40 protein-coding genes and 1 tRNA gene (1 of these 41 cut by a window edge) are annotated in these 57,671 nt (G+C 57.7%); 21 read left to right on the forward strand and 20 right to left on the reverse strand.

Going from position 1 to position 57,671, the window contains the following annotated elements:
- Positions 1–191: the beginning of a hypothetical protein gene (locus tag KUF59_RS05550; protein WP_258768612.1), read on the reverse strand. 1,612 nt of this gene lie to the left of the window's left edge; only the first 191 of its 1,803 coding nucleotides appear in the window; the start codon lies at positions 189–191; its stop codon lies beyond the left edge, outside the window.
- Between the two features lie 613 nt (positions 192–804).
- Here KUF59_RS05550 and KUF59_RS05555 point away from each other — a divergent pair.
- Positions 805–2,664, forward strand: coding sequence for an NEL-type E3 ubiquitin ligase domain-containing protein (locus KUF59_RS05555; RefSeq protein WP_258768614.1), 1,860 nt, complete (start codon positions 805–807; stop codon positions 2,662–2,664).
- A gap of 655 nt (positions 2,665–3,319) precedes the next feature.
- Here the strand turns inward: KUF59_RS05555 and KUF59_RS05560 are convergent.
- Positions 3,320–4,708: a methyl-accepting chemotaxis protein gene (locus KUF59_RS05560; RefSeq protein WP_258768620.1), complete on the reverse strand. Its 1,389-nt coding sequence runs from the start codon at positions 4,706–4,708 to the stop codon at positions 3,320–3,322.
- A 2,661-nt stretch (positions 4,709–7,369) separates the two neighbouring features.
- Here KUF59_RS05560 and KUF59_RS05565 point away from each other — a divergent pair.
- From KUF59_RS05565 to KUF59_RS05580, 4 genes are all read left to right on the forward strand, one after another.
- Entirely contained in the window at positions 7,370–12,796 is a 5,427-nt protein-coding gene (locus KUF59_RS05565) for a C48 family peptidase (protein WP_258768621.1), read from the forward strand.
- Positions 12,797–12,877: 81 nt separating this feature from the next.
- Positions 12,878–13,072 carry a hypothetical protein gene (locus KUF59_RS05570; protein WP_258770099.1) on the forward strand — a complete coding sequence of 65 codons (195 nt, stop codon included), beginning with the start codon at positions 12,878–12,880 and terminating at the stop codon, positions 13,070–13,072.
- A 139-nt stretch (positions 13,073–13,211) separates the two neighbouring features.
- Complete coding sequence (gene maiA / locus KUF59_RS05575) at positions 13,212–13,859, forward strand: maleylacetoacetate isomerase (protein ID WP_258768622.1); 648 nt, start codon at positions 13,212–13,214, stop codon at positions 13,857–13,859.
- Between the two features lie 757 nt (positions 13,860–14,616).
- Positions 14,617–15,189, forward strand: coding sequence for a hypothetical protein (locus tag KUF59_RS05580; protein WP_258768623.1), 573 nt, complete (start codon positions 14,617–14,619; stop codon positions 15,187–15,189).
- A 213-nt stretch (positions 15,190–15,402) separates the two neighbouring features.
- Here KUF59_RS05580 and KUF59_RS05585 read toward each other — a convergent pair.
- Positions 15,403–15,479: transfer RNA gene (locus KUF59_RS05585), tRNA-Arg, on the reverse strand.
- A gap of 1,201 nt (positions 15,480–16,680) precedes the next feature.
- Here KUF59_RS05585 and KUF59_RS05590 point away from each other — a divergent pair.
- Positions 16,681–16,983, forward strand: coding sequence for an HU family DNA-binding protein (locus KUF59_RS05590; protein WP_258768624.1), 303 nt, complete (start codon positions 16,681–16,683; stop codon positions 16,981–16,983).
- Positions 16,984–17,778: 795 nt separating this feature from the next.
- On the opposite strand, the gene KUF59_RS05595 is transcribed toward KUF59_RS05590, so the two are convergent.
- The 4 genes from KUF59_RS05595 to KUF59_RS05610 all read right to left on the reverse strand — a co-directional run bounded on the left by KUF59_RS05595 (position 17,779) and on the right by KUF59_RS05610 (position 21,025).
- Positions 17,779–18,045 (reverse strand): hypothetical protein, encoded by a 267-nt coding sequence (locus tag KUF59_RS05595; RefSeq protein WP_258768625.1) that lies wholly within the window; start codon positions 18,043–18,045, stop codon positions 17,779–17,781.
- Between the two features lie 976 nt (positions 18,046–19,021).
- Positions 19,022–19,228 carry a cold-shock protein gene (locus tag KUF59_RS05600; protein WP_258768626.1) on the reverse strand — a complete coding sequence of 69 codons (207 nt, stop codon included), beginning with the start codon at positions 19,226–19,228 and terminating at the stop codon, positions 19,022–19,024.
- Positions 19,229–19,551: 323 nt separating this feature from the next.
- Complete coding sequence (locus KUF59_RS05605; RefSeq protein WP_408918065.1) at positions 19,552–19,938, reverse strand: response regulator transcription factor; 387 nt, start codon at positions 19,936–19,938, stop codon at positions 19,552–19,554.
- A gap of 391 nt (positions 19,939–20,329) precedes the next feature.
- Positions 20,330–21,025 (reverse strand): helix-turn-helix domain-containing protein, encoded by a 696-nt coding sequence (locus KUF59_RS05610; RefSeq protein ID WP_258768627.1) that lies wholly within the window; start codon positions 21,023–21,025, stop codon positions 20,330–20,332.
- A 527-nt stretch (positions 21,026–21,552) separates the two neighbouring features.
- Here KUF59_RS05610 and KUF59_RS05615 point away from each other — a divergent pair.
- Positions 21,553–21,822 (forward strand): DUF3551 domain-containing protein, encoded by a 270-nt coding sequence (locus tag KUF59_RS05615; protein ID WP_258768628.1) that lies wholly within the window; start codon positions 21,553–21,555, stop codon positions 21,820–21,822.
- 887 nt (positions 21,823–22,709) lie between these two features.
- On the opposite strand, the gene KUF59_RS05620 is transcribed toward KUF59_RS05615, so the two are convergent.
- The 6 genes from KUF59_RS05620 to KUF59_RS05645 all read right to left on the reverse strand — a co-directional run bounded on the left by KUF59_RS05620 (position 22,710) and on the right by KUF59_RS05645 (position 34,925).
- On the reverse strand, positions 22,710–22,916 hold the full coding sequence (locus KUF59_RS05620) for a cold-shock protein (RefSeq protein ID WP_258769945.1): 207 nt from the start codon (positions 22,914–22,916) through the stop codon (positions 22,710–22,712).
- Positions 22,917–23,498: 582 nt separating this feature from the next.
- On the reverse strand, positions 23,499–24,191 hold the full coding sequence (locus KUF59_RS05625; protein WP_309500930.1) for a 4'-phosphopantetheinyl transferase family protein: 693 nt from the start codon (positions 24,189–24,191) through the stop codon (positions 23,499–23,501).
- 84 nt (positions 24,192–24,275) lie between these two features.
- Positions 24,276–25,649: an MATE family efflux transporter gene (locus KUF59_RS05630; RefSeq protein ID WP_258768631.1), complete on the reverse strand. Its 1,374-nt coding sequence runs from the start codon at positions 25,647–25,649 to the stop codon at positions 24,276–24,278.
- Positions 25,650–25,684: 35 nt separating this feature from the next.
- Entirely contained in the window at positions 25,685–32,152 is a 6,468-nt protein-coding gene (locus KUF59_RS05635) for a non-ribosomal peptide synthetase (protein ID WP_258768634.1), read from the reverse strand.
- Positions 32,153–33,068: 916 nt separating this feature from the next.
- Positions 33,069–33,656, reverse strand: coding sequence for a GNAT family N-acetyltransferase (locus KUF59_RS05640; RefSeq protein WP_258769946.1), 588 nt, complete (start codon positions 33,654–33,656; stop codon positions 33,069–33,071).
- Positions 33,657–34,505: 849 nt separating this feature from the next.
- The gene (locus KUF59_RS05645) at positions 34,506–34,925 is read right to left on the reverse strand and encodes a hypothetical protein (RefSeq protein WP_258768636.1); all 420 of its coding nucleotides are present in this window, start codon (positions 34,923–34,925) and stop codon (positions 34,506–34,508) included.
- 785 nt (positions 34,926–35,710) lie between these two features.
- Between KUF59_RS05645 and KUF59_RS05650 the strand changes: the two genes are divergently transcribed.
- The gene (locus KUF59_RS05650) at positions 35,711–36,952 is read left to right on the forward strand and encodes a cytochrome P450 (RefSeq protein WP_258768640.1); all 1,242 of its coding nucleotides are present in this window, start codon (positions 35,711–35,713) and stop codon (positions 36,950–36,952) included.
- A gap of 17 nt (positions 36,953–36,969) precedes the next feature.
- Positions 36,970–37,173: a hypothetical protein gene (locus KUF59_RS43975; RefSeq protein ID WP_309500931.1), complete on the forward strand. Its 204-nt coding sequence runs from the start codon at positions 36,970–36,972 to the stop codon at positions 37,171–37,173.
- Between the two features lie 373 nt (positions 37,174–37,546).
- On the opposite strand, the gene KUF59_RS05660 is transcribed toward KUF59_RS43975, so the two are convergent.
- Positions 37,547–40,204, reverse strand: coding sequence for a PAS domain S-box protein (locus KUF59_RS05660; RefSeq protein ID WP_258768641.1), 2,658 nt, complete (start codon positions 40,202–40,204; stop codon positions 37,547–37,549).
- 564 nt (positions 40,205–40,768) lie between these two features.
- Here KUF59_RS05660 and KUF59_RS05665 point away from each other — a divergent pair.
- From KUF59_RS05665 to KUF59_RS05675, 3 genes are read left to right on the forward strand one after another with little or no spacing between them, the layout of a single operon-like run.
- Positions 40,769–40,897 carry a hypothetical protein gene (locus tag KUF59_RS05665; protein WP_258768643.1) on the forward strand — a complete coding sequence of 43 codons (129 nt, stop codon included), beginning with the start codon at positions 40,769–40,771 and terminating at the stop codon, positions 40,895–40,897.
- Positions 40,898–40,905: 8 nt separating this feature from the next.
- Positions 40,906–41,217: an IS66 family transposase gene (locus KUF59_RS05670; protein ID WP_258768644.1), complete on the forward strand. Its 312-nt coding sequence runs from the start codon at positions 40,906–40,908 to the stop codon at positions 41,215–41,217.
- 37 nt (positions 41,218–41,254) lie between these two features.
- Complete coding sequence (locus KUF59_RS05675) at positions 41,255–41,434, forward strand: IS66 family transposase (RefSeq protein WP_258768646.1); 180 nt, start codon at positions 41,255–41,257, stop codon at positions 41,432–41,434.
- A gap of 504 nt (positions 41,435–41,938) precedes the next feature.
- Here KUF59_RS05675 and KUF59_RS05680 read toward each other — a convergent pair.
- A complete protein-coding gene (locus KUF59_RS05680; protein ID WP_258768648.1) occupies positions 41,939–42,382 on the reverse strand; it encodes a hypothetical protein in 444 nt (147 codons plus the stop codon).
- 1,444 nt (positions 42,383–43,826) lie between these two features.
- On the opposite strand from KUF59_RS05680, the gene KUF59_RS44205 reads away from it, so the two are divergent.
- From KUF59_RS44205 to KUF59_RS05705, 5 genes are all read left to right on the forward strand, one after another.
- Entirely contained in the window at positions 43,827–44,657 is an 831-nt protein-coding gene (locus KUF59_RS44205; RefSeq protein WP_408918066.1) for a strawberry notch-like NTP hydrolase domain-containing protein, read from the forward strand.
- Positions 44,657–45,715, forward strand: coding sequence for a DUF7146 domain-containing protein (locus KUF59_RS05690; protein WP_258769947.1), 1,059 nt, complete (start codon positions 44,657–44,659; stop codon positions 45,713–45,715). Before KUF59_RS44205 ends, KUF59_RS05690 begins: the two co-directional genes overlap by 1 nt.
- A gap of 817 nt (positions 45,716–46,532) precedes the next feature.
- Complete coding sequence (locus KUF59_RS05695) at positions 46,533–46,778, forward strand: hypothetical protein (RefSeq protein ID WP_258768649.1); 246 nt, start codon at positions 46,533–46,535, stop codon at positions 46,776–46,778.
- A 406-nt stretch (positions 46,779–47,184) separates the two neighbouring features.
- The gene (locus KUF59_RS05700) at positions 47,185–48,120 is read left to right on the forward strand and encodes a DUF2493 domain-containing protein (RefSeq protein ID WP_258769948.1); all 936 of its coding nucleotides are present in this window, start codon (positions 47,185–47,187) and stop codon (positions 48,118–48,120) included.
- A 413-nt stretch (positions 48,121–48,533) separates the two neighbouring features.
- On the forward strand, positions 48,534–48,824 hold the full coding sequence (locus KUF59_RS05705; RefSeq protein ID WP_258768650.1) for a hypothetical protein: 291 nt from the start codon (positions 48,534–48,536) through the stop codon (positions 48,822–48,824).
- Positions 48,825–50,510: 1,686 nt separating this feature from the next.
- On the opposite strand, the gene KUF59_RS05710 is transcribed toward KUF59_RS05705, so the two are convergent.
- Entirely contained in the window at positions 50,511–50,951 is a 441-nt protein-coding gene (locus tag KUF59_RS05710) for a VirK family protein (RefSeq protein WP_258768651.1), read from the reverse strand.
- 1,136 nt (positions 50,952–52,087) lie between these two features.
- Positions 52,088–52,567 carry a hypothetical protein gene (locus KUF59_RS05715; protein WP_258768652.1) on the reverse strand — a complete coding sequence of 160 codons (480 nt, stop codon included), beginning with the start codon at positions 52,565–52,567 and terminating at the stop codon, positions 52,088–52,090.
- Positions 52,568–52,590: 23 nt separating this feature from the next.
- On the opposite strand from KUF59_RS05715, the gene KUF59_RS05720 reads away from it, so the two are divergent.
- Positions 52,591–53,220: a hypothetical protein gene (locus KUF59_RS05720; protein ID WP_258768653.1), complete on the forward strand. Its 630-nt coding sequence runs from the start codon at positions 52,591–52,593 to the stop codon at positions 53,218–53,220.
- Positions 53,221–53,540: 320 nt separating this feature from the next.
- Positions 53,541–53,948: a hypothetical protein gene (locus KUF59_RS05725; protein ID WP_258768654.1), complete on the forward strand. Its 408-nt coding sequence runs from the start codon at positions 53,541–53,543 to the stop codon at positions 53,946–53,948.
- Here the strand turns inward: KUF59_RS05725 and KUF59_RS05730 are convergent.
- Positions 53,906–54,385, reverse strand: a complete 480-nt coding sequence (locus KUF59_RS05730) for a GNAT family N-acetyltransferase (RefSeq protein ID WP_258768655.1) — start codon at positions 54,383–54,385, stop codon at positions 53,906–53,908. The genes KUF59_RS05725 and KUF59_RS05730 overlap by 43 nt on opposite strands.
- A gap of 162 nt (positions 54,386–54,547) precedes the next feature.
- A complete protein-coding gene (locus KUF59_RS05735) occupies positions 54,548–54,733 on the reverse strand; it encodes a hypothetical protein (RefSeq protein ID WP_258768656.1) in 186 nt (61 codons plus the stop codon).
- A gap of 228 nt (positions 54,734–54,961) precedes the next feature.
- Between KUF59_RS05735 and KUF59_RS05740 the strand changes: the two genes are divergently transcribed.
- A complete protein-coding gene (locus KUF59_RS05740; RefSeq protein WP_258768658.1) occupies positions 54,962–55,090 on the forward strand; it encodes a hypothetical protein in 129 nt (42 codons plus the stop codon).
- A 349-nt stretch (positions 55,091–55,439) separates the two neighbouring features.
- A complete protein-coding gene (locus KUF59_RS05745) occupies positions 55,440–55,760 on the forward strand; it encodes a DUF736 domain-containing protein (protein WP_258768659.1) in 321 nt (106 codons plus the stop codon).
- An 888-nt stretch (positions 55,761–56,648) separates the two neighbouring features.
- Here the strand turns inward: KUF59_RS05745 and KUF59_RS05750 are convergent.
- On the reverse strand, positions 56,649–57,614 hold the full coding sequence (locus KUF59_RS05750; RefSeq protein WP_258768660.1) for a LysR family transcriptional regulator: 966 nt from the start codon (positions 57,612–57,614) through the stop codon (positions 56,649–56,651).
- Positions 57,615–57,671 lie beyond the last annotated feature (57 nt).

Here is a 57,671-nt window from a genome sequence, read left to right on the forward strand (position 1 = left end):
GTGTCGCTAGACACATTGGTAGAGGGGCTACGGCGTGGCCCACTGTCAGGGATCGCGTTATCGGCTTCGCGCGCCTCGTTTAATTGCTGCTCAAAGTCCTCTTGCCCGGATCGGTCCGGTTGATGCTCTTGCGAGACCTGTACTCGCGGCCCGGCAGCTACATTGAATGCGTCAAAATTGTGCGGGTCCACACTAGCCTCACGTCATGAAATCAATTGAGCTAGTCCTACAATGAACAATCTTTCGAGAAGCTGACGAGGCCGTCGCCCGCGGCTCTCAATTGTCGCGGGGCTTCTTGAGTTCAGGACCCGCCTTCAGCGCGGCTGCACCAGCCGCACCCGGCCGCCAGACGGGTCCGAAAAGCGCGACGCCGATGGGGACGGTCCTCCGGTTGGGCTACGCCATCCCTTCGGTTCGTCTCCATCGGCGCAGTCTCATCCTGATTGTCGCTAAGGTCTCACTTTGATCGCCGCCGCCCAGCTCGGCGTTGCGGCCGCCGCCTGGTGCCGGCGGCTCGTCAGATCGGCCTTCGGCCTGACGCTCTCTTTGTGGCCAGAGCGCCCGTCGAGGGCTGTTTTACAATGAACGAGGTTCGTCAGCTTATCGACAGGTACTCCTTCTAGGAGGAGAGCGGGTCGAACTAGACTGAGGTCCGGCTTGGTCAACCCGCATCAATCAACCCATTCGAAAGCCCGGATTTGTGCGGACCTGCTGCGTCTTCCTGCAAGTGCTCGGCCGGCGAAGGGGCTTCAAGATTCACTGCTCCGGCCTATTCCCTAATTTAGCTACCGAAGAATGGCATCGATGAATGCAGAGCGGGCCCAGCTTGGCGCTGACACTTCTTCCGAAGCTTCCGATTCTGAAAATTGCGAACCGGGATCCCCGGCTGCGGCGCGGTGGGGTGACGCCTTGACGGATGCGCGGGCGTCCGCCGCGAATCCGGCCTCATCGCAGGATCAGGTCCTGGCGAGATGGGCTGCCGAAGAGGGGCGGGACGCGGATGAGGATCGGCAACAGGCGGTCAGTCGGACGATGGCTTGGCAACAGGAAGGTGATCTCAACGAGACGCTGGATCTGTCGTCCCTGTCCCTGACCGCATTGCCCGTTCCCCTGCCGACCGGGCTGCGTCGCCTGAACGTCGACGATAATCAGCTGAATAGCGTGACCGATAACCTTCCGGTCGGTCTCCAGCGGCTCTACGCCAGCAACAATCGGCTGACCAGTCTGCCCGAGCTTCCAGCCGCGCTACGGCGGCTCTACGCGATCAGCAACGGGCTGACCTGCATGCCTGCAAACCTACCGCGTGGGCTCCGGCGCTTGAACGTCACCAACAACCAGCTGACGAATCTACCGGTCCTTCCGGCAGACCTTCGAGAGCTGGACGCTAGCGGCAACCGGCTAACCAGCCTGCCCGACCTTCCAGCCGGGCTCGAGCGTCTTAACGTTGACTACAATCAACTGGCCAATCTGCCCGAGCCTCTCCCGGCCGGCCTCGAATGGCTCAGTGCCAACAACAACCAGCTGAGCAGCCTGCCCGCGTCGGTGCCGCCAGACCTTCTATGGCTTGGCGCCAGCAACAACCAGATTACCAGCGTGCCCGCGACCTTGATGACGCAGCTAAGCCGCGAGTCCAGTGTTGATCTCGAGAATAATCCGCTGCCCGGGTTGGTGCAGACCAACCTGGCGACAGCCATGCATTCCGGGGACTATGCTGGCCCGCAGATCTTTTTCTCGATGGCCGAAGGGGGGCTGGAGGTTGAGCCGCGGCCCCTACAGGAGGTTGTCGCGGATTGGCTACAGCCCGACGCGGTGGTTGCCTGGCAGGGCTTCGCCCAAGAGCCGGGTGCCCAGGATTATGCACGTTTTCTCGACAGGCTACGGGGCACTGTGAACTCTAGAGACGACGCCTTCCGACAGGCGGTGGTCGACGATCTGCGGCAGGCGGCGGCCAGGCCGCAATTGCGCGAGCAGTTTTTCCAGCTGGCTTTTGCAGCGAGTGAGAGTTGCGAGGATCGCATTACTTTGACCTGGAACGGCATGCAGACTGCGCGCCTGAACGCTGACGTTGAGGACGGCGCCTACGACGGACGCCTCGACGAACTGCTCCAACACGGCCGTGTCATGTTCCGCTTGGAGGCGCTGAACGAGATCGCGCGCGAGACGGTCAATTCGCTCCGCCGTGCCGACCCGGAGGCCGACATCGACGAGATCGAGGTCTATCTTGCCTACCAGACCCAGCTGCGAGAGCCGCTGGAACTGCGGCACGTCGCTCCGGGCATGCGCTTCTTGAATGTCTCCCACGTCACCGAGGACGACGTTGCCAGGGCCGAGATGTCGGTCCGCAGGCAAGAGGCGACGGGCTTCGCGGACTATCTGGCTACGCGCTGGCAACCTTGGGAGAGCGTGGTGAGGCGTATCGCACCCCGAGAGGAAGCAGCGATGCAGGAGCGGCTCGTCGATGCGATGGACGAGGAGTTTCGAACTCGCTTGCAGCAACGGCTCGCCGACTATCACCTGACCGGCGACGACCCAGCATCCTCATCCACGCCCTGGCTGCACGATGCGGAGCGCCAGCTCGGAGCCGGGATCCGCAATGAGCTTGCCCGCGAGATCAAAACCGAGGTAATGCATCGGGTGCTCGCGGATCGTGGCCTTAGTCTATAAAGCCCGCCTTCGATTGCAGGGGTCGCAATTTCTGCCTTCCCTCGACCTGTCACGATCCGATCCGCCCTCAAACGAGAAAAGCGCCTTCTTCGACAAGATCGAGGAAGTCGCTTCCATTCGGACGATGCGCTAAGGGCCGGAAAAAGCCGCGGCGGAAGCGGGCATCCTCGCCGTCAGCGGCGCGCCTCAGTATCACTTGCGCGGCGGCCAAACGTACACGCGGCAGCGAAGGTAAAGACCCATCTGGCGCCCATTACGACCATGGAACTTGGTCTTCTGTTGTCAGGAGCGGGCGGACAGCACCTGACGTGGTGTGTTGGTGCGCCTAGTCGGCTGCCCGCCTTGCGGATATCGACTCGACCCGCCGAACACACGTACTGGATATTCTTGACGATGAATGGACTGGAGCATCGGCTCTATCCACTCTCCAAGGTTTCGTCTGTCCATCTTGCCGCGGATGATCTTCGGCATTGACGACGGGCAAAATCAGCCATTGCCAATGGGCGGCGATTTTTTCGCCGGCCTGAGCTAACCGGATGCGCGCGCCGCAACCCTCTTGGATTGCGGCCGACCCGCCGGATCAGAACATTGCCGCCTAACAGCAAATTCCTTTCCCATCGCGGCGGCGTCATGCGTCCCACGCCACCGCGCCGCGCTACGCCCGTATTTTGATCAAGAAGTCGTTGACCTGTCCCTCCAACGAACCAAGATTCTTGCTCAGCTCTTGGACGTTATCAACGACCTGGCCCGCCGATGAGCCAGAGGCGCGCGATGCATCATTCAGTCGGTCAATATCGCGGGATGCCTCGCCCATATCCGAACTAATGAGTGTGATGCTCTTCGAGATGTCATTTGTGACAATCGATTGCTCTTCTATCGCAGCCGATATGCTGCTCGATATTTCGCGCATCCTGTCTATGATCCCAGCGATGTCAGCCATCGCCGAAGTCGTCAGCCCTGTCCTTTCCCGAATGGCAAGAATCTGAGCATCAACCTCGCTCGTCGCCTTTGCTGCCTGCGCCGCAAGATTCTTTACTTCGCTTGCCACCACTGCAAAACCTCTGCCCGCCTCGCCAGCTCGCGCTGCCTCAATCGTCGCGTTGAGCGCCAGCAAATTGGTTTGTGAGGCTATTCCCTCGATGAGTTGGACGACGCTGCTGATCTTCGTAACCGACGCAACGAGCTCGTTGAGTGTTGCTTCAGCGTGGACAGTCTTATCCCGTGCAGATAGCGAAATGTTCGCCGCGGTCGAGACCTGCCTCCTGATCTCAGAGATTGAAGCCGAGAATTCTTGGGCAGCTGACGCAACGGCGCTCGAGTTTTCCTCCGTCTTTTTCACGATCCCGGTCATGCCCTCAGTGCGAAGGCAAACATCGTCCGTGGATGACCTAATTGTCAACGAGACTGTTTGCATGTTCCTTATGGAGCTCGCCACAACATCGACAACCCGCGACACATCGTTTTCGAAATTGTTCGCAAGGCTCAACCGCTCCTCGCGCATGCGGACCAGATCAGTTATGTCCTGCCAACCACTCACCACTATCGGGCGGCCTTCGAAGTTGGAAACGACAAGACTTGTTCTGACCGGAATGGAAGTCTGATCTTTGCGGCGAAGCCACCACTCGATTGCGACATGGCCTGCTTCCATCACCGCTTTATTGGTCTCTTCGAACATCTGCGCAACGCTCTTGCCGTTCGGCTGCGGATCAAGCGAAAGCGAGGCAAGTGCCAGCCCTCTCATTTCTTGTCTATTAGAAAAGCCAAGTATATGAGCTGCTGCATCGTTGCTCAGGACGCAGCTGTCGGCGTCGAAAACTACGATACCATCTTTAAGCGACTCAAACGCATTGATGGCCATCCTATCGTCCAAAGTTGGTTCTGCGGTCTCCGTTCGCGTCGATGTCGCGAACGAAAGAACCAGCATCAATCCACCAACCAGCAGCCCGCTCCAGAAGTGAATTGACAACACGTCCGTATTGGCAGCCACAGTTGCGGCGGGGACAGACAACACCAGCGCGAGATTAGATATTCGATTGTGCCACATCGGCGCCCCAAACTGCGGTTGACCCTAATGCAAGTGGATATATCGATTCTCGATTAAAACTCTGTTTCAGAGAGAAACGACCTATCGGCATGCTGACACACGCGAATACGCTTACCGAAGTCGAGGACAAGAAAATGCTTGGACTGCGATCAAATCGACGTTCAGCCAAGAAAAAGTACTTCGTTTTCCGCAATCGACACGTCGATAATATGCCTATCTGTTGCTCGGGCGGCTCGACAAGCGGACATCAGTGATACCCAGGAATCATCATTCCAACAGCGCGCACATACGAGAGTATGCTGACCTATACGTAGGTATGGTCGGAGCTAAGCGATTCATACATTCCATGAGAAGCGCCGAACCGTGACGGAAAACGGAGTGCGGCTGTCCGACCCCAGCGTGTCCGCCCCCACAAAGTTCTTTATGTCTACGGCGGCGCGCAACTAGCCCGTTCGCAGAATTGAGTGCATTGGGCACTGGGTGCCGTTCTCCTCGCTTTCTTTTGGAGCGGCGCAAAACCAATCCGGACCCGATCGGTCGGCTTGCCGGAGCTCGCAAGAATGAGTTCGAGCGTCATGCGCGGTATGTGCCACAATGCAAATGCGTGCCCGAAAGAAAGGCCGCCAAATGGCGGCCCAAGAAAGTCGGACTTCGCGCTAGTCAAAAGATCACGTCCAGAAAAACAGCCCCGGGTGAAACAGATAACGATGCAAACCAGATGTCCGGTGCGGAAACGCTACGACATTTCGCCGACGGACAGCAATATCATTTGTTCTGTTCCTACCGAGAATGGCAGGGGCTGCGGCCTCGGCCAGGCTGTGTCGAGCAGCTTCATGTGGAGCTGTAGGGCAAAAGGCCGCGTGGCATTGGCTTGATGGAAGCTTGGCGAATGCGGCGCTCGCTGCGCGAGCTCGTCCGTGATATCGGCAGTGGCAATCGCACAACCAGGCCAGGCCGGCTTGTACGGCCGAGATCAGCGTACCGCCGTTGCTGCCATAGCGCTTTCGAATCGCGATGATGTGAGCGAGTGCTTGTGAACCCCGATTGCGAGGAGATCGTTGGGAGCGGCGTCGTGTGGATCCCCGTTCGGGGCGACCCGCGTTCAGAATTGCGTGCTATCTGCCAGGACCATCTGATCCCGACCCTGCTCGTCTGTAAGCCTGAAGCAACTGCTCGATCGGGATTCGGTCGGCGGATCAGGGCCGTCTCGTCATGCTCGCTCTGTGACGGGACTGCGTCGCAAGCGAGCCGAGTACGAAGGTATCGGTGGGACCATCGGACCACGAGGACCAACCGTCAGAGTTCGGCTAGCGCGTCGCGCTTCAGACAAGTTGTCGGGAATTGAACCAGGCGAGATCATCGTTGGCAAACCAAACGGCTAGAGATTTCCACATGCAATCGCTCTTGAGCGCGTCCCAATTCGTCTAAGGATTGGTACGGCGCCTGCTTATCGAGAGGGGGAGCCACGTCTTCAAGCGCCGGCGGTCGAATATATTCGCCTGTAATGGGTCCCGGGACATCGGTTCTTCAACAAGAGGGGCTGATAACATGTCCGGTGTTGCCACTGCGTTTCTGTGCTCTTCAAGCAATTCCACGAGCGACGGTCTATGATCGGCTCAAGCACATGGTTCCGAAGCTTGCCCTTCGTGGGCAGGCGGGAATCGGCGTCGCAACTTTCATGCACAAGCAAGGTCTTTGATGCGCGAGAGCGCTTCAGACATCATGCGATTCTTTACGCATTGAGCATGATGAATTGGATCCAAATGTTAAACAACCCCATGTTGCCATCGCTCATATCCTAGCCGAAGCCTACTCCGCGATGGCGGCGACCTATCGCGGGCCCCTCGGCGTCAGTCGTCTCTGGGAACTGCCACAAAAGCTGGGCTATCCCGGCCTGACCAGGGAGCAGGGTGACAATCCCATGCCCGATCCTTTTCCTTGAGATTCGAAGGACGGCGGTGAGATCCGATAGACCAACATGGGATGACCGGGTCTAGGGCACCGAGGACCTGGGCCTGATCCGGGAGGCATTCCACGAGAACTCCAAATTCACGACCGTAGACGATGCGCTTCCCAACTACGTCGTCGTCGATTGGACGACTCTGATGAAGAATGCGTTAGCCTACGATGCTTCGCGGCCATTCCCCTGCGGCGATCGGCATTTTTGCCGCTCTTCAGGCTCGGCTTGGGCGAAGCGATCTTGGCGCGGCACCCCCCAAGCGGCATCACGCCCGCGAGCGCCCCACCTGAACTCTATAAGCTCTTCGTCTTGATCTGCGGGACGCCTGTTCTTGCGATCAGCTCGAGACCCAGATCCCGCGGGGACGAGGAATTCGGGGGCAAGGTCAAGGCCAGCTTCCGCGTCGGCGACCGCACCTACGGCCCCCACGTCCGACGCACGCACGTTATCCTGCGCAGCACTCGGAGGAGCGTCGTCGTCAGGTTCTCGACAGCTATCGATCATAGCAAGGTCTCCAGGGCGAAATCATTGCTGCGATCGCAATGCAAGAACGCTGGAGCGCGTGGTCGGGATACTAGGACGCGGCATGTTGGGGTGTTCACGCGAATCTTTGCTCGGCTCCGATGCAGTCGACTCGATTCCGCAACAAATTAGAACCGACCCCAGGCTCAAATTGGCCTATAATCCGAAAGTGAGAACGAGTGGAGTTCCCATCAACGAACTGGGTGCGCCAACAATCGGGCAGTGCAGACCCGCAAGAGAGCTCACCGGCTCCGTCCGCAGATGCGGCGGCCTTTGAGCAGCAGCTGAGCGAGATCGGCAATTCAGGCAGCCGCGTGCTGATGCTGTCGCCCATTCATCAACTGGGCGCATCGCCATCGGAGGCTCAGCCCATCATGCAAGGGAGCGGGCCAGAAGACGCGCCAGCATCGCATAGTGGAGGCGGTGGAGCGATGGAGGCCGCCTCGGCGCTGCAGCGGAGTCAGTCAACTGGGGTTTTGGCGGGTGGCAGCAAGCGCCCTGTTTATCCCCAGGATGCCTTCATTATTTTGAGACTTGAGTCAGCCCTCATAAAAGGGGGAGCTGCGAAACGCACCGCAGGGAACAATGTAAGTAATCTTCTCACTTTGGACCGTTGGCTCTTTGAGAATAAGAAGGAGGCTATTGCTTCCCGGCTTGATAACGAGTCGCTGGCCGCTGATGTCGCCGAGTTCATAGGAAAGGGTGGCACCAAAAAGGTTCGCAAGGCGCTAGACCATCTCCGCACCTCCGAGTTATCGGGCGGAGTCGTGCCGATCACAGGCCTCGCCGACTTGACTCCATATCCCGAGGACGCGGTTCTCATCAAGGAGTATAAAAACGAAGAACGGACACCTACCGCCCGGAACTATGCAACTGCTCTTAGCAGGTTCAGTGACTACCTGCGTGAAAAGAACAAACGCAGCATTGCGGGTCGGCTTTCCGATAAATCGCTGGACGAAGATATCCGCGCCTACAAGAAAGGGCCCGTTCGTGACCCGCAGATCGGGTCCGCACTGGCGCGTCTCCGAAAGTCCCGAGCGGGCGCCCAAGCGATGGAACTCGAGCGTCAGGTGCTCCCAGCTCCTTTGAAAGACGCGATCCTGATGGAGTCGCCACCCGTTGGGGACGCCGCTGCGCAGCCCAGCGCATCGGAGCGAGCCATCCAGTGGCCAGAGGTCCTTCGTGCGGAAGGGCACGATGGGGATCTAGCTTCGGGCACGATGGACGAAGCCGGCCCCTCGTCGTCTCCCGAGTCAACCGCGCAAGACGGAGCATCGCCAGGGGAGACGCCGCTCATCATGCAAGGGAGTGCGCCAGAAGACACGCCAGCGTCTCATGGTGGAGACGGTGGAGCGATGTTGGGCGCCTCGGTGCTGCAGCCGGGCGAGTCAACTGGGGTTTACGTCGATGGCAGCATGCGCCCTCTTTATTCCGATGACGCATCCCTTATCGTGGGGCTTGAGGAGACCATCGTTGGGTCCAATGGAGAACATCTTCTCAACTTGGCTCGTTGGCTCTTTGCAAACAACAGGCCCGGCATTGCTGCTCGGTTGCACGACGACTCACTCAGCCAGGATGTCGAAGAGTTCGAGAGGAGCTATGGTTCATCGTCCGTCGTTACGGCCTTAGCTTTTCTCAAGGCTCCTCGGTCGACGGAAGTGGTGCCGCCGCGCGTGAAACGCGCTGTTCTGAATCCTTATCCCGATGATGCGGCGCTCATCAACCAATACAAAGCAGCGCCTGCGCAAGGGATCACTCAAGATACCGCCAAGAGCTACGCAACTCTTCTTGCCGACTTCAGTAACTATCTGCGGAACAAGATCAAGGCGGGCATTGCTACTCGGCTTACCAACCGGTCGCTGCATGAACTAGATAAGGATGTCGAGGGCTATAAGGACTCCGGTGGTAAACGGAAGATCCGTACCGCACTCTCTCATTTCCTAAAATCGCCGGCGGTCGCCCGAGCGATGGGGCTTGAGCGCCAGCTTCCCTCCCGACCTGAACGTGCGGTCGTGACAGAGCCGAGATTCGTCGGAGATGATGCTACGCAGCACAGCGCATCGCTGGGAGCTGTCAGCGGGGCGGAGATCCTCCCTACGGAGGAGCACGATCAGAATTTGACTTGGGAGATGATGGACGAAGCGTCGTCGACGCTTGAGCCAACCGCGCAACTCACTGCGTCACCACCGGCGACCCAGCCCATCATGCAGGCGGGTGCGCATGAATACACTCGCGCGTCGCCGGAACGCGGTGGGACGATTCCCGGGGCTTCCGCGCTGCAGCCGGGCCAGTCGCCTTGGGCTTTCGTAGGTCTGATCGGAGATCCTCTATATTCCCGGGACGCGTCCCTTATCGAGGGACTAAGACCAGCGCTCATCAAGCGCGGCTTCAAGCCCCGCAGCATCAGGGACAATGTCAATGCTCTTCTCAGATTGGGGCGTTGGCTCCTTAAAAACAACAAGCCGGAAATTGCTGCTCGGCTTAACCACGAGTCGCTGGATGAAGATACCAAGGCATTCGACAAGACTCGGAACCGGTCCATCCTTACGGCATTAGGTCATCTTCGGGCATCCAAGTTGGAAAGCGGAAGCAAGCCGATCGCAAGCCGCGCTGACTGGAATCCCTATGATGATGATGCGGCCCTTATTAGAGAATACAAAGCGACCGTCATCAAGAACCGCAAAACTGCGAACAAATACGCAACCGCTCTTAACAGTTTCAGTGAGTACCTTCGCAAGGGCAACAAACCGGGATTTGCCGCTCGGCTTTCCAATAAGTCGTTGGATGAAGATGTCACGAGCTATCGGAACGAGCCCGGCAGCAATCCGAAGATCCGTGCTGCACTGTCTCACTTACGAGAATCGGCGGCAGGCGCCCGAGCAATCGAGCTCGAGGAGCCGGCTGCGCACCCTGGCGACGCGGCTGACGGTGACGAGTCCTTGGGTCCTTTCAACGGGTCCCGCGACCACAATCACTTTCCGGACGAACTGATGGGTTGGAGCAATCTCCATCCAAGCGAGGAAGTCCTCATCAACAACGAGCAAGACACCCCGGAGGTGAGACCAGCGGAGAGACTGGGTGCTTTGAACAATTCGCAAGGCCTTCCCAGTGAGCGCCAGCTCAGCGAGAGCGATAACTTAGGCGGTCGTGTGCCGCAGGCCTCCACACACGATGTGGATGCAGCATTGCCTGAGGTGCAACCCATGACGCATGCAAGCGCGTACGAATACTCCACCCTATCGCATGCTGCAGGCGAGCGGATCGAGTTCCCCGCCGAGTTGAAGGGACGTTCTCGTCGCGGATCCCGTGCTGACTTGGGGCCTAGCACGCGCCCGATTCATCCTGAGGATTCGTCTTTCATCTCAGGGCTTAAGGAAGCAATGGTTCTGGCAAATTACCAGGAGACTACCGCAGATGCCAATGTACGTGCTCTTCGCCGGCTGAGCCATTGGCTCTTGGTCAGCGAGAAGCCGGCCATCAACGTTCGGCTTGAGAACAAATCGCTGGATCAGGATGCTGCGAAGTCCGGTGATCGCTTCATCGGTGTAGCACTAGCTCATCTTCGGGAGTTCAAGTCGCCCCGCGGAATTGCTCCAATCGCACGGCGAGGTAAGGGGGCGGGGGAGTCCGCAGCGCAGCGCAGCGCCTCGCAGGGGCCTTTCAGTTGGCCCGAGGAGCTGCCCCCGGGGGAGGATGATCAGGATGTTCCCGAGGAAGCCTTAAGCTGGCCAGAGGAGCTCGCTTGGGAGAGTAATCATCAAATGTCTCTCGAGCCATCTGCGCACGAGCGCCACGCGCGCGATCCCAGCGAGGCTTTTCACGCCTTGAACTGGGGCCGTGAGCACCAGCAGGCGACAGATGGGCTGCTGCATGGGCTTGACATCAACAATCTCCCACCAGATGAGGAGGTGCTCATCAATTATGAGCAGAGAACGGTGGAGTTCACAGCAGCGAAGAGGCAGAGGATATTAAGTCCGCAACGTCTCGACACGATCTGGCAGCCGGCCAGGGCAGTCAGGCCCAATGCAGGAGCGGTTGACGATTGTCTCTATCCCGGCGACGCGGATCTCATCAAGAAGTACAAAATGCAAGCTGCGACTGAGGGTACGTCAGGTACAGCTAACATCTATGCGTCCATGCTCAGCGAGTTCAGTCGCTACCTCCGCCGAAACAACAAGCACGGCATTGATGCCCAACTTAACGACCCGTCGCTCAATGAACTGGATCAAGATGCCAGGCTATATAGAGGGGCCGGAGGTTACAGAGCTATCAGCGCAGCGCTGGCTCATCTCCGGAACGGAGCGAGCAAACGTCTTCCCGCTCCTTTTTACGTTGCGGACGGGTCTCTAATTGCAGGGCTTGAGCCCGTACTCATCGACGCGGGGTATGAGGCGAGCACGGCCAAAACCCAATATGTTCATCCTCTTCGCAGATTCAGCCAGTGGCTATTTGCAAACAACAAGTCGGGACTCGCTGCTCGGCTCAACGAAGAGTCGATAGACAACGATGCAGCGGAATTCGAAAAAGGTCGGAAGAATCGGGTCCTTCCTACGGCTCTAGATCGTCTCCGGAACTCCCAGTCCGAGGGCGGAATAGCATGGATCACAGTCCGCTCGAGAGACGTTGAGAGCGTCGCTCCGGAGCACAATTGGCCAGAGGAGCTCCCCCCGGAAGGTGACGATCAGGATCTGCTTGGGGAGATAGAGGAGGAAAGCCGGCCGTACGAAAGGACCACCCTTGAGCAGACACAGGAGGTAGAACAGGCTCGACCGTCGGAATCCGCTAGGTCCAGCTCAACCTGGTCGCCACAGATGCCGTTTGACCTTGATTGGAGTCTTTGGCCGGCTTGGGAAGCCGCGCCATCATTGCCTATCGCGGCTCAATCGCCGTCCACACCGCACGAGCTGCGTGACGATGCTCACTATGCGTTTCCGCGCACGCCGTCCTCCGGTGCGCCGGCCGGAACTTGGGATCCGACAGCCTCGATCCACGGCTCCAGCGGGCGGCTGCTCGAGGACCTGGAATGGTTGGGCGATGAGCATATCGGGGCGGATTACGCACTCCTGTTGCAGGAGTTGCAGAGGGACAATCCGGATCTGGCGGCCCGGACTCGATTCGTGGAGCCCGCGACAGCCCATGTGCTGCGAAGGACCCTGAACGAGGACGTCCTCCTGGAAAACCTGCAGGGGATCGTCAACGACCAGGATGGCAACGATACCGCCCGCTTCGTGTTTATGCCAGTGAACGACGATGAGGACAATGGCGGCCGCCATTGGTCCTTGCTGCTCCTTGATCGCGGCGCGCCGGAAGGGCCGGTTGCCTATCACTACGACTCCGCCGAGGGGCGCAATCACACCTATGCAGCAAAGCTCGCAGAAGTGCTGCATGCCCGCCTGGAGCAATCCCGAATGGCCCAGCAGCAGAACAGTTGCGATTGCGGCGTCTACGTGGTGGATGGCACGCGAGAGCTGGTTAGCCAATTGTCGCAAGGGCAACGGCCGGAGCTGCTAAACCTCGACAACCTCGTCGCGGATCGGCGGGCACTCCAAAACCGTCTCAGAGCTGACTGCGGCACAGCTAATGCGCGCTCCCAATTCGCAATGTAAGGACGATAACTTGGCACCCTTTCACCCCACGATGAGGAAGTTAGAAGAACGCGGCGAGACCATGTTGCATGGTTTAGGGAGTTGGCCACGACAGCAAGTCTCCCTTCAGTGCTCGCGACACGCCGCCAGGTGTTCGGGGCACCACTTTGCATCGACAACCTCACGCCAGCCGATGTCTGCTTCGGCGGGGCCGAGGCGATCCTCGCAGAACGAAAACGCATCAAGCGCGACACCATCGCAAACCGCCGCTTGCAGGATCAGCTGCAGGCTGCTTAATCTCTAACCCAGATGAGCTAGAGCCTCTCTTCGCGAAAAGCCTGATCAGTCTCAAACTATTTGACGACGGACAATGCTTCGGTCGTGGCTGGTATCGGGAGTACAAGCAATCGTAGTGGCAGTGCGCTAGGATGACGTTATGATGGTCTACACGTGGTGGCGTTCGTTGGCTGCGTTTCGCGTGCGGATCGTCCTGAACTTGAAGGGTGTAACGGCGGAGGAGCGACAGGTCGATCTTCGCAAAGGCCAGCAGCACGATCAAGCGTTTCGAGCGGTCAATCCGCAAAGCGCCATTCCGGCGCTGGTGCTCGACGACGGGAGCACGCTGGTCCAGTCCATGGCCATCATGGAATACTTTGAGGAAGCGTATCCTGCTCCGCCACTGCTGCCCGCCGACGCTGCGGAGCGGGCGCGTGTACGTGCTCTGGCCCAGATGGCAGTGGCCGATGGCCACCCGCTGGTCACGCCGCGTGTTCGTGCGTACCTCGAAGGGGAACTTGGACACGGCGAAGCGCAATATTTGGCGTGGAGCCGGCATTTCATGGGCGCGGCGCTCATGGCGATGGAAGAGCATCTCGCGCGCGATCCTCAAACCGGCATGTTCTGTCATGGCGACCGGCCGACGCTGGCCGACGTCTGCCTCGTCAGCCAGGTCGTAGGCTTTTCCTACTTCGGTGGAACGGCCGACGCGTTTCCTGTCGTGCGGAGGATCAACGCAGCCTGCATGCGAATCGATGCCTTCCAGCGTGCGCATCCGCTTGCACAACCGGACGCGCCGAAGGCGTGAGCCGCGTCGCGGGCTCGCACCGCGTTCAGGCGCGTGTCCAGCCCTCTCGCCGACTCTGCATTCTGCGAGGAAGCCGAAGGAGAAAACCGCGCCCAGTGCAGGGATGCGCTTGCGAGCTTAGGCCGCAGTGGCACTACGCCAGGAGGCGGGTTCTGTTCCCGCTTCGGAGATTAGTTTCCGCCGAAGCGGACCAAGCGAACATTTGTCGGTCTGGGTCATTCTCGACCGCGGCGGAGCCAGCAGCAAGTCCGGCGCTTTCCGCTATGCCCCGAAGGCAGAAGTGAATTCATAGGAGCATTGGCGGCTCCGCAATGGGCTGTCACGGAGCTCTGCCTGGAGCCATTGAGCGCCATGGGACAGCTCCATATCGAGGAAGTGTTGGCGACCACCTTGTTAAAAGGCAACATGGCGAAAGGTTGGCGAGTTCCTCGATCTCTTCTCCGCCCAGGAGTGTGCCAACTACCTCAAAAATTCAGGCGATGTTTCCGTATAAAAACATTGTGCTGCGCACGACGGGCATCGCTGTCGGGTTCGGGGTGTCACTGTTTGGCGGAACCTTACCCTATTTGCTGGTGGTTGCAGCACGCGAATATGGCCTGGATGTTCCCCGTCTATGAATCGGTGGCGTGGTGCTGAGCCCGGTCGTTTATCACGTCGCGATGAAGCGCGGGCACGTCTACATCGATGACTAAATCAAGGCTTCTGGCTTCACAATTCGGGTTGCGTCTGGAGCCCGACATTCTTCTTGGGAGAAAACATGTCGAAAAGCCATTACTTGTCCGCACGCGACCGCATGCTGACGCGCATCGCACAAACGAGGGACGCTGCCAAAGCGGGCCTGCCGCATGGGCCCGCACGGAATGATGGAAAATGGACGTTGACGTCCGATGGTGATTGGACCGGCGGAGCCTTCGTCGGCGAACTCTGGCTCGCGCATGTGGCCGATCCACAGCGCTTTCCGATCTCTGACGCGCATGCCGCCCTGAGGCGAATGCTGCCACGCGACCAGCTCCGAACGGCCTTCAAAGGATTTGGTTTCTACCACGGTGCAGCGCTTGGAAGCATCCTCTTCGCAGATGAAACGGGACGCAATGCCGCCCTCACGGCAGCTAGGTCGCTGGAGCAGATGTTCGACCCGAAACTGGGCTTGATCCCGCTAGGCCAAGATGCCGAGGAGGCGAGCGCCGTTAGCATGGCCGAAAGCAGCATCGATTCCCTTCAGGCAACGGGTCTGCTTTACTGGGCCGCGGACCAACTGGGCGACGCGCATATGGATGCGGTCCAATGCTCATATGCGGAGAGTATTGGAAATCCATGCGCGGTCCGATAACTCGGTGATCCAATCTTCCACGCTACACTCGCGAACGGGAAAGGTGCTGAGAACGCATACGCACAAGGGATACAGCGACGTTAGCACTTGGGGACGTGCGCAGGGTTGGGCGTCTCTCTATACCGCTCACGCAGCCATGTTCGCCCGGGCTTTGGAGCGGTTGAAAGGAGGCGAAGGGCATTCAACTCCGCTCCAACCATAGCAACAATGAAATGGCGCACCCGACACGATTCGAACGTATGGCCTCCACCTTCGGAGGATGGTACTCTATCCAGCTGAGCTACGGGTGCATTCTCTTAGTTCTCTTTGTCGCCTTCTCCGATCGACCAACAATGGTCAAACGGGTTCGGCTCGAATCCTTATTCGTCTAGCGCTGAGATGCCGCCCTGGCCTGGACCGCGGGCGATGCCGCGCCTTTCGAACCGGCCAATCTGGTCCCGCCAATGCTCCAGCGCTTCGGCGAGAAGAGGGGCCGGAAGGCGAGAGGACAGCTCAGTCGGTGAGGCAGACAGCGCTTTAGTTCAGAAAGGGAGGCTACATTCAAATCCTCAGTTGCCGTGTAGCGCGACGCACCTGTCGACCATAACGTTCGTTATCGGTCGGATCGGGGGGCCTTCCCTTCCATTCGTCGGTAATCAGCTAATCCTCGAAATAGTAGAGCCACGTTGTTACCCTAGGTTCGGATCAATCCGCATCGCGCCAGTCCACTCGCGCGTTCCCGGCAGCGTGAAACACAGGTACAGGGGATCGTAATAACGTCCTTCGCGAGACCGCCCCAGCCGGGCGCCTCGCCGATCATGTAGACCTCGTTGATGCAGCCCAGGCTCAGCACCCGCAGGCCGCTTGGCGATGCCCGAGAGCCGGCGGTAACCGCTGTTCGGCAGATAGCTCCACGCGGTTGAAAGAGATGGCCGTTGCACCTTTGAGGCAAATCTGTCTTCGCGGCAACGAATGGTAACGCTTCGATCAGAGTATGCAGCTTCCCCTTCCGCAGACCGACCTTTTGCGAGCTATACCGCTTGTTCTTATGGTTCGCCGACCGTCACGATCATTCCCTGTCGTGGACCTGGCTCCGTTTGTTATGGCGGTGGAGCGCTTGCTTGAGCCGCCGTCAAGCCGGCGAGCGCAACCGTCAACGACAAGGCATATCGGGGCGAGGTATGCGCGACGCTGACTCAATGGTCACGCGGTGCACGAACTGTCGACCGTCAGACTGGTGCGGCTAGGAAGGCCGCTCGCTCCCAGTGTCGATCAGTTGACGCAGAAAAACCCGTCGGTGGAATCCGCCCTGATGTTAGAAGCGATCAGGATGCCGGAAACACGCTCGAACTGATCCTTGTATTTTGGCTTCCGATAGGTTTTAAGCCTGTAAGTTCATGACCTCGACGTCAACGGAAACCGATCCATCCGGTTTTGCCGTGCTCGAACAAAGGTAACGGAGCCGGCGTAGTTAATCATTTGAAGGTTCTGCGCCCCCTAAAGGAATGCATCATGGCTAAGATGACCAAGAACCAGCTAATTGACGCGATTGCTGAAGGAGCGCAGATTTCCAAGGCAGACGTGAAGGCCGTCATCGAGCAGATGACGACTGTAGGCTACAATGAATTGAACACGTCGGGTGAGTTCGTCATTCCGGGCTTTGTCAAAATGTCGATCGTGAACAAACCCGCTACTGAAGCCCGCAGCGGAATTAATCCTTTTACGAAGGAACCGATGGAATTTGCGGCGAAGCCGGCCAGCAAATCGGTTAAGGCGTCTCCGCTCAAGGCTGCTAAAGACGCTGTCGCGGTATAAGGTCCCTGGTCTCTGGATTACTACGTTGATGTAGGGCGCGTAACCAAGTGGGCACGTAACCAAGTGGCCTGGTGCGATCGTAGCAAATCGTGGCCCACGCCAATCAGGTCCCTCGCGCTCCTGACACTTCCGACGTATCTACGAGGAAGGCAACGCATTGCTTACGCGGGTGGAAAAACTTGAAGCAAACCTCCGCACTGCATCCGCTTGCAATGAGGCGCTCGAGCAGGTTAGCCACAGGTCGTTTCGCGCTTTGCGACTATGGAGAACAGCATTGAACAGTGCCCAGGCATCAACGGGCAATTGTCACCGCGTCGTATCAAGAACGAGAGAAAATCCGATCGGGGTGTAACTGTGACATGACTGAGATTGTGTCGGGTTCGACGCACGTCTTGATGTGCCGCTCGTCAGCCGTAAAAAGCCGCTCACTCCTTACCACACGTAGACGGAAGCGGAATGGGCCGCAAGCGTGAGGCGCGTGATGGATTACCTGCCCTGACTTCATATTGATCGGCAAGCTTCAAGAGACGTTGCTTCGTAAACGGATCAGCTTGTTCAGCAATGTCGCGGACCAAGGACGCTCGCGCCCGATAGAATCCTTGTTCATAAAACACCGAGAACATGTGGTCGCCTGCAGCCTAAATCCGCTTGGTTCGGCCAGCGGGTTGGTTCTTTCTGCGTTGCTCAAGCGCATTCCAAGTTCAGCTAGCGTGCGTCGGCAACGATGCCGTGGCTGGCTCGCGCGGGGTCGGGGCGCGCTCGATCCGCCGAACCGCTACGCGCATCAAGCAAACATTATTGCAGCCTACGCGGAGCAGCCTCCATCGTTCTTTCGAGCAGCAGGTCTTCAAGCTGCCGGATCTTGTCCAAGAGCTCATGAGCCTCGGCGGCATCGCGGGCGTGGTGATTGACGACGCCGCCCGTGAGAAATGCAATGGCCAATGTTGCGTCTGAAACATCTTCGTCAATAAGCGTCGTCGCCAGCTTCTCAGCCAGCAGCTTTGCGCGGGCCAGCGGATGGCCTGTGACCTCTGGCGGCACGGGCCGTACCGGTTCTGCCATTCGGAGCTATCCTTCCGGAGGTAACTTGTAGCATTTACATTCCAGAGCATTCAATCTTTCGAATCACAAATACCGAGGCTGAATGCAACTGATCCTAACGGCAATTGATTCCAACGTTAGAGTTATCAAGTGGGGATTGTTCCTCCGCCTCGAGAGGTCAGCTCTCCGATTGCGAGGCCGCGGGTCAGCGGATGTTCAGAGGCGACGGCCGATTGAACGTCATGTAGCGGAATCTCCCTTTCCCATTAAGGCCACTTACGAGCATTTACACCGTCGATATGGTCCCTGGCATTCCCGAACGATTTTGGCAGATACACTATGACACCGCCCACGATCCGAATTCGCCGACTCTGCCAGACATCGAAAGCGGGGCAAACTACCAGAACTTCGCCTACGAACTGCTGCGGCACTTCGGGCGACACGTTCCCAACCTGCGATCAAGCAATCTTTGGAAGGATACGCTAGATACGGTTCCTGTTGACGATTATCAGCCACTGGACCTCCTGCTATTTAACAGGACTAGCGTCGCTTGGGGTGCCCATATCGCCGTCTACTTTGGCAATGATCGGGCGATCCATCTATGCCGCAGTGTTGGCGTAGCCGCCGTATGGCCCGTTGTGCAGTTTCCGCAACGTCCAGAGTACCGGGTGCTCGTTGGGGCAAAGCGTGCGATACGCTCCACGTCCGATCGCTAAACTTGCGTAGAGCTGACGCGTCTCGCTGCCTGCAGGCTTACGTGGCTGCACAGGGACAAAAAAAAGTAAAAGCCCCGTTCGGTTCCAGGCTGAGACTTGTAGCGTGAACATCGAAACTGCAAAGCGCGCAAGCGCCGACTAAATCGCTGTCTCAACTGGATCCTGGAAGGCGCGCCCTTAACGGTACCGCATGTGCGTTGAGGCCGGATAGCTATTTCTTTGCGATGATCGAGAGCCATACACCGTGGATGAGTTCGATCTATTCCGTCGTTTGGACGATCTTATGCGACTCGGAGGTCTTCAGCGGAAAGTTTCCCAGAACGACCGGCCTTGGGCTCGTAGCTAATTCGGGAGCCCTCTGCCAGGCCGGTGTGACCGGCCTTTTCAACGGCACTAATGTGCACGAAGATGTCAGGCCCCCCATCGTCCGGTTTAATAAAGCCGTATCCTTTGGTCGGGTTGAACCACTTCACAGTACCCATTGCCACTGCAAATCTCCGAATTGAAGCCGGTCTATCTAGCCGAGGGCCGAGGCGGATATCAAGTGCGACGAAAGCCAAGAGGGCCTCTCATTCCAAGGCCGTCCTGATAGAGAGACATCCATACTGCCTGCGCAGGTGGGCGAGACCGATCAGATAAGTGGCAGGAGTCGAGCTTTGTTAACCGGCGGTTCGAGCACCCGAATCCAATTCAGGATTGCCCACTGTCGTATTCATATCCACTGAGCTTCGCCGGTCCGCAACGCAGACCTCGCATGACGCTGCATCGGGCGATCAGCGTAGAGCTAAAGTTGAGCGGATGGCTCGTTGTCTCAAGCGTCGGCCTCGTCGCGGTGTTGCTCCAGTGCGGCATCGAGGTGCTTGAACAACATATGGCCGGCAAAGGGTTTTGCCAGGAACCCAACTGCTCCCCGATTCAGCGCAGAGGCGCGAATGCGGTCATTACCGAAGGCAGTCATGAAAATGAATGGTGCGTCGTATCGCTGGGCCCGCATCTCTCTCAGTAAGTCCAAGCCGCTCATCACCGCCATCTGCACATCCGTAATCACACAGGATGTTTCGCTCAACTGGGGCGAGCGCAGGAACTTCTCAGCCGACGCAAATGTATGGACGATGTAGTCGCGCGATTTTAAAAGGTTCTCTATCGCAAAACGGACCGACGTGTCGTCATCGACGACGGAAATCATAGGCGTAGACAAAATGCGCCCTCCTGACGCTGGAAAGAGCTTGTAGCATTAGCATCCTGGACGACAAGTAGGGTTGATGACGAATTTCTAAAATCATACTTAGGTTTGCCGCAGCGATTAGTATGACTTTTCATTGCTCAGTCATCTGATCAGGTCGGCCTTCGAGCATGCGCGCGAAGTGTTTGGCTCCCGCGCGTATTATGCGCGAAGGCCGAAAATCGCCTCGCCGCGGCTTGCCGATAGCATCTGAGCGCTACAGACGAACCGAGGAGCTTGGGAGCCGCCCACCTCGGACGTGCGAAAACATTGCCCGCTCTGTGAGCAGAGTGAGCTTTTGCGCCGATCGCATCTCGTACCTGCGTGATCTGCTCTCGCCAAAATGGGTCCTGCCCCTCATGCCCATTCATTGATCGTGGCTAATTTGCAGGTCGAAAAGCGCTAGGGATTGTCGATCCAGGATCACGATTTCGCGTTGAGTATTGCCCATGAAATCAAGGATGCCCGCCTTGTGCAGTTGCGACACCGCACGCGATACAGTCTCGAGCGTCAGGCCAAGGTAATCGGCGATATCGCGACGGGACATCGGTAGCGAGATTACGCCGGCGGCGGATAGCCGCCCATCCATCTCAAGCAAGAACGCGGCAACCCTCTCAAGTGAGGTTTTGCGTCCCAGCAACAGCATATGGTTTTCGGCGTGCTGCAGGTTGTCGGTTGTCAGACCGAGCAGGTTACGCCAGACAACGACATCACTGTCGGCGGCCACTTCAAGGCTTGCCCGTCTCATCACGCGAACAGTGGTTTTGACCACCGCTTCTGCGGTAAATCGATGTGTCTCACCATTCTCGAGCCCAAAGATGTCGCCGTCCAAATGAAATGCGCCGATCTGGCGGCGACCGTCAGAGAGCAATTTATAGCTTCGCACCCCTCCGCGTTTGACCTGATAGACATACTCGGCGGCTTCCTTCTCCCCGTAGATTTCCCGTCCCTTTCTGTAAGTGAATTCACCCAGGCCGATGATTGGGGTGAAATCGCTCGACAGGCCAAAATCTCTGAGCGAATCTGAGCGAGGCGTCTGGCGTGTGGTGATGCGCGCAAACATCGGGCGACTCCTGGACTATCAATTCTACCGAAGATCAAACTCTTGCGCGGGATAAGAATCAATTCCCGCTTACGATGTCTCCGCCAAGCGTATTCAACGTCTAACCAACGGGCAATGCGGCGTTGTAGCACCGCAGGCAGAGCGCAACTTAAGATAATCAAGATATTTCGCTCTGATATGACGGAGGCTTGTCGTTCTGAGACGTGATTCCATCGTTTGGCGTGCGGGGTTATCGGGCTGGGGCGGTGTTACGCTGGAAAGATGCAATTTCCTCCTTAAGAGCGGCAGGAATAGTGCGTCGCATCTGACAAACTACAGGATATGACTACGACGCTCCCTGGTGACGAGAGTTTTTCTCGCGCCTGGCCGCTTCCTGGGACTACCGGTGGTCGCCTCGTCATGCCATGAGGAAACGGTCGCACGCCTTTGACGATGGGGCGCCGCCGCCCGTTTGCATTTGACCAAAATCAAAGCGTACAATTCGGCCCTCTATCCTTCAGCAAGGCTTAAGGGAGGCAAGAGGTCTCATGCGTCATTTTCTGTTCAGCGCTGTGCTGGCACTTTCCGTCCTCGCCGGGCTTGGATCGCCTTCGACAGCCGCCCCGCGGCATCGATCAGCAGATGTACCCCCGGCTCCGCAGGACCTTTATTGCCTGCAGGGGCGTATCTGGGGATATCCGGGCAATTGTCAGTTCTCCAGCTATAGCCAGTGCATGGCGACTGCATCCGGCACGGACGCCTATTGCGGCATGAATCCAATGTACGCTTTCGCGCAACAGCGATCGCAGTGGCGCTGAAAGACTCGAGCATTCCAAGGTGCCGTGCCAGCGCGAGGTGAGGGCGCTGAGTGAAATCCTCCGCTAGCCTTGCGGGAAAGGTTGAGCGCGCTATCGCGCGACGACGGATTTGGGCTTCTCCTTGCGCAGAGATGAATTAGGACAGTGCTACGCACGGTAGTTGTACGGAATTCACTTGGCATTTAGATACCGGTAATTTGGCCATCGCCGGGGCTGGCATTTCATCCCGAACAAGATTGCATTCGGCAAAAGGGGGCGCTGAAAAACGGCCCCTTTTCGATGAGGCAGCGCAGCGGCTCAGCTAATCAGGATGCGCATCAATCGAGGGACTTGCGGTCGCGCGACGCACTAGTTAACCGTCTATTCAGACCGGCAGTGAGCAATCGCCTGTTGCTTGGATCCAACTACCTCTCCGATTAAAGTTAGATCATTCGGACGATCAGGTAGTATCGTCCATCGCCAGATATCTTCGCCGATAAAGATCGTGCTTGAAAGCAATGTTTTTGTACTTGTAAACCGGCATCTTCCTTAGCCGGCGCCCTTGCCTGGAGACTTCCTTTAACGCTCTGTCCTGCAGTGGGCTCATCCTATTCCGCCGCTGGATTGGAAAGAGCGTTCAATCCACCTTATATAAAGAAGCCGTCATTCCTGAAAGTGCGAAAGATCCTGTACGTTATCGATCACGATCCGCCGGAAACGGTGATCACGATGCTCTGGAATGAGTGATCACGATGGCCTGGAATTGGTGATCACCATCGTCTGGAACGCGCACGTTGCACGAGAAGTGCGATGTTTCTCGGTAGCGTGGCTCCCCGTCTGCACAGGGGAGCAGCCCCGCCCCTTCCCTCCGGGGGAGGGCTCTTCATTTCTAGTCGTTACCGACGAGCCTATCCAACTCGGAGATTTTCGGCAGAGGGTTTCCCGGAGCGGCCGGTCTTGGGCTCATAGCTAATTCGGGCGCCCTCCGTGAGGGCATTGTAACCGGCTTTCTCGACGGCACTAATGTGCACGAAGATGTCCGGGCCTCCATCGTCTGGTTTGATAAAGCCGTATCCTTTGGTCGGGTTAAACCACTTCACAGTACCTATTGCCAATGCAGTATCTCCGAATTGAAGCCAGTCCATCTAGCCGATGGGGGAGGCGAACATCAAGTCATAACTGCGAAAGGCGCCTCTCATCCAGATTGTTCTCGACGCGGAGTCGAGCAGTTAGGCCGCGCTCCTATATGATGTCGGTTTCGCTTACAAAGTGATCGAGATCATGCGGTGGCGCTATATTTCGCGAAGGACTATGAGCGGACCTTCGCGGTTCATGTGCGACGGCTGCAGCGGTCATCAATAAACTAGAAGATCAGCCAATAGACGATTTTGGCTTACACTGGGCGTTAGGGGAGCGAACAATTGATGCTCGGACTTGGGGCGCCGCCCCCACTCGCGCGCATCCAGCGTTACAGCTCGCGGGTGAGACGATCCAACAAGTTTTTCTGCTCTCTCAAATTATCCTCAAGTCGCATATTCATCGCCGTGAGGGCGAGTGTCACTGCCCAAAAGCCGATCATCAAGGACCGGCCGCGCTCCCGCCCCCAACGGCTCTCTTCAGAGCCAATGTGAGGTGTTGTTCGCCTCGCCAGGTTCCAGAACCATTGTCACATTTCAGGGCGTTGTCTGATCCTCGACTTAAACCAAGACGGCAGTGAAAATCAGCCCGTCCGCGAACATAAAGCGACCGCGAAGCTCACGCGTACCGCCGCAAGTATGCGGTAGGGGACGAGAAAGACGAGCCCGGAATGCATGATCATTTGCAGTAAAGGTCACCATAGCGTCCTGGAACCCCAGCCACGCCCCGGTGAGCGGAAACCACGCCTTGAAGATGCTCTCCTTGGCGCTGAAGAGCAGCCGATCCCAATGGATGTCCCCTGGGGCGCCGGTGAGCCACGATTGCTCTTCGTCGACTGCGATGTATGCTAACAGACCTGGTGGCAGCGCCTCGTCGATCTCTGCGTCAATTCCAATTGAATGATAGCTCGCGCGGAAGGCGACAGCTGCTGCGCAGAATCCCGGACAATGCGTTATGCTCCCAACCACAGCTGGCGGCCAAAGGGGTTCACGATGTAGGCCGCTGGGGATCGGGCAAGGAGGAACGCCTAACTCGGACAACGCTGCTCTTGCACAGGCACGTCCGACCGCAAACTCATGCCTTCTCCTGTCGACGGCCGTGGCCACGGCTCCTTCTTCCGTGGGCAGGAGTTCAGCTCCGCCGTTCCAAGTACCGGGACAGGTTCGCACAACAACGTTCGACGGCAGCAGCTGACGGCTCGATCGCAAGCGCCGCCGTTCAAGACCGCTACTATAGCTGCATGACTCTTGCACGTTACGCTCATCACTTTCTTGGATCGCAACATCTGCCGGCCATGTGGGCTCAATGCTCTGGCCGCGATGATGTCCGTTGTCAGGTCAACTCGTCATCTCGATCGCTCTTGAAGTCGGGTGACGTCGTCCGAGCTCAGCGAACTGGTTGAACATGACGAACAGCGCGATCATTCCGGCACCCAGCTCAGCGAATGCTTGACTGGCCAACAGCCCGTTGAAACCCCATATGACCGGGAATAACAGTACGGCCGGTATGAAGAGATAGCTCTGCCTCGCCAAGGACACAACCGCACTGAGGCGTGCCCTCCCGAACGACTGAAGCATGGTCGTCACGAAGCTCTGAATACCAAAAAGCCAAAAAAAGAGATGAAAGACGATACAGCTCGAGACGGCAACTTCCGTGACCTTCTCGCTGTCGCTGAACAGCCTGACCAAAGGTCGGGCCAAAATCACAACGGTCGCAGAATATGCAACGGAAAGAACAACAGCCATGGAGAGCATGAACTTCGCAGCCTTCAATACCCGAGCAAAGTCGCGTGCGCCCCAACCGTACCCCAGGACAGCTTGAGAGCCTATGCAGAAGCCGGTGATAGGCAGTGCGCCGATCATCAGCAATCGCACAGCTATTCCCACTGCCGCGATGGAATCGTCGCCGAACGGCGCAGCAGCTCCGTACAAGAGCATAGAGGCAATGGCGGATAAAATACTGGTCATGGTCGCCGGCGCTCCTATGAGCGCGAGCTGTCTGATGCGAGCTGCTCGCAACGAGATGTGAGATATCCTGACGAGGACCATCCGGCGTAGCTTTGTAAAATACGCGATATAGAGGCAAATAGCAGCGATCTGAGATACCAGCGTTGCCAGGGCTGCGCCTCGCACGCCGAGGTGCAGCAGGAATATGAGCACAGGATCAAGCGCGGCGTTCAGTATGAAGGCGGTCATCATCGTCCACATGCTGAATCGTGTGTTGCCTTCGGCTCGGACGATGAAGCCGTTGACGATGTTCAGAAGCATCAGGGTATATCCGAACAATATCGTCGCCGCGTAGTCGAGCGCCAGGGGCATGATGGTTGGCGTGGCCCCCAGCGTTACGAAGATCCCTCGCAGATTTAGAAGCAGAGCGGCGGTAAACATGATGCCGATCGGAGCGGCGAGCGCCAGTGCAGTACTGGCGCCACGACTCGCCTCCAGGTACTCACCAGCGCCAAGATGACGAGATATGAACGACGCTGCTCCAACACCAACCCCTTGTCCGACCGCCGTGAGCAGGACCACGATAGGAAAGGTCATGCTGACGGCTGCGATCGCCTGCGTGCCAAGCGCGCCAACAAAGATCGCGTTGACGACCTGCTGTAACGCGTTGATCGATAAGCCAACAATAGACGGAATGGCGAGCCGCAGGATAAGGCTCGAGAGATTGGGGTCCGATAGATCGATGTGCTGCTTCTTCTTTGGCATCGCGATCGCTCTCGACGGCAAATTCCGTTTCCGGCTCATTCATGGATGAAGGTGTCGCCAGTCTTTCCGAATTCGCTGATCGTCTGCAACAGCTCCTGTCGCAACACCGTGCAAAGATTGCGGGTCACCTCATAACCCACTTGGGTCGGATTATATCTCGTTTCGATCTGTAGATGGCCGGCTTCATAGCCGACGCTGAACCAGAAGAGGTAGTTCACTCCTGCTTCATCCATCTCTTTGCCGATCCAGAGTGGAGAAGGGTCCTTGGCTAGGAAGTGCCGTGGAAAATGGCGCTGCAAACCAACTCGGTAATTCAATCCAATTCGGGGTAAGGGCAGGCGATTGATCCGGCTCCGCACGGCGGGATCTCGGTTCAGGAATTTCATGGCGCGAAAGCCTATTGCGCTGCGCGGCAGGGCATTGCGCTGGCGATAAATTGAACGAGCACGATCGGGCCTGGGCTCCGTTCCCGTGAGAGCCAAGGGAAGCGGAACGATCTCGCTGATAACGCCGATAATCTGAGATGGATCGAGATCATCAAACAGCCGACCTCGGGTGGAGGTGAGGCTATCAATCCAGAGCGAATAGCTGCCGAAAACCTGTCCAAAGGCGCCGGATATGGCGGCAAGGAACACATCAAAGTCCTGACAATGCACCGATCTGGCCGCAATATTGAGGAGACGAGCTGTCGCTTCCTTGTCAATCTCCAGATAGTACTTGGCCTGATCTTCCCAAAGGGACCGGCAAGCTGCTTCATTCAAGCGACCTTCAAGGCCTGCATAGTGAAGCTCTCTTGCGGTCACTTCCGAAAAGCTCGCAGCCCCCGATGAAGTGTCGCTGATATGTAAATCGAACTGATGGTAGTCAATCCCCTCCCAGTATGAGAGTTCAGCTGGCGCTTCGCTGTTCGCGTAGTGCTCAAGGCGCTTCAACCATGGGGAGAGCATTTGTATGTTCTCGGGACCCGTCACGGCGTGGCCCGAGGCAAGTGCGTTGTACGCCGCATCCATTGCTTCCAGGAACAGTCGATAGCCTATCCCGTCCGCTACAAAATGATGCAAAAGGAAGAGCAGATGGTAATCGCCGCTTTCCGAGGTGCGGAACGCCGCGACGTTAACAAGAGGCGTCTGGCCGTCAAACCGAAACATATGTTGACGTCTGGCTGAGATGCTCTCGATTGCCTTACGCTGTTCTAGGCCGGTCATTCCGACAAGATCGATCTCCTCCACGAGGCGTTCAGCCACGGAAGGTCCAATTGTCACACGTAGACCATCGTCGGTTCGGGCAATGCGGAGTCTGAGGCCTTCGTGCCTATCCATGACATGGGCAAGGGCATGCTCGAGAATTCGAATATTCAGTAGTCCGCGGGGCAAGAAGAAAAGATCGCCGATGTTGAAATGCTCATCGAAGCCGGCGAGACGGTTCCAAGATGAGATGGCGGGGGTGACTGGCAATGAGCTGTCCCCCGAAGGGAAGGTATCGGGTGTAGCCGCCGCGCCGTCTGCCGCTAATTCCCTGATGGTCGGTGTTCGATAAAGTTGGTCGACAGTGAGAGTCAGCCCGGCTTTGCGCGCCAGCGTGACGCAGCGCACGCTCAGAAGAGAGTTTCCGCCGATATCAAAGAAGTTTTGATCGATTCCGACCCACTTGGCGCCCAATAGATCCTGCCAGATCGTAGCAAGAATATGCTCCTCCCTCGTGCGGGGCTTAGCAGATGGGCCGGGCCCGACCTCGCGGTAAGGAACGGACGACAGGCGAGCACGATCTATCTTTCCGCTCGCTGTAACGGGGATACTGTCAACCAAACGGAAGGCGGCAGGAATCATATAGGACGGCAATGTTTGGCGCAGGTGGGTGACAATATCTCCAGAGCTCAGACTGTCGCGAGCCGGAACCACGCTAGCGGTCAAGCGACGATGATCCTCTATGCCGTCCGCGACGACCGCGGCCTTTGCGATTGCCGGGTGAGACTCAAGGGCCGTTTCGACCTCCTCTAGCTCGATACGAAAGCCCCGTACCTTGATCTGGTTGTCCGATCGGCCGCAAATCTCGAGAAGGCCGCCGGTTGAGATGCGTGCGATATCGCCACTTCGATAAAGAATGCTGTATTGTCCGTCATCATACGGATTGGGCACAAAACAGCGGTTGGTCCGATCTTGATCCCGCCAGTACCCAGTACTCACGCAGCGTCCCGCGATGCAGAGTTCGCCGGCGGCTCCGACAGGGGCTCTCTTCAACTGGGCATCGAGCACGTAGAGTTTGACGTTATCGATTGCGCGCCCCACGGGGACGAGCGAAGAGCCGTTGTCGGCATCCGATGTTTCGTAGATTGCGGCATTCGACGCGCATTCTGTAGCACCATAGAAGTTCCACAACGGCACGTCCGGGAAATGCGTACGCCAGCGAACGGGGAGCCAGGCAGGCATCGGTTCGGCGCTGCTTGTGACCAACCGCAAGGCGGTTGGTCGCGGGTGTCGCTCCTGGGAAGCAATGAGGCCGGACAGGAGTGGGGGCGAGGCAAATAAGTGTGTCACGCGATGTCTTACCAACATGCACAATAATAGCTCTGGATCCAGCAACTGCTCTTGGGTCAGGATCAGCGCGGGCACACCTCTTAGAAGCCCCCCAAAGTACTCCCAAGCGGACGCAACAAGGGATGCGGACTTCTGGATAACCATCACATCGGTACTGTTGAAGCGAAAGCTTCGCCACATCCAGTTCAGTCGATTGAGAATTGCCGATTCCGGTATCAGAACCCCCTTGGCCCTCCCGGTCGAGGACGACGTGTATATAAGGCTCGCAATTCCCTGATCGGATGATTTGTCGCTGCGCTCAAAATCGTACGCGGGCGCGTCGCACTCTTCGAGGTTCAATAGACAAATCGACGGCATGTCAAAACCAAGGTCAGCGGCATTTGCGTGAACCAGCAGCTTTGCCTGAGTATCTCGCAGGATATGTTCGATCCGATGACGCGGATAATCCGGCGATATTGGGACAACAATGGACTGCAAGGCTCGCGCCGCAAGAAAAACAGCGGCCATGTCAGGCGACCGGTCGACCAGCATAGCGACCATATCGCCAGCCCCCACGTCGGAAGCCTGCAGCAACGACCTGATGGCTGTTACGCGCTCGCGCAATTGGCCGAATGTGATCTCACCGAAATCACCGAAATATGCCACCTGGCTGCGATTGGAGACGCTGATCTGATCGAACGCTTCGACAAGCGGACATTCAGCCTCATATGGCTGCGCCGAGCCATCCAGCGAGTCCAGCATAGTGACGTCTGACACGCTGAGGCAGCTCAGGTCTTTAATGGGCGCAAGCGGCTTCTCGACGCAGGCTGCAATCAGACAGCGCAAATTGTCGGCCATCCGGACAATCAGATCGCTGGAAAATATACCCTCAGCATACGCCAGCTGGAGGGCAATTTCATCGTTCTGATCTTGTGCGTACAATGTCAGATCAAATTTTACATAGCCGGTCTCATATTCGCGAAATGTCAGATCCAACTCATGTTGGCCAAGTGGCTCCGCGGCCTCGGAATACATGTTGAACATGACCTGGAAGATCGGTGAGCGTCCGGCCTCGCGATGTAGCCGGATATCCCTTACCATCCAGCCGAACGGATATGCTGAATTTGCGATGGCATCGCTGACCAGGTCCTGGATGCGTAAAGCATGAACCGCAAACGACTGGCCGACATCGATCGCGGTGCGGATTGGCAGCATATTGAGGAAGAAGCCAACAATGTCGGTGCTGCCAGGTTGATCCCGTACGACGTGCGGTGTGCCAACGATAATATCGTCCTGACCGCTATACATCTTCAGCAGCAGCTTGAAGCATGCGAGGAGTGTTGTCGATGTGGTGCACCTATGTCGCCGCGCAAACTCCCGTACCTGATTGGAGAGATCGCTGCCAAGAAGTACCGCATGCGAGGCGCCGCGGTGCGAATTTGTCTGCGGCCGCGCTTTTCCCGTTCCAAGCGAAAGCACTGGCGGATCATCACCAATCTGACGACGCCAATAGCTACGTTGGTTGGCCAGCGTCTCCGGAGTCACGTGTTGCTTTTCCCAGAGAGCGTAGGTCGAGAGCGACGCGCGGTTCTCTGGCAAAAACGCAGCCGCATCTACGCACCGTTGTCGAAGGTCCCTGATTAGAACAGAGATCGACCAGGCGTCGATGATAATTTCGTGAGCGGTGATCAGTATGAGATGGTTGTCAGAGCCAAAACGGATCATGCGCGCGCGAAACAGATGGCCTTGGCTGAGATCAAAGCTTCCGTTCAGCTCTGTGCGCCGTAACTCTGCGATCAGCTCCTCACCTTCCTGCGCCGTGAGATGAGACGCGTCAGTCAATTCAAGACTTGCACGTTGCGGAGCATCAAAAAGCTGAACCGGACCGTCCTCGTCGATAAAGCGGGCCGATAGTGCCTGATGGGAATGAACGACATCGGTCCAGGCGCGATTGAACGCGGCCAGATCGATGATTCCCCTTATTCGCAGGCCGCCCTGGATGACGTAGTCCCTGGCAGACGGATCAAGCTGCGAGAGAAACCATAGGTGCTCCTGAACTCGCGTCAGAGGCGATCGCAAAAGCTTTCCGTAGGTCGGGGCTATGCACGGTTTGGAGTCGAATCGGGCCGAGATCGAAGCGGCGAGAGATCGGATCGTTCCATTCAGCACCAGCCTGAAATCCGTTTTCACTCCGAGTTGGGTCTGCAACTGGCTCAATATGAGCATTGCCCGGAGCGAGTCTCCGCCGAGGCTTATGAATTGGTCATTCACGCCAATGTTCTCAATACGCAAAACGGCGGACCAAATTTGACACAGCTGGGCTTCAAGTCCTGTTTGCGGTTCTTCGAATGGCGTCGGCAATGCAGGGCGAACACTGGTCGGGTCCGGCAATGCTCCAAAATCGACCTTTCCGTTTCTGGTGAGCGGAATACGGCCGACGTGGATGATCCTCTCTGGCAGCATGTAGGTGGGAAGCGCTTCGGCAAGAAAGTTCCGAAGCTCGCCTTCCGTCAGTTCAGCCGGAGCTGATACATACGCGATGAGTCGTCTCGATCCGGTGGCACCCTCGACCCCGGTTATGTCTCTCGCCATAAGCTTTACGCCTGCGCAGACGGAGGCGACCGCGACGGCGCCACGTACCGAATGATGAGCGGAGAGGCGGGCCTCGAGTTCTCCCAGCTCAATTCTGTGCCCGCGGATTTTGACCTGACGGTCCCTTCGACCGAGACATTCCAAAAGGCCATCGGAACGAACGCGCCCGAGATCACCGGTCCTGTATAGACGCCTGAGCGGCGGGTCGTTTGAGAACGGGTTTGGCACAAAGGCTTCATTGGTGCGGACATCGTCATTGACGTAACCAGCGGCGACACCAACGCCGCTAACACATATTTCGCCGACCTCTCCCGTGTTGCACAGCCGCGATCCCTCGGCGACATAAACCTCAAGGTTAGAAATCGGCTTGCCGATCGGCACATAAAGGTCAGCCAGCGCAGGCGGTACGGAAACCAGATGATGTGTAACGCCGTCCGCGCACTCGGTTGGCCCGTAGTGGTTGAGAATGGGAACCCGGGGATACAAGGCAAGCCACGAGCGCGCCAGTCCGGGTGTTAGAGGCTCTCCGACCGTAGAGATGATCCGCAAACTGTCCAGAGCTCGCTCAGCCGCCGCTAGCGACTGCAGATGTTCAATAAATATTGCAAGCATCGACGGAACGAATTGAACAACCGTCACGCCGTACCCTTGAATTGCTTTGAGAAGGGATGCTGGCGATTTCAGTGTCGCATCATCAAGGATCGCGATACAGCCTCCGACGCAAAGCCCGGCCAGAAGCTGCCACAACGAGATGTCAAAGCAGTGCGATGCCGTCTGCGCGATGCAATCCGTCCGAGTGAGGGCTAGGGCATTAGATTTTTCCGCCAGATGATTGTTTAGGGCTGCGCGCTCGATCATTGCGCCCTTAGGCAGGCCCGTCGAACCAGACGTAAACAGAATGTAGGCGAGTCCATCCTCGTTCGAGGACGGCACGACAGACGAAGTCTGGCCATGTCGTAACGCGGCCTCTATCGGCATGAATTGCGTGGCGCCTTTGCTATTCGCCTGTGACAGGCTGGGCGAATCCAGCTGGTGTGGGCCAATAATCAAAGCGCAGCGGCTCTGCTCGATCATGAATGATGTACGCGAAGCCGGTAACGATGGATCGAGCGGCAGGTACGTTGATGCCGCCTTCAAAATTGCGACGACCGCCGTCGCCCAGTCGAGGTCCCGCTCACCCCAATAGCCGACGACCGCGCCCTGAGCGCCATGCTCTCGTAATGTCCTTGCGAGGGCATCCGATCTTGATCGCAGCGCTTTGTAGGTGAGTTCGCCTGCGCCGACCCTCAGCGCAACCCTCTCCGGATCCGATCTTGCAATGCGATCGATCGCCATGATCGCGTCGATCGGCCGACATTCCACAAACCGATTCTTGCCGGATCGATCCTCGGTAGCCATAGGTGTCACGCCATTCATCGCTTTGTGCGGCCCTTAAACTACAAATTGTTGGGAGTCCATCGATGCCCGCCGGAAGTGATCGACGCTCGGTGAACTGAACCCTCACCAGCTCTCAGCATCAGACGTGCCAACTTTGCCAAAGACGGATTCGTATGCTTTGCGTCGGCCAGGGCGGGGGCCTCGCGTGTTCATTGTCTGGCCCCGAACATAACCGTCTTCAATCGAACGCGGTCATGTTAGATCATTGCCGATCAATCCCGACTGGATAGGGCGACGGAATGAACACCTCGTCGTTTGCATCAAAAGCGAATATGGCCGAGCGCAGATGGCGCGAGTCACCCTTCGCGCTATGACCACTCGACCATACCCCTTCGATCTCGCCTCTTCATCGCGGCAAAGGTGGGCGACAATTTATCGGCGTGAATACAGCGCGTTAGCGTCGAGGATACATTTTGAGCTGTCACTGGTTCCGCGCTCGCTTCGAGCTCGAAAACGGCTGCCCCCCGACCGATCGGGACGTCTGCCCGGAGGCGATGCGCACTGGTGGCATCTGGATGGAGGCCACGTTCACTCATGCCGATCTCGCCGCGCGATGCCATCAGCAGCTTGCGAACGGCCCCGCCTCGACCTTGTATTTGCAAAGATCAGCTCGCGCGACCGCAGCCGGACGAACGTGCGGTTTCATAGCGCTCCTGCTCCCGATTGCGTGGAGAGCAGGATGGTGCGGACCGGACGTCATGATCCAACAAAGCGCCGAAGTTCTTCCAGATCACCGGCCGGGTCGTGGTGATAGGGATTTGAATAGAGCAAGAAGCTGATTGAGGACTGCAGCTCACTCGCTGTGGCGCCTTAGAGGCCGCAACCTCTGGCTAGACCAGTTCGCCGTTTCAGCATGCGAAGCGTCTCCGAATTCCGCTCAACAAGCCGTCCGCAACATTGGCATGAGTGGCGGCGAAGAACCGTGCTGTATCTCTCCAATAACCTTGAAGCCGTGACGTTGGTAAAAGGGAATGTTCTCCGGATTCGAACTTTCGAGGTAGGCAGCGACGCCCTGCTCGTCACATCGTTGAAGAGCGTATTTCATCAGCAGTGTGCCAAGTCCTTGTCCGACCCAGTTCGGATCGACGGCAATGAGAGGCAGATACCAATGTGGCTCGGGGGGGTGATGCTCGGCCATTCCCTGCCGTAGGTGTGCCATATCTTCGGTGATCTCCGGGCGCAGGGACAGCGCCATGATTGCGTCCAGCGCATCCTCATCTTGCTGCACGTCGGGAGGCAGCCACAGGGCCGCGGCGCGACTCTCTCCCGTGACGTACGCTGTGCCATGCTCGAATGCTCGTCCGCCACAGGCGTTAACGAATTGAGGCATGCTCCTAAGATATTGCCCTGGGTCAGGCCAACTCCAACGCATTAACGGATCGGCGGCAAAGCCGAGCACAATTGTCCAGAGGGTGCTTGCCCGAATGCTTGCGTTCGCAGAAGTGACGTCCGACTCCGCTGTCATGATGTCGTTTTCGGGCGTCAGAGTTGCAAGGGTAGAGCACAGCACCGATACCTCCGAGCGATGCACCACGGAGGTTTCTTCGGATGCGTTTGTTTCCCGTTCCGGGCTCCCCTCCTGCTTCAGAAGGCCGCCTTCGACGGCCGCTTCGGACGAAGGCTCCTCGATCTGGATCTGCGTGGCGAGCACCTGTGCGCCTGGGAGCGTCATCTGGATCCTGCCCTTCCTAAAGGAAGCGTCGACTTTCTCGGCGTCGACAACGTTCGGCAGCCCGCTCGAAAGAAACGACAAGGACGCTTTGAGATTGCAAGTACAAAGAGGTCACGACACACAATCGATACGAACATCGTGCGATGGCTGCGCTTGAATCGGGCTCCCGGCACGGCCGAACAGGTTAGCAAGCGTCGCGCGTCGAGGTCGAGATTAGGCAACGATTTTTATGAGGCATCACCTCGTCTCCCATTGAGCTGTTCTGCGTAAGGCCTCTTGTTCAAAACACGTGCCAACTGCGAAACCGCATAGACTATTGCCCTCAATCTGTTCGCCGTCGGCGCCCTTTCATCTTACTGGCCAACGGATGCTGTGTGTGATTCCGTCTTCACATTCGCGGAGGCGGGGGATGTCAGGTAAATCTCCAGTCGTGGCGAGTGAAGAGCAGTTGGCGGCATTGCGGACTCTTGCAGTTTCGCGCGGTCACGGGGAAGCCGATTGCGCGAGAGCCGTATATTGCTGACGTTATCGGGTTGACCAGCCCACGCATTGCGCAAACCGCTTCGGTGTGAGAGTAAGAACGACGGCTCACGATTCACTTTGGGCGAAAGAGGGCACTGCATTCCGGACAGGCAGTTTTCATCACTTTGGCGGCTGCGGATTGTTGGCGGGATTGGTGTCGTGCTTGATTATCCGCGCAATCAGTCCGCAGCCGACCAGCGGCTGCAGGGCTGTCTCCAATGTATCGGCAGTTGCCTTGGCATAGGCCTCGCGGTCGTCCACGTAGACTGCGAAGCTCTTCAAATACTTCTCTCGCTTCGCCGGATTCTCGATCATCGCCTTTGTCCATTCGTAGAGCGGATACCGCTCGATGCCGTATTTTTCGCCGGCGGTCACATACTCGGCAAAGGCATCGAACAGACATTTTGGCGCGGCACGATGGGATACGAGAGTATCGAACAATGGCCCCAACTTCGGCTCTTGGTGTCTTAGTCGTATCGCTTCCGCCGCAGCCGAATCGCTTGCATCAAATCTAAGCTGGTATTCCCAGTGAGGCGTCACTGTTTTCCTCTCGCACCCGACGTGTCCTCTCTAGCTACTCCAGGCCCTTCCGAAGCAGGTCGTTCGGCAAGTTTAGGGTGTCAACTAGCATCGCCCCGGGGCAGGCCGGGATCTGACAAGAACCAACATGTTCTGCCGCTGTGGACCAGTTCCGTCTCCGGTTGGGCCGCCCCGACCGTAAGCTTGAGCTTGCCGCGCGCATATGAGGGAACTGCAATCGGACAAGGCGTCTCAAACGTAGCGGCATACAATGCGGTCAATCGAATCCCTAAAGCGGATCGTTGCGTCAACGTTCGACCTCCCGTCAAAGCGGATCTCGGTAGGCCTGCTTCTGCGTTCAACTCCACAGAACGTCCCGCATTTCTGGCCCACAAGAGCTTCTTCCTCCCAGACCATCTAACATCCTCCGTACAGGCCGGCCTGCCGCTGCATAGTTCGTGAGAACTCATCTCCCTTGGCGATCAGAATCAACTCTTCCACATTTCACTCCCGAAGTGCTGCCCACCGACAAAACGCAAGCGTGATGTGCCCAAGGCGTCGCATTCAGCGATCTTAACGCCGTGGCCGCTTATGGCCAGCCATGTTCTTTTCAACGCCATTGGTCAGCGATGCAGTTGCGATTAGGCGAGGCCGTGTCGCTAAATATACAAGTGAAAGCAACCTTGCGCTCCTCCGGGAAATGGTAGGGAGCGTGCGCTCCACTTTCGGATATCGTCCGCTGCCTACACTCAGGCGCAAGAGCGGGGGCGAACCAAGAGTCGGGCGACCAGCGCCGGGAGAAACTCATGGATACGTTACAAGCAGATCACGGACGCGAGGATCCGTGTAACATCCAGCTGACTGGTTTGGACGTAAGCGGGCCCAAGCGCTTTCAAGACGATAGCATATGGCCTTACTTCGAGCGGCTGCGAAGGGAAGATCCCGTTCACTACTGTCAAGACAGTCCGTACGGCCCATATTGGTCGATAACCAAATACCGCGACATCATAGCCGTTGATACAAATCATAAAGTGTTCTCGTCAGAGCAAGGCGTCACCATTGTCGATGTGCCAGCGGAACATCTTCCTCCGAGTTTTATTAAGATGGCTCCCCCTAAACATGGCGAGCAGCGCGGCACCGTAAGTCCAATCGTGGCACCGGAAAATCTGGCCAAGCTCGAAAGCTTAATTCGATGTCGCGCTAGAGCGATTCTTCACGGCTTGCCGCGCAATGAGACCTTCAACTGGGTCGACAAGGTCTCGATTGAGCTGACGACGCAGATGTTGGCCACGCTATTCGACTTTCCTTTTGAGGATCGACGGCTGCTGTCGTATTGGTCGGACGTAGCCGTTTCAACTCCGAAACAGGGCCACGCGATTGACAGCTGGGACAAGCGAAGCGCAGTCCTGTCCGAGTGCTTGGATTATTTCGCACGGCTTTGGCGCAGTCGGATAAATGCCGAGCCTCGGCTCGACTTGATTTCGATGATGGCGCATTCACCTGCGACCCGGAATATGGACTCACGTGAGTTCCTTGGAAATCTTATCCTCCTGATTGTGGGCGGAAACGACACCACGCGCAATTCAATTAGCGGTGGCCTCTTGTTCATGAACCAGAACCCGTCCGAGCTACGAAAGCTACGAGACAATCCTATGCTGGTGTCGAGCGCTGTGTCCGAGATTATTCGTTACCAGACGCCCATCGCACACATGCGCCGCAACGCCTCGGCCGATATCATCATAGGTGACAAACAAATTAGAAAAGGCGATAAGGTCGTCATGTGGTACATCTCTGGTAATCGGGACGATGAGATCATCGACAACGCCAACAGCTTCGTCATCAATCGCAAGAACGTGCGGCAACATCTTTCGTTCGGATTCGGTATCCATCGCTGTGTTGGTAGACATCTTGCGGAACTGCAGCTGAAGATCCTTTGGGAGGAGATGTTGAATGGACGCTTGAACGTCAAGATCGTTGGCGAGCCCGTGCGGGTCGCATCAAACTTCGTGCGCGGTTATTCCGTGATCCCGGTGCAGGTTGTAGCTTAGGCTGCGATGCTCTGAGTTTGACGGGGACCAAATATAGCGGCGGCCATGGCACCTTGATCGGAGACGCCATCATCGATGGCGGCAATTTCGACTGGGAGGCGCATGCGTCGCGTTTTCCGCTGCTCACGCAGCCCGACGAGGCCTATCACGGTCCGATCTGGACCGAAGCCGCAAAGCCGCTCGGACCGATCGCCTACATTCTGCGTGCGCGGGTGAAGTAGCTGCGCGATCTCGGTGCGGCCATCGCCCAACAAAACGCCTTTCAGTTCATTCAGGGGCTCGAAACCTTACAGCTGCGACTACGTCAGCATAATGGAGAACGCAATCAAGGTGACGAATTTCCTTGCCAAACAACCGTCGATCTTGCAGGTCATCTTCCAGGGTTTGCAGAGCGGCGTAAATCGCCGGCGCGCTGACACGCATTTTTTCGCCTGCGACGATTTGCGGACACGAGGCGCATGCCGACGTGAACGCAGCCCGCAACATTCTCGGGGCCGGAACGCGGCCCGCGAGGAGGTCTCCTTCCGCCGCAAATCTCGTAGAGCCGCTTAAGGCTCCTCGGAAAAATCCCCTCCCTTCGGGGAGGGGAAGACGTTAAGACACGACCGGCAGGACAAATTGAAAGGTCGCGCCCGGCTCTTGCTTGCTGACGATGGACAGGCGCCCTCCGTGGGCTTCCACGATCGAACGACAGATCGACAGACCCATTCCAAGGCCGCTCGATTTGGTAGTAAAAAACGGGTCTAAGATGCGATCAATGTCTTCGTCAGCGATCCCGGCGCCGCAATCAGTCACGGAGAGCTGCACACGCCCCTTATCGTCCCTTGATGACTGGATCGTCAGTTCGCGCTTCCGGTCGTCAATCGCTTGCATGGCCTCGATCCCGTTCATCACCAGATTGATGATCACCTGTTGCAGCTGAACCCGGTCACCTAGGACCGTGGGGAGTGTTGGCGCAAACTTAGTTCGCAAGGTCACTTGCTGATTGACCAGCTCACGTGTCACCAGCGTGATGGCCTCCTTGACGACCTCATTGATATCGAGCGGTACCATCTCGATCTCACCTTTCTTCGCAAGTGCGCGGACCCTGCGGACCACCTCGCTTGCCCGGATCGCGTCTTCGATGATCCAGTCCACCGATCTGCGCGCTGCGGGAAGGTCGGGAGTTTCGCGACCCATCCAGCCGAGGCACGCGTCAGCGTTGCTGATGATGGCGGCGAGCGGCTGGTTTACTTCGTGGGCGATGGAGGCTGTTAGTTCTCCCAGCGTCGTCACGCGTGTCACATGCGCAAGAGTCGCCTGTGCCTTCCGCAACTCTTGTTCGGCCTGATCTGCACGAATCCTCGCGGTAATGTCGGTGCTGACGCCACGGTAGCCGAGAAACTTGCCGGCTACATCAAAAAAGGGCTTGCCGCTGGTCCGGACATAGAACGTAGACCCGGCACTGTTGACGGCGCGATAGATCAGATCGCGAAATGGCAGACGTGCGTCTAGCGTCGCCCGATGCTGCCGCCACTTCTCGGGTTCTTCCTCAACGTCGCACGCGATTTCCCAGCGAGGCAGACCGATGAGCCCTGCGGCCAAGACGCCCACCGCGCTGGCGTGGTCCGATAAGTGGGTGACCAAATGGTCTGGCCCGGTCTCCCAAAGCCAGTCGGAAGCTGTTTCGGCGTAGTCCCGAAAGCGCTGCTCGCTCTCACGCAGCGCAGCAAGGGTGTTTTCCAGCTGTTCGCTGGCTGCGTGTTGCTCGGTGACATCCATATGCGTTCCGATGAGCTCGACGGTTGTGCCATCTCTTCCCAACACAGCGTGCGCAACTGAGTGTATGTGCCTTATCGTGCCATCGGGAAGACGGATTCGGAAATCATATTCGAAGTTACCTGCCTTCTGTTCGATAGCCCGACGTTGCACTTCCTGCTGCAGCGCCAAGTCATCTGGATGGATACGCGACCTGATGGTCTCAAGTGATACAGGCTCGTCCGGATCCAAGCCAAACAGTCGACTCACTTCGGCGGAGCGATACGCAAAACAACGACGGTGGCAATCCCAGGCCCAAGTGCCCATGCGACTGAGCTGCTGCGCGTCGGCCAGATAGGCTTCACTACGGCGCAGTTGCTGTTCCGTCTGCTTTGCCGCCGTGATGTCCGTCGCCGCCCCGACAAACTCGATATCGCCAGTCGCGGTTCTCGTGGCCCGTGCCGCCGCGCGAATGTGCTTTACCGACCCGTCTGGCATCAGCAGTCGGTATTCATGCTCGAAATCCTGGCCTTGAGCCGCTCGATCCAGAATCGCTTGGACGGAAGCCTTATCTTCTGGGTGGGTGCGGTCTAGTACGTGTTGCGGTGTCGGTTTCGTTTCGGGATCGTATTCGAAAATCCGAAAATTCTCCTTGGACCAAAAGACTTCGCCGGTCGCGGTGTTCCAGCCAAAACTGCCAGTATGGCTCAATTCCTGCGCCTGCGCCAAATGCGCTTCGCTCCGCTGCAGAGCAAATTCCGTCCGCTTTCGTTCGGTGATATCTTCGCAGGCAATGAGGACAATGGGCTTGTCGTCGGCCCACAGCATTGCTTTGGCGTTTTCGCGCACCCATAGCACCGAGCCGTCCTTCCTGACCTTCTGGATGTCCCAGGTGTGCGACTGACCGATCTTTGCGAGACACATCTCGATGCATTTGCGAACGGCCTCACGATCTTCTTGCAGAATGACCTTCAGCACGGATAGGCCGACCAATTCCGCAGGCGCATAGCCGAGTTGAGTCGCGCCCAAAGTGTTGACGTTGAGGACCGCTCCGGCTTCATCGACCATGAAGTACATGACCGGATTATGCTCAAAGATTGCACGCCAGCGTTTTTCGCGGTTATGCAGATCGTCCGCGCTGTGCCGTAGCTTGGCTGCGACCTCACGCGCAGCCTCCCTTTCCTGGCGGACTTTTCCGATCAGCTGGGTTCCAACAATTGAGGCGGTTAGGAAGGCGACGACCACCAAAAGGTCCTCGAGGTCACCGATCCGGAGACCGAACGTGGACGGCGTAAACAGGTATACTGACGCAGCGACAGAGACGATGGAAAGCACCAACGATGCGATGAAACTGCCCATCAGCGAAAACAGCATTATCACCACCAGATAGGCGAACGCCGTCGCTGCGAAAGGGCTGTGAATATACAAGGAAGTTAGTGTCACCGCCGCTAGCGTAATGCTACCAAAAACTAGCTGCGTCGCTGAACGTCCCAATGTGGTGAGCTGGTTAAACATGCTGGTGGCGGTCCGGCCCTTCTGGCGGAGAGGTTAAATGCAGCAATTTTAATTCGACGCCGACAGGCGCTCCTGAGTGGTTCTGAGATCGGCCACTGATCCCGACGAAGGCATTATAAACCTTCGTATAGTTCTAGCTATTTTAAATCTAACAGTCACATAGGACAATTATGCCTTGGTGTCACGCGGTTCACCTTTCTTCTCGAAAACCCCCGTGCTGCAGCCGGATTGCCTCTGAGCCCAGCAGAAGGATCGAATCCGATCACGGTTGATCCGACGGTTGGTGCTTGGCGGTGCCTTCCTTAGTTGCACTCATGACGAGAAAGTCTGCTGTGTCGCACGCGGGATACGAGAATGGACTCGGCGCGGCTTACTACCTTCCACGCGACGTGTTAGCCCCACGCGGACTTGCCCAGTCGGGCGCGAGCCCGCTCAATTGCAATCTTACCGCTATCGCTCTGCTTCGTGGATGGTGCTCGGCTTGACGCTAAGAACGAGAAGCTGCGCGCGCAGATGCATGCGTTAAAGAGATGGTCTTCGAGGAGTCGTTGGGAGCGGCTTGCGATGCTCGTGGACGAGCAGCTGGTGCTCAAGAACGTGAAGGAGGTGCTGAACGTGATGCGAGCGATGCTGCGGGGGCTGCGAACGGCCCGTTCCAAGTACGGCTGGAGCCATTGCACCGATCGCTTGTGAGCCACGGGGTGGCTCGAAGTTCGCTTGGTATCTGCCGCCGTACCGGCGGCTGGCGCGCGGACGTGGTGGTGCAATCCAACTCGCTTTTGTCTCATCATGCCCAACGCAATTTTATTGAGGTATTCAAGACGCGGTCGTCGTTCACTCGCGAGGTGATCGGACGCCTGCAGGAAGTCTATGCGATCGAAGCGGAGATCCGCGGCAGCAGTGCGGAGCAGCGGCTTTCCGCCCGCCACACCAGAAGCACACTGTTGTTAGCGGCGTTCAAGGCGCGACTGGCCGAGATGGCGGACAGCTGTTCTCCTAATCGAGGCTGCTGAGGCGATCCACTATGTGCTCAATCACTGGGACGGATTGATGATGTTTCTACGCGACGGCCGTATCGGGGTTTACAGCAACACAGTCGAGCGTTCCATGTGCCCGATTGCGACGCAACTCATGTTCAGCGACAGCGAAGGCGGCGTCGGGAGTCAGGCGATCCCGGCTTCGCTCGTGAACACGGAAGAACTTCATGAGCTCGACCTGAGTCCTATTTGACCAACGTGCTCGAGTGCATCGTTTCCGGGCGAACCAAGAGCCATCAGTTGCACGAGCTGCTCGCTTGGAACTGCAAGGCGGCGCATCATCGGTACGCACAGGCCGCAGAGACCAGGTCGCCACCAAGCGGCATCGTCGATGGCGTCAGCCGCGATGCTCTAGCGTCGACTCGAGCGGAATTTTGCCGCCACCTGCACTCTATGCTCGATCTATACCGCGTCGGCTTTTCTCACACGGTCGCCGACGCCGAGTCACCACCACGTTGCTTCCGGTTTCACCCGGTCTCTGGAGCGGCGCAAACATGCGTTTCATCTACTCTCGAGTTGTCGCTTCGGTCGCGACGACGGTTGGATTTCAATTTTCACCACCCTCAGAACAATGCGCTTCGCAACGGCGTTGAGGGAATCTTCGCCGTAGTCGGTTGGAACTATTCGAATATCCCTTCGGCAGGCGGGAGACTCAATCCTCTCGATCGCGCCGCAATTGTCTTTCAGTGTCTCCCGTTCAGCCGCTGGGTCGACGGACGTTGCGAACACAACAGCGATCATCCCGCGCCGCCGAGCTGTAATGCAGCGGTAACCATCCCTGGCGTAGAGGCATCTGACGTTTACGAATCTCAAAAGGCTTCCCGACGAACTTTCCAGGGGCGACATGAAGGTCACCCGGATCAACGACCTTGAAATCGTTCGGGCTATAGCGCGTAACGATTTCTTTGGTGTTCGCTGTCTTCGGCCCACTGGGAACGCCAGGCGTCGTTAGCGTTGCTGCGGCTTTATCGAAGCACGATAAGCGATCCTTGTCGTCCTTCACGGTCGCGCAGCCTACCACTTGCGTGACGGCTTCTACTGCATCGGCAGCGAGCGCGGCCGACGTCGAAAGAAATATGATTGCGCCGCCACAAAGGTACGAAAGGGACTTCCGCTTCAAAAAAGCTTGCCGGTACTTCATCGAAGTCAGTTTTCTTTACGATAGAGTGGGAGGCATCGATGGCCGCTGAAAACTCGCAGCTGTAAGCCTGTCGGCCCCAGATGTCTATGGGCGTACGGTCACAACCCGCTTCCGTTGCGGGCCTCGGCCTGTGCGGCCACCAATCCTGGCAGGTGCCACGCGGGTGCTTTTGGGCAAGAATTGTATCCGATCCTCAGAACATAGAGTTCGTAAGATCATGCTGTAGCGAAATTGGACCATGAACGCCTGGGAATACGTCAGGTGGAGCGCGTCTCGAATAGGCGGGTTTGTCCAAGTAATGAGTGCAGCAAAACGCCAATCGCAAATGTCAGAACACCAGGCGGCGCCATGAATCCAAGATTTCCAAAACTCCGCAGTCGCCCACGGACTTGCGCGGGCCGCAGAAATCGGACACGCGACAAGGTGGCCCTTCTCAAAAGTCTAAGGATATTGCCATGATGTCCCGTTCCGTCCCTCTCGTGAGTCAGAGTGAGCAACCTTGAGTTGGCGCTTCTCGGCGTTCGGCAGGCCGAGATCGGCGAATATGTTGCCTGAGCCCGTGAGCAACCTTTTCTTCGTGCTCATCATCGGTCTCCCTTTCTTGCTCTGTGGATCGCCTCGGCGCCTCATAGGTGCTGCCGAATCAGGTGATGTATCGTTGCGGCGTGGAAATGCCGCTGGTGGATTCTTCTGGAATCCCGTGCAGGACGTTCAGGACGCTCCCCAGACACGTTGGATCGACGGTTCGGTAGGTATCGCCGTCGAAATTGTCGCGAATCTCCAAACACCCGCTGAAGCCCTCAGGGGCTTCGCATTGCGCGGGTGCTCGCCGGGCTGCGCTTCAAAAAGGGATTGGCGGATGTCGCTTCGGACGCCCGCCGGAAAAGCCCGCAGGTCCTTCTTACTCGCATCCAGGCAAGCGATGGCCGACGTCTTCTCGATGACAGTTGCTCGCCCTCTGGGCCGCTCCGCTTGCCGACAAGGCGTAGTCCGGATCGGCGCACAGCGAGAAGCCGATCTTCTGCCCGAATTCCACATGAATGCGACGATGAGGAACAGCAGCGAAGCCGCTTTGCCGGAATTCCTATTCCACCGAAGGAGGTGACGGCGAGGAACGGGCTCTCCCGTCCCTCGCACCTCTTGCCAGGCTCCTGCCGATTCGGCAGGTGCACGCCTTTGGTCCAGGCGAGGGCGTTTGCGTGGCTCCATCTGATGGAGAGGAAGAGGGGCGACGGGCAGGTTTGAGCCGGTCGGATCACGAGAGAGCGCCGGCGGCTCGCTGCGCAACCGCTCTCCTCAGGCTTTCCATATGTTCAAGCCATCAGATTCTACGGCCGCTGCTGCCGTAACGCTCTCGCCCGCGGCAGTCTCTTTGCTTCGTGTAGTACGCCTTCTACTCCCAAGTGCGCGCGGTCAGGGTATCGACGCGATCTTGGGGAGCGCCATGAAAGTTAGGTTCGGTCTCATTGACGCGATCGACTGGAAAACTGCCTATGACGCCTGGGAGGCGGCAGCAGTCCCGTCCCTTCGCAAATATAAATCGGTTATCGGCGCCGAGCCAGGATTGCCGATTTCGATGTTGCCGATGCTTTCCAAAATCCCGGGACGACTGACGGCCCAAATACGCCACTGGGAAGATAGTCAGGCCCTTGAGCAGTTGTCGACGCAGCACCGGGGCGGCGACATCTTGATCGACAATTGGGCGATGGGACAGCGGTGCGGCGTCTCGATTAACAAGTCGGACAAATTGATCGATGATGCGCAGCGTGACTGGTCCGTGCTCGATATGGAGCGGCTGCTTATCACGCGCCTCCCATGGTTCCCCCGGCGCTCGCCGATCCGGATCCGGCTCGCTGAAGACGTCCTTTTTACGACCTACGCCACGCTACGCGCCGATCGACGAGGCGAGAAGCTTTGGTGCGTCAGGCACGTCGTGGAATCGTTGGGCTCTGACTTCAACGGAATGATTGCTTTCGACGAGTCATATGCAACGCAGAATGCGTCAGCCGATTTGCCGGCGATGACGGCTGACTCGTTTGCGGCGCTCATTGACGGGCGAACAGTTTTCCATCTCGCAGAAAGTCTCCCGCTCCATCGCCCACAAGTGATAGATGCCAACCGTATTGAACTCTCCAGGTTCACCGACACCATGCGGCACCGTTTCAACTTGAAGCTACGCACGTTCATCCGCGTAGATACGGCAAACGCGGGGGGCCTCTCTAAGGTACTGGAGAGCTATCCGCTCGCGCGGGTCGCCGAACGGGAGGGCGCGTGATGGGAGGTCAACCTCACGATCTGACACATCGTCTCGCGCGTGAGGCCGAGGAGGTGTGCCGCTACTATCTCTCCAACGGCCAGCGTCAAGGCAGCTACTGGATGGTCGGCGATGCCCGCAACACACCAGGGCGCTCGATGTTCGTGCGACTGATAGCTTCGCCCAAGCGGCCGGCCGGCAAATGGACGGATGCCGCAACGGGTGAACATGGCGATCTTCTCGACATCATCCGCGAAAGCTGCGGGCTTCTCGATTTCCGCGACGTCGCCGATGAGGCGCGGCGATTTCTCAACTTGCCTCGCTCGGGCGTCGCCCCATCGAAGTTTGCGCACAGTAGAGCGCTGGCTGCTTCGCCCCAGGCGGCGGCGCGCCTCTTCGCCATCTCGCAGCCGGTCGCGGGAACCCTTGCTGAAACCTATTTGCGCGAGCGCGGCATTGCAGTTTTGGGCGAAGATGGGGAGCTGCGCTTCCACCACCGCTGCTACTACCGGTCAGATGAGGACTCAGAGACGGAGACCTGGCCGGCATTGATCGCCCGTGTCACGGACCTCCAGGGTCGGATCACTGGCGTCCATCGCACCTGGCTCGATCCTGATGGCTTCGATCGCGTGCGTCTCGGAAAGGCGCCAGTCGCCACGCCGCGGCGTGCCATGGGCAGCCTTCTCGGCAATGCGGTTCGATTCGGTGCGGCCGATGATGTGCTTACCGCGGGAGAGGGCATCGAGACGATGCTCTCGCTTCACTGCGCAGCTCCGACAATGCCCATGGCTGCCGCGCTTTCAGCAAACCATCTTGCCGCCCTGCTGCTTCCGCTGACGCTACGCAGGCTCTATATTGCACGCGATGCCGATGCAGCCGGCGATCTCGCTGTAGCGGCGCTGACCGAGCGCGCCATCGCGGCTGGTATCGAGGCGATTGCGTTATCACCTCGACTTTCAGACTTCAACGAAGACCTGCGAACCTTCGGCCTCGGTGAACTACGCTCAGCCTTGCAGTTCCAGTTTACTCCGCTGGATGTCGCGCGCTTCATAGGTCCGGTTGCAACCAACGGGTCCTGAGTGCGACCTCGATCAAGTGGTCGCGCTGACGTCTGTCACCTTCCCAACGGCTAACCGGTGCCAACGCCGTTTTGAGGGTCGATGGGATTGGAATCTCTAAAGGTGACCGAAAGCCGGCCGAAGCACCTACCAAACCTTCGGCCGCGCACTCCTTCCACATCGAGCGATATACCTTCCATCGGACCCAGGTGGTAGGAGCCAGACGATCCGTTCGGATCGGCGCCTATTCGCGTCGAGGAGCCGGCCGGTCAGCGCATTCCTTTCGTTCGCAGCCGTGAGAGAGGCTCGCAATGTCCATTCGCCGCCGACTAAAGTCGTCGCCTACGAGTACACATTCCTGCCTGGCAACCAAGGCTCGGCCAAATCGCAGAAACAACTTGAATCGCACGTAACGGCAGGTTGTAGCATTGAAAGCCCATAAACAAGCTACACATTCAGGCATCGGTCCATTTAGGAAACCGGCACATCGCGCCGGCTAAGACATGCGCGCTCTCAATCAGTATCAGCACAACAAGCTTGCTAACTAAGCCTAAGCCCCGCTGACCGCGAAGAATCGACCATAGGTTCAGATGGTAGCCACGTTACTAGTTTCGCAATTCTCTTCAGGAGAATCGAAGTACGTGCAGGTCAAAAGCCGCCCATCCAACTAAGCATCACTATCGTGCGAGAGATCGACGGAGCCATTTCGCGCAAAGTGTCATGATCCCGCGCACGAAGGGACCCGTAGCATTCCGCGCTCATCAGGGACTCACAACATCGCCGACAATCAGGCTGCATAGCTCTCAGGCGAGCAGCGATCATATGAAGGACGCAAACCTTGATTCAGGCGGAAAAAGAGGTGGCCGAGCACATGCTCGCCTCATTAACTACCAGCTCGTTGCAGAGCCTCACCAGACCCACCCGCGAACAAGTTGCGCATCATTTTCGGCTGGCGTGCGAAAAGACAGGATTCGTTGGGACGGAGGAATCTACAATGCGAATATTGAAGCTTGTCTCACATGAAATCCGCAAGGCGCCATCAGTGCTCAACTTGGTCAACCGCCGCGAGGGGCAACCACAGTGAGCGAGCTGATGAGAGCTCCCTCTCGCTAAGCTCGCGACCCGTTTCGCTGCTCAGGCTTTTCCTGCGCTCAATGCTTCCCGGTCGCGCTCGAGGTCGGTTGAATACAGCCGGCAGCTCATGACCGGTCCTGTGAGGTCGACCTATCGCGGATAGAGCCGCCCCCTGGCCTTCTAGAGGCGATCGGACGGCAAGCGGGACGGCCCTGCAATGGCAGAGGTCGCGGCTATTTTCCGCTGGCGCGTTCCGCGCCTTTGCATCGCGAAACAAAATAGCCGCACCTCTGCCATCCTCCGCTTCGCTTCGGCCCTGCGCTTCGCTTTGGGTTCTGGTCCGTGCCGCTTGACGTCGGGTGATCGCCACGAAGGCCGCGGTGGGCGCGGCCGATCCGGAAAGGACCTCACCCATGATGACCGAAATCGACGATCCGAAATTCGAACCGCGCCATGCTTCATCTCTGACCGATCACGCTCTTGCCGAACTTCAACTGTTTGGCTTTCGTCCTTTGCAAGATGAACCCGATCCACGGCCGCTTCCCGAAACCAACGCAATCATCGGTGCCATCGCCGACATCTTCGATGCACTAGTCTCGACCCTGAGCGATACGCGCCTGGAGCCGGACCTTGAGGACTTGCTCTGGTCGGCCGTTAATCTCTTCCATCGCGCGGCGGAACGCATTGAACGCGAACTTGACGCCAATGAGCAAGCGCAGCAGAGGAGCCAATGCGAGCAGAACGGCTCGGAAGTACGATCCGTCGAACTCGAACGGCTCACCGCCGAAGGCGTTACACTCATCGAACGCCGCAACGCCATGGAGTTCTTTCGCGACCAGGCTGCCGAAAGTTTCGAAGTTCACACCGGCTCGCCCTGGCGGGCGCGCTCTGGTTCAGTCGTCAACCATCGTAACCTTACCGCCGCGATGATCGACAGCCGAGACTTTCTCGCCGCAAGGCGCAGGGCGGAGACCGAGGTGATGCTCCCTGCTGGCCCTAAGATCGCGTTCACCGGTGGGCTCGATTTCGACGACGTCAAGCTTGTCTGGGATAGGCTCGACAAGGTCCACGCAAAACACCCCGACATGGTTCTGCTGCACGGCGGCTCGCCGAAAGGCGCCGAATTGATTGCCTCAAAATGGGCCAGCAATCGCAATGTTCCGCAGATCGCCTTTAGGCCGGACTGGACAAAACATGCGAAGGCCGCACCATTCAAGCGCAACGACGCGATGCTCGAGGTCATGCCAATCGGAGTCATGCACTTCCCGGGCACAGGCATCCAGGACAACCTCGTCGATAAGGCCAAAAAGCTCGGCATCCCGGTCTGGAAGTTTGGCAAAGGCGGCGCGTGAGCGCCGTCTCAATTGACGCCGAAAGCGACGCCACAGCACCTTAAAAAATACCGATGTCGCAGTATTTTCGTCGGTGCACGGGGCCGCGAGCGGTCTGGGCTTAGTGCATCCCGCATTCGCCGACGCGCTTGTGTCAAATTTGAAGGTCCGATCTGTAAGCCTAGTTTCGCCAATGCCTTTCCATAACTCAGGTGAGCGTCGCTACTTCGGCGCTGGCCGCCATGCTGACTGTCCACTTCGCTCAGGCTTGTTCGTGCTCTCCTGACCTTCAAGAGCGTTCGAAAACGTCCCGGCTCGTTGGCCCTACCGAATGCGTCCTTGTCCAAGTTGTTGGGAGCTTCGTGGGCATTTTCCTCGCCGGCCCCACCTTTTGCCTTGAGTTCCTACAGCTGCGCATCTAACTCGGCGAAGAAATGCTGCGAGAGCTTGTGCTATTGTTTTGGTCGGATGGCGAGCTTTTGCTGCGCGCTTGGGCTGGGCGATTTCTAAAAATGCGATTGATCTGCAAGGGCGCAATGCTGGCTGCGTTTTTTCCCGTGATGGCCTCGAATATCTATTGGGGGCGGCTGAACCTTTCTCTGGGCTGTCTGTTTGCTCTTGCCGTCGGCGCAATCGTGGGGCGTCTGATCAAGCGGTCAATGATCCGCCGCGCCCATGCCGAAATGCGTAGTCTCTACGGCTCCGAATGGGGAACGAATAACTAGCGCATAGGCTCTGCTAGAATGAAGACCGATTCGTCAGCGTATGGTGTAACCAAATTAACTCCCGAACGAGCATCTGCAACCTTATTGGCCGACCGTGTCCGCGAAGAGGTATGACGAACTGAGGCAGCCTGCTCACGCAGCCTTTGTCCCCTAGGATGGATCGCTCACGCCGCCGAGTCACAAGGCTACGCGTTGCGACGATGATCGATGATCGATGACCGAGATCGAGTCTTGCGAAATGGCTCCGTCGAGCGCCTGCTCGATCGCTGCGATTGACAAGCTTGGAGATGAATGAGTTTTTGGAAATTTGCGCTTACCTTTCCGGGGCGTCCGGTCAATGGATTTCCTTAGGGATAAGCTGGCGGGTGAGGGCGGCTTCGGCAAGCCGTGCACGCAGAGAGACCTCCCTCACCCATATCGTGAGCCTGGCTAGAATTTCTCGGGCGATATCGTCGTCCTAAACAACACTTAAGCTGACGCCTTTGCGTCATCCGGTAGCGGCCTCTCTTGCGAAGACGAGGCCGCTGCGAGCGCTATTGTCGCAAGCAATTTGTAACTAGGTCCTTAGCGTTGGCACGCCTCCGGGTAACGTGTGCAGATACCAGCGGGATCCGGGGTAAGATCCACACACTCCGGGTCACCAGCGCAGGGACTTGGTGGTTCGGCCGCGAGCGTATTGGCGTCGAAATATCGCGCAGCGTGCCTAGCGACGTAAACGAAAGTGGGCACCGCCGCAGCGAGCGCGAGGGCGCCCGCCGATATAAGCAACAATTTTTTCATTCCGACGTCACTTCCTTAGGTTGACCCCAGCCCTCGCAGCCTAACAGCGCCAACGCGAATTGCAAATCGAACGCAACGTTAGGTTTAGCGTCCCCATCAGGACGCACGCGTCCGATGGCGGCTCTTCGCGTATGCGGATTTCGACGAGTGGCGGCAGGTGACTGCGGACGCGGCAAGTTGAGCTGCGCAACACTACCGTTTGCAATGGTCATTCCCGCTGATGTCGCGGTGATGAGGAACATAGTTCACTCTTTGCGCCTTCCGACGTTATCGATCTGTCGCGGCTGAGCCGATAGAGGTCTGTCGGCATGCGTCAGTCTGTGGTCAGGAAAGAGCAGAGCTAACGATCGTCTTCTGCCCGATGTGAAGCCCGGCCTTGGCTATCCAAGCTCACAACAAAGCGAGATCGTTGGCTCACCCATTTGCGGCGCGCTTCTGATCTAGAATGTTCGATCAACACGCCTCTTCGTGCCGTGATCTAGGGCAAATCACCAAGTGCTTTGGCGTTGCCGACCATGTAAGACACTTCAACTGGGTGGCGCCTCGTTCATCGAGCTTCAAATGCGCCTGTCGCGCTGGCGCGGAGACGGCGTGAGCGCGATCAGGCCGGCGAATCGAAAAGCTATGGTGGGATCCCATTAGACCCTGGCCTGAGAACGGCGATCTGATGTCCGCTGTCAAGGCGCACGCAATCGGCGTTTCATGCTCGCGACTCGTAGCTGCCGAAAGCGCGCTTTTCCGTCAAAACTGAAGTAGAAGCCGAGTGCCAAATTGGTCTTACCCGAGATCCGTGCGGGGCCATCAACCATGGTGTCCCAACCACGATCTTTTCACGTAGTCGTTTGCTCACTGAACCCGGCGGCCGATAGCGAAGGGCAGCTCGGCCACTCGCAGTGCTTCTCCCGATTACCAGACGAACTTCGCCCCGTCCGGCAGCTCGCACACGAATTCACCTTGGTTCACGACTTCGGCCGCACCAGCGGCCAGCTTGGAGGCCCTCACCGTGAGCTTGCCTTCACGACTGAGGCTGTGGCGGATGTATTCCGTAACGGGGTGTCCCGAGCTGTCCAAGGTTTGATGCGCATTGGCGAAGCTGATGCCGTTCTGGACGCTCACCCTGAAGGCGTTGATAGTCAGCCCGCCCTGCACGGCCGGCCCGGGCTTGTCGCCATCGGCGGTGGTACAGCGACTGAGATCTAGTATGACCTTCACATCCTTGCCCGCCTGCAGGGCATTGAGCACGTCCGTATATTTCGGCGAGGGCCCGTCAGCCTTGACGATCGTGCTTACGCTTGCAGTCAAAAGCAAGGATAACAAGATCGACAGGCGTCTGCCACAGAACTGCATATGCTTCTCCTCAGATTCGCAAACGAAACAGCAATCTGCCCGATGTCGTATTCGGAACGCCTTGGCGTATTGCAGACGTCAGGCGAAGGTCGTGTTCGCGACAACAACATGTGTTGCAGCAGCATGCAAGTTCTAGCGAAGGCAAAGCTAACCTCACAACCTCGTACGTCAGGTTTGCAAAGTGAGATGATGATCGGTGATTTCTCCGCACTAATTATTCCGGCGGGAAGATCTCGTGACGAGGCTCGCGGCCTGCCTCGCAAGCGGATTGGTTCGCTGTCGCCAACTATCCATGCCGCGCAACCTAAATAGAGGCTCATGCCCGTCCTGCAGGGGCGGCCGCTGTATCTGCGCGAGTCTTCGCAGTGGGGAGCCTGCTGACGAGTAGCTACGTAATGATACGGAGGTCGGCCGTCGCATTATCTTGATCTACGAATTGCATCCTCTCCACATGACGCCATACAGACCAATCTACGATCCACAGCTCTGGCGAGGTCGTGCGCAAGCAACGCGGACCAAGGCGGATGCGCTCGTACCCGGCAGACCCAGAGACAGGCTCTTGAAAGTGGCCGAGGAATACGAGAAGTTAGCCAAACATGCAGAAGAATGCGGAGCGCTCAGAAACGATGAAGATTGAGCTTTGTGCCACGATTTCTGATCGTTCTCCGCTTTCCCGATAAAACTCTCGAGCGTTCCCAATTCATTGGCACGTCCGCGCCTTTTCGGCTCGCGGACGCCGGAACACACTAAAAGTCGCCGCATCATGCGCACTTTCGAATCCGCAACGTAGGCATTCACTCGCGCAGAGTGCACACACTTTCGTCGATAATTGATTTCAGAGTTGGGCCTGCGATCAGGAGAGGCAATCAGAATTGATCCAGACCGAAGAAACTGTCGTCGAGTACGTGCTTGCATCATTGACAATCAGTGCGCTGCAGAATCGGGCCGCTCCCACCCACGAACAGGTGATGCATCACTTGGATATTGCGTGCGCGAGAGCCGGTCTCATCCGGACGCACGTATCTACGCTCCGGATATTGGAGCGTATCTCACGTGAAATCAGTCAGGCTGAGTCGGTGTTGGAGTTCATCGGCCGAGGCGAGGTGCAACCGCACTAAGTTGGCGAATGAAGCTCCTCATGCTTGGTGACGGAAGGGACGGGAATCAGGAAACCGGAGCCCGGCTTCGGTCTGCCTGACCACCACTTTAGCTGATCCTACGTCGATGGCATTGCGGCTTTGAGGCCGCGGCGGGTGTTTTGGAGTCCCAAGGGAGCATTTGCGCGCCTTGCATCCCTCGGCTGCGAGCCGCACTATCGCGATCGCGCGGTCGACCAGATATTCAGTATTCAGCTCGCAATCATAGGAGGCGAGCAGCGTCGATATCCGTGGTCGGCATTCGACCACTTTGTCATGTTTGGGCATGATCCGGAATGCCCAGGCATCCATCGGGCGTGACTTCGTTCTTTGCTGCGCTTGATGGTGATAGACGGTTTCGCTGATAGCAGAGCATGCGAAGCGTGAAACTAGCTTCCAACCCAGCAAAAACATCTGGAAAGCTATTCGGCCTGGAGTTCGCAAGGATTGCTCGCACGCGCCGCCTTGGTCGAAATTCAAAGCGAAATCGTAAGCTGCGGCCGATGACTCTCGAGCCTCAATCGCACCAGCAAATCGCCTTTCTATACAAGGCGGATTTGCGTCTCGATTTCATCATCTTTTGGTTCTATACACTAAGGTGCGCCGTGGTGGTGGTGGAAGGCGCAGTCGCTACTCCTTTTAGCGGGACCACCACTGTGCTTGGCCTTGGACTTGCCCTCAATCTCATTGGGCTCGGTCTGCTGTTCTGGCTGAGCGTTGCTCTGGCAGTATACGCCTTCCCATTTTTTGTCGCCGTCAGCGCCGCTTCAATGGCATTGGATCACGGCGGCGGGATTAGTGCTGCGCTCACTGTCGCGATCGTCAGTGCGGCCTTGACGCTTGCCATTGCTCAGTTCGCCCATTCCATGACACGGCTGAGCACTGTGCGCGGCGTGATTGGCGCAGTTTTTGCTATCCCGGCAGGAATTGCTGGTTTCCATGTGACGCTCGCGTTATCGCAGATCAGCGTGTCGTCGCCGTTCTGGTGTGAGGCCTTCGCATGCGTTGGCGCAATCTTCATCGCCGGGAAGGCTTGGATGCACATCACTTCTTTATCGGGCCAGGTGGCGAGCCGGCCAGGACGACCAATTCTGCCTCAACCGGCTCTGACCGACGCAGCGCCTGAGGAATAGCTTCGCCCCTATGTCTGAGATTGCTTTCCTTCGGTGCGAGCTGAATGCGCGGCCGGACTTAAAATCCATACCATTGCATCACTCATGAAAATAAACGTACGATAGATCAATAAGTGAGGTGAATTGACGGCGTTTTCTTCTTTAGCACAAAGTTAGCACAAGTCGCGGTTCAGCACGCTTGGCGTGTATGATGCTGCGGAGCGAACGAAAAATGCGACATCAACGAAGTCGCGCTGCAAAGGACGAAGAAGCAAAAGAGCCACGTCATACTTGGTGGCAAGGTCCACAATTTTCCGCCGAGGGAATGCTCGGCTGGTATCATGCCCTCAACGACGATCGAAGGCAGGCAATACCGGATAGCCACGAAGAAGGGTGACCTCCGGCTGGCGGAGGAAGTCGCCGAGCAATTACGAGGACTGGTGTGGAGCGGTGACCTGGAAAAGGTCACCGTACATAAGAAGAAGACCTTCCTGGCCGCAGCCGAAAAGTGTCTGGAAGAATTTCCTGTGCTGACGGAAGGTCAGCGCAACAGCGCCACAGCAGAGATAGATAGAACCAACGATAGCCATCTTCTGAAGAGCCGGAAGAAGATCAAAGATCGCAAAGACAGCACCGGTGACGGCCGCTGCGATGCCGAAGCCCACGGCCATCCGCCGGTAGTGCTCCGACAGTCGGTGCAGAAAGATCATACTAGCCCAAGGACCATGTACTTTGCGTGTTCGTCGTAGGTAGCGAGCTTCTTGTTGAGGGCGTCGTCTTCAAGCGTGCGGAAGCCATGCCTCTCCCAGAACGCCGTTGAGTAATTTACGGCCACCAGTGAGATGTTAGGAAAGCCCGCTTCTTTTGCGTGGGTGATAAGTTTGCGCACCACATGCGAAGCTACGCCATTGCCGCGCGCCTCCGGCAACAGCGCGATATCGTGCACATGGAAGGTGGACGCAGGGTCTGGCAGCCGTTCCAATAGGACATTGAGCGCCGGTGGCTGCTTGAAGTGCCAGGGATGGCTGACGATGTAGCCGGTGATTTCCGCCGGCCCAGCCTGAAGGACAAAGCAACCGCCGGGATAGAGGCGCTGTCGCTCCGCAAATACCGCCTCCTCCTCGGGGTAATTTAGGTGCACTCGGTCGGCAATGCCGATAACCGCCGGAAAATCTTGGGTTTCCATTGCCCGCCAAGGCATACAATTACTTTCTATGAAATTCCGAAAGGATATTCATCCCTCAGCCCTTCACGCTTGTCCAGATGGGGGCGAATGAAAACGGCACGAGCTTTGCTCCCGCGCTTTGTCTCGCCGATTTTGTGGATGATGACGTGGTCATGAGCGCTCTCATTCGGGATATTGATTGCGTTCACGTTCTTGTTCCACACGGACCTTGGGCGCCTCCGCGGCTTTAGTGCCGGGCGGTTCCAGAACGGGACCATATGTTTCGAGGTGCAGATAGTCGGCATAGGGACCGGGTAGAAGATTCGATTCGTAGACCTCAAACGCGTAGCCCAGCGTCCAGCGCTCCATCCGGACACCTCACCCGATCGCGCGGGCGTGGAGTCTGCATTGTGTAGCGCCCGCTCGACTGAGCGATCTGCCGGGGCGCGGGCTCACCAATCTTGCAGCGTCCCCCGCGGGATGATTTGCAGTGGCGCTCGTCGCTCGAAGCGCGCAGATGCCCTGACGGATCTGACGCGAGCTCTCGAACCCGATCCTATATTCGCCCTCGCGGAGCACGAGAAGGTCGATGAAACCTTGGCAGATGCGGCCGATGCGCTTGAGACGGCCGAACGGCAATTGGACCTAGCACGGCAGCTTCATCCGTATGTGCTCACCGTCGGCAATTCTCATTATGACAAGGGCGGCTTGTTCGATGTCACATGAGGAAATCGACCGGTACACTCCGTTCGCCTTCTTGTGTTGCAAAGCGAGCTCTGCCACGTCTTCCGCTTAAGTCTGTGTTCAGCGCTCGGACGCACCTCGCCTCGTTGGCTTGATCTGGCCGAAGACCGGCTGCGCCTCGATCGTCTGAGCCGCAACGCCGCCGGTCGAGACTTTCTTCCCCTGGGCTAACGCCCATTCCTCGCGAGACAAGAAAGTCTTCCCGTCGGCGTCCTCCGCTTAACGCTCCGGCCCGCGAAAAAGCGGGTGCGTCGCCGATCGTCTTCGGCTCTCAGATCGCCATCGAGGCCGCGGTGGTCGCGGGGCTCGAAACAACTCAAGGAGAAGTGACATGGCTAGCATCGGTTCTTTCAGAAAGGTCGGCAACGATTTCCAGGGTGAGATCGTCACGCTGAGTCTGCAGGCCAGGGGCGTCCGCATCGTCCCTGAGGCCAACCGCTCAAACGAGAACGCTCCCAGCCACCGCGTCTATGTGGGCCGGGCGGAAATCGGGGCAGCCTGGTCCAAGCGCTCCGAGGAAGGCCGCGACTACCTCTCGCTCAAGCTCGATGACCCTTCGTTCAACGCGCCCATCTACGCGAACCTGTTCGACGATGAAGCCGGCGAAGGCTACACGCTGCTCTGGTCACGGCCGCGCAAGACCGGCGAGTAAGCCTCGCTCCGGCAACGTCCCGCCCGATCCGATCGGGCGGGACGCTTTTCTTCGAGCCGACAGGCGAAAAGTCGGACGAGGAGACGATGCTAAGGGAAAGCTCCATGATGAGAGGCGAGTTTGCTTTTTGGATGTTCGTGAACATCTTGATACGCCCTGGCACCACCAGATTCATGTGAAAGGAAACGTGGCTGGAGGAGCTGAAGTGCGAGCGAACGACTTCGAATCGGTTTGTCCGCTACTGCGTGGGTAAGTTGACGCGACAGCTACGACGGCCCTGGGATCTTCAATTCTAAGTTTAGTGGGGTAAATGCCGATAGGCCACGAATGGCTCGCTCCATCGATAGTGAGAGCTGCGGCCCTTCATGCAAAGCTGCGCGCAGCTATGTTCGGCATGGTACGACATCCCTGCTTGGCACGCTCCGATGTCGCCTCAACGTTCGCTGCCGGCAAACGCACAAGCTCCACGGTGCAGTCGAGTTCTTGAGTCCCAAAAGACCTCCAGCCTCACGTCAAATCTTTCAAAACCATCACGTTTGATGGAGGCGTGTATCTGCTCTGCTCTCTAACTACGCGAACTGTTCGATGACGGCGAAGGCTACACGCCCCTTTTGTCGTGGTCGGGCAAGTCCGCAAAAGAAGCTTCGCGCCTACCCGCTCGATTTGCTCGGGCGCGGCGCTCTTCAAAGCCGACAGTAAGGCACCCGCTACCGCAGTTTCTCTCGTTTCGGTCGGCGCGGTGGAACGACCATAACACTGGACCTGCGAAGGCGTCTCCTCTCGACTGATCTCGTGGCGGTCGGCAAGCTGGCGGTCTAGTGAAGGTGCGGAGGTTGGTGCGAATTCAGCAGGAGAAGGAGACAGCCGCATGCCGGCTGGCCCAAAGATTCAAGCCCCGGCATCGACGCCGCCGCGACTGCGCCCGAAGGGCACGGCGAGAGCCGCCTTGTACGGCAGAGTGCCGGCAATTCGGGCCATGAGTTGCCTTAGCCACCGGTGGGCGGCGGAATGGTGCGTCCGGGACGTCCAAGTCATGCCGACTTGAAACGGTTCGGGGAAAGGACATGACGTTGCTACGACGGATTTGGCGATGCTCGAAGCGATGCGGCTTGGCACCGTCGAGACCAGATCCGTGCGGGGGAGAATGTGGGTCAGATCGGAGATGCTCGGCACCGTGACCACCTGGTTGAGCGACAGGCCGCGTTCATCGAGCCCTCTGAGATAGCCTGAGCGCCAGGCGCCTCCATAGGTGACGACGGCGTGGTTGGCCTTGACGTAGTCGTCGATACGCAACCTCCTGCCGGCGAGCAGATGGTTGCGGTGCATAACGCACACATAGTGGTCATCCAGAAGATGGCGATGATAGAAGCTCTCGTCCTGAACGTCGTAGGGGCCAACGAGAAGATCGGTCTCGCCGCGTTTGAGAAACGCCATGCCCTTGGCGCGCGCCGTCTTGATCTCCAGCACCAGGCGCGGCGCTCGGCGCCTGATCTCGGCGATGGTGCGCGGCAAAATGATCGAGCGTTCGTAATAGTTGCAAGCGATCGTGACCCGCCCGGACGCGCTTGCGGGATCGAAATCCGCCGGCTGCATTAGGCCCTCGAAGCCCTCAAGCAGGCGGCTGGCACACTCAACGATCTCGACGCAGCGAGGCGTTGGCGCGATGCCGCCGTGCTGGCGCACGAACAGCTTGTCGTGGAACGCCGCGCGCAGCCTGTCCATGGTGTAGCTGATCGTCGATTGGTTCGTACCAAGCGCTTCGGCGGCCTTCGAAAACGAGCCGAGTTCCGACACCAGGCGCAAGGTACGGATCGCGGCAAAATCAATCGCGAGCGGATCCCGATCCTTTGCCATCCTTCTTACGATCCTCCTTGCGGAAACCCAACCACCATATCGAAAGAGTAGATAAGG

This window comes from Bradyrhizobium arachidis, from assembly GCF_024758505.1.
Lineage (GTDB): Bacteria > Pseudomonadota > Alphaproteobacteria > Rhizobiales > Xanthobacteraceae > Bradyrhizobium > Bradyrhizobium manausense_C.

Coding starts and splice junctions, on each gene's coding strand:
- KUF59_RS05690 (WP_258769947.1), top strand. CDS start 44,657: ATGGGAGGTCAACCTCACGATCTGACACATCGTCTCGCGCGTGAGGCC.
- KUF59_RS05680 (WP_258768648.1), bottom strand. CDS start 42,382: ATGAAGTACCGGCAAGCTTTTTTGAAGCGGAAGTCCCTTTCGTACCTT.
- KUF59_RS05560 (WP_258768620.1), bottom strand. CDS start 4,708: ATGTGGCACAATCGAATATCTAATCTCGCGCTGGTGTTGTCTGTCCCC.
- maiA (WP_258768622.1), top strand. CDS start 13,212: ATGATGGTCTACACGTGGTGGCGTTCGTTGGCTGCGTTTCGCGTGCGG.
- KUF59_RS05710 (WP_258768651.1), bottom strand. CDS start 50,951: ATGCAGTTCTGTGGCAGACGCCTGTCGATCTTGTTATCCTTGCTTTTG.
- KUF59_RS05700 (WP_258769948.1), top strand. CDS start 47,185: ATGACCGAAATCGACGATCCGAAATTCGAACCGCGCCATGCTTCATCT.
- KUF59_RS05705 (WP_258768650.1), top strand. CDS start 48,534: ATGCTGCGAGAGCTTGTGCTATTGTTTTGGTCGGATGGCGAGCTTTTG.
- KUF59_RS05580 (WP_258768623.1), top strand. CDS start 14,617: ATGTCGAAAAGCCATTACTTGTCCGCACGCGACCGCATGCTGACGCGC.
- KUF59_RS05665 (WP_258768643.1), top strand. CDS start 40,769: ATGCTCGTGGACGAGCAGCTGGTGCTCAAGAACGTGAAGGAGGTGCTG.
- KUF59_RS05650 (WP_258768640.1), top strand. CDS start 35,711: ATGGATACGTTACAAGCAGATCACGGACGCGAGGATCCGTGTAACATC.
- KUF59_RS05675 (WP_258768646.1), top strand. CDS start 41,255: ATGATGTTTCTACGCGACGGCCGTATCGGGGTTTACAGCAACACAGTC.
- KUF59_RS05630 (WP_258768631.1), bottom strand. CDS start 25,649: ATGCCAAAGAAGAAGCAGCACATCGATCTATCGGACCCCAATCTCTCG.
- KUF59_RS05660 (WP_258768641.1), bottom strand. CDS start 40,204: ATGTTTAACCAGCTCACCACATTGGGACGTTCAGCGACGCAGCTAGTT.
- KUF59_RS05595 (WP_258768625.1), bottom strand. CDS start 18,045: ATGGCAGAACCGGTACGGCCCGTGCCGCCAGAGGTCACAGGCCATCCG.
- KUF59_RS44205 (WP_408918066.1), top strand. CDS start 43,827: ATGAAAGTTAGGTTCGGTCTCATTGACGCGATCGACTGGAAAACTGCC.
- KUF59_RS05730 (WP_258768655.1), bottom strand. CDS start 54,385: ATGGAAACCCAAGATTTTCCGGCGGTTATCGGCATTGCCGACCGAGTG.
- KUF59_RS05640 (WP_258769946.1), bottom strand. CDS start 33,656: ATGACAGCGGAGTCGGACGTCACTTCTGCGAACGCAAGCATTCGGGCA.
- KUF59_RS05635 (WP_258768634.1), bottom strand. CDS start 32,152: ATGGCTACCGAGGATCGATCCGGCAAGAATCGGTTTGTGGAATGTCGG.
- KUF59_RS05735 (WP_258768656.1), bottom strand. CDS start 54,733: ATGGAGCGCTGGACGCTGGGCTACGCGTTTGAGGTCTACGAATCGAAT.
- KUF59_RS05555 (WP_258768614.1), top strand. CDS start 805: ATGAATGCAGAGCGGGCCCAGCTTGGCGCTGACACTTCTTCCGAAGCT.
- KUF59_RS05610 (WP_258768627.1), bottom strand. CDS start 21,025: ATGTTTGCGCGCATCACCACACGCCAGACGCCTCGCTCAGATTCGCTC.
- KUF59_RS05720 (WP_258768653.1), top strand. CDS start 52,591: ATGACTCTCGAGCCTCAATCGCACCAGCAAATCGCCTTTCTATACAAG.
- KUF59_RS05745 (WP_258768659.1), top strand. CDS start 55,440: ATGGCTAGCATCGGTTCTTTCAGAAAGGTCGGCAACGATTTCCAGGGT.
- KUF59_RS05750 (WP_258768660.1), bottom strand. CDS start 57,614: ATGGCAAAGGATCGGGATCCGCTCGCGATTGATTTTGCCGCGATCCGT.
- KUF59_RS05725 (WP_258768654.1), top strand. CDS start 53,541: ATGCCCTCAACGACGATCGAAGGCAGGCAATACCGGATAGCCACGAAG.
- KUF59_RS05615 (WP_258768628.1), top strand. CDS start 21,553: ATGCGTCATTTTCTGTTCAGCGCTGTGCTGGCACTTTCCGTCCTCGCC.
- KUF59_RS05590 (WP_258768624.1), top strand. CDS start 16,681: ATGGCTAAGATGACCAAGAACCAGCTAATTGACGCGATTGCTGAAGGA.